Origin of the sequence: Bacteroides reticulotermitis JCM 10512, assembly GCF_000517545.1 — a bacterium.
Classification (GTDB): domain Bacteria; phylum Bacteroidota; class Bacteroidia; order Bacteroidales; family Bacteroidaceae; genus Bacteroides; species Bacteroides reticulotermitis.
Genome location: NZ_BAIV01000015.1, coordinates 1 through 57,671, shown reverse-complemented (window position 1 = coordinate 57,671; position 57,671 = coordinate 1). Strand labels below are relative to the sequence as shown.

The window sequence follows — 57,671 nt, the reverse complement described above, 5'->3', positions numbered from 1 at the left end:
TTTTCGGGAAAGCAATACAGTCACGGATAGAATCCAATCCTGCAAAAAGAGATACCCAACGATCGAGTCCGTAGGCCAAACCACCATGAGGAGGCGCACCATACTTAAAGGCGTTCATCAAGAAGCCAAACTGAGCTTCTGCCTTTTCCGGTGTGAATCCCAATATTTCGAACATTCGAGCCTGTAACTGAGCGTCGTGAATACGGATAGATCCGCCTCCAACTTCTACGCCATTTACTACCATATCATAAGCATCGGCACGAACAGCAGCCGGATCAGTGTCCAGCAGAGCTATATCTTCTTCTTTCGGATGCGTAAACGGATGATGCATTGCCATTAAGCGGCCTTCTTCTTCGCTCCACTCAAACATTGGAAAGTCAATTACCCAAAGACATACAAACTTGTTTTTATCACGTAAGCCCAGTTGACTACCCATTTCCAAGCGAAGTTCACAAAGTTGCTTACGAGTTTTCATCACATCATCGCCTGACAGAATCAAAATTAAATCGCCCGGTTTAGCTCCGAATGCTTCTTTAACTTCTTGCAATACTTCTTGAGTGAAGAATTTATCTACGCTCGATTTTACACTGCCATCAGCTTCCACACGGGCATAAACCATACCTTTGGCACCGATCTGTGGTCTTTTCACAAAGTCAGTCAAGGCATCAAGCTGTTTACGTGTATACGTTGCAGCGCCTGTTGCACAAATACCACCCACATAAGCGGCATTATCGAAAACAGAGAATCCATGTCCTTTCATGATATCCATCAGTTCGACGAATTTCATTTCAAAACGCAAATCCGGTTTATCGCTACCATAATACTTCATGCATCCGCCCATGACATGCGCACAAACGGTTCGGCGAAATCGACTCCTCGAAGGTTTGAGAACAAATGTTTGGCCATGCCTTCAAATGTACGAAGGATATCTTCTTGCTCTACAAAACTCATTTCACAGTCAATCTGCGTAAACTCCGGTTGACGGTCGGCACGTAAGTCCTCATCGCGGAAACATTTGGCTATTTGGAAATAGCGGTCGAATCCGGACACCATCAGCAATTGCTTCAATGTCTGAGGCGATTGAGGAAGCGCATAGAATTGTCCCGGATTCATACGAGAAGGTACGACAAAGTCGCGCGCACCTTCGGGAGTTGAGCCGATCAATACGGGAGTTTCAACTTCGATAAAACCAAGGCTGTCGAGATATTTGCGTACTTCGATTGTCATTTTATGACGAAGTTCGAGATTGGATCGTACGTTATTGCGACGCAAATCCAAATAACGGTATTTCATGCGGATGTCATCTCCTCCGTCCGTATTATCTTCAATGGTAAACGGAGGGGTTAACGCTGTGTTCAGTACATTCAGTTCTGAGACAATGATTTCGACATCACCTGTTGGAATATTCGCGTTTTTACTGAAGCGTTCATTAACCGTTCCGGTAATCTGAATTACAAACTCACGTCCCAACTTATTGGCACGCTCACAAAGTTCGGCATTTACTTCTTCATTAAAAACTAACTGTGTGATACCATAACGGTCACGTAAGTCTACAAAAGTCATTCCTCCCATCTTACGACTACGTTGTACCCATCCGGACAGCGTTACTTGCTTATTTACATCGGAGACTCTCAGTTCTCCACATGTGTGCGTTCTGAACATATATTTTGTTTTTATCTATAGTTAGCCAATAATAGCCTGCAAAAGTATATAATATTTCAAGAAACAGTAGCGCTGTTTCAAGGTTTCTTTGTTAACTTCTTCAATATTTTCTTGTTCCTATCTGCAATATTGTCCACCATGGCCTCGTTCATCAGCCGAATGCCATTCACATATTCCTGCGCTTTCTGAAGAACATTGGTCGTATCTTTCTCTATGGCCTTGGGCACAACAACATGTAGTCCTTTCTGGATTAGTTCGATGTTTATTTCCGCACTTGTTTCCATAGGATCCCCATCGAAATGAACGACTCCCGGAGCAGTTCTTCGAATGCACAATTGTTTGCAACGGAATGTTTTAATCCGGCTATTTTGATCAATCGTCTTATTAAATAATTGAAAAGCGAGTGAAGGTACATCCAACACGGTGAAAGGTTCCAGAATTGTTACGTCCAACAATCCATCCGTTAAAGTGGCCCGAGGAGTGATAAAAGCATTGTTACCATATTGTGACGCATTTCCACAAGCTATAAGAAAAGCCTTATACTTGCTCACGCCGTTTTCCGTTTCCAGTTCATAGGTTTCCGGTTGGTACTTCAAACTCTCCTGCAATGTTTTCTCCAAATAGGTCAACAATCCCCGCTTGCCGGCATGAGCGAACTTTAGACTGACAAAGGCATCAAACCCTACCCCACAGGTGCAAAAGAAGTTAGCTCCATTTATCTTTCCATAATCGATAATATCCAGACAGCCTTCATTGAGTATATCCAAGGCCTTTTTAGGGTCCATTGGTATACGAAGGTGTCGCGCCAGCCCATTACCGGAGCCGCAGGGAATAATTCCCAAAGCAGTATCGGTATGCACCAGCGAGCGAGCAATCTCATTAATTGTACCATCGCCACCGATAGCCACTACTACATCTGCTTTTTCTTCTGCAGCTTTGGCGGCAATTTCCACAGCATGCCCTGCTCTCTCTGTATACACAACTTCCCAGGCATATCTCGTTTTGTCTACTTTTTCATCAAGTAAACCGAGAATCGCCTCTTTACTTTGTGTTCCCGAAATAGGATTGACAACGAATGTTATTTTCTTCATGTTTTCGTTCATGCCATTTTAGTCGATTGTAGACGACAAAAGTAATACAAATATATTAAATTTTAGGCTATTGAAGACAGCTAATCGCATGAAGACAACTTTTTTCTCTCAAAAAGAACAGTTAAAAGTAATTTTTGCTATCTTTGCCCCCTGTTTTAAACACTTGTTAAGAAAAAGAGAGTTATCTGCATTTTTAACAATCTGAAAATGAGCATTATTAAAATATAATCATGGGATTACTACAAGAGAAGTTAGCTAAGTACGACCTGCCACAGCAATTTATGGCACAAGGCGTTTACCCATATTTCCGTGAAATAGAAGGAAAGCAGGCACAGAAGTAGAAATGGGTGGACATAAAGTATTAATGTTCGGCTCTAACGCATATACTGGCCTCACAGGGGATGAAAGAGTAATTGAAGCAGGCATTGCAGCTATGCGTAAATATGGTTCAGGTTGTGCTGGTTCACGTTTTTTAAATGGAACGCTCGACCTACATGTTGAATTAGAGAAAGAATTGGCTGCCTTTGTAGGTAAAGAAGAATCTCTTTGTTTTTCAACAGGTTTCACCGTCAATTCAGGCGTAATATCCTGTTTGACAGACCGAAATGACTATATTATCTGTGATGATCGCGACCACGCCTCTATCGTAGACGGACGCCGCCTTTCTTTCTCTCAGCAGATGAAATATAGACATAACGATATGGCGGACCTGGAGAAACAACTTCAAAAATGTAATCCGGACGCTGTTAAGCTGATTATCGTTGATGGTGTATTTTCCATGGAAGGAGATTTGGCTAACTTACCCGAAATTGTGCGCTTGAAACATAAATACAATGCTAGTATCATGGTGGACGAAGCTCATGGTTTAGGTGTATTTGGCAAACAAGGACGCGGTGTTTGTGATCACTTCGGATTAACTCATGAAGTTGATTTGATTATGGGAACATTTAGCAAGTCATTAGCTTCTATCGGTGGTTTCATTGCCGCTGACTCTTCCATTATCAATTGGTTACGTCACAATGCCCGTACCTATATTTTCAGTGCATCAAACACTCCGTCGGCTACCGCAGCTGCATTAGAAGCTCTCCACATCATTCAAAATGAACCGGAAAGACTTCAAGCGTTGTGGGATGCTACCAACTATGCATTAAAACGTTTCCGCGAAGCAGGTTTCGAAATCGGTGCAACAGAATCTCCTATTATTCCACTCTATGTACGCGATACTGAAAAGACATTTATGGTCACAAAGTTAGCCTTTGATGAAGGTGTCTTTATCAATCCGGTTATTCCACCGGCTTGTTCCCCACAAGACACATTAGTGCGTGTGGCATTAATGGCTACTCACACAAAGGAGCAAATCGACAGTGCAGTAGAAAAGCTGGTTAAAGCATTTAAAGCTTTGGATATCTTATAATCCAAATAAAACATACGTTTTAAGACAATCAATCGGAGGCGGGTTTAAGATAACCTACCTCCGATTCTTTTTTTTGCACCATTATCTCCACAACCTCAATGAAATCAACATAGGAAGCTAAGCGCCCCTAGAGCCATAAGTGAAGAAATTTATTGAGTATGCACCTTCCAGGACTGTATACAGAAAGAATGAGAACTTTAATTTCAGTAAGATTCAATGAAAAGCAAGACACCAATTATACTATTCTCGGTATCCATCATCATCATCGCTCCACTACTCATTAGCATGTTTAAAGACGAACAATACACACATTGTTCTGTTATTTTTCTCTTGTGCGGATTGTCATTCTTAGGATTGCGCAAAGCAATAAACCGGAGATCATAAGAGCCATTTGGAAAGCTCCGTTATACAAAACGAGTTTAATCTAAGCCATTATGTAGCATTATAAGCTAAAATCCAAAGGAGTGAATTGTAACTCCAAACGAATCTTCAGTTGTTTCAACCGTTTTGTCCTCATGAAACTTTTGTTACTTAGGCATAAACTCTTTTCTCATCGAGACGAAACTTTTTTCTCTCAAGTAGGAGAAAAAATTCTCACCGTGATGAAACAAATGAAACAGCCGGTATCATTTCCAAAAACGAAGGAAAAACGGATTACTTGCAAAAGCATAAGGTGGGCTGATATAGGCATTTTGTACAATGATACAACACTCTCATGTCATTGTCACTTTTTTGCATATCATTCAGTATATCAATTGATTGCAATGAGTCTTCTTTTTTTCGATCATTTTATTCCGATGAGCAATAACTATTGCTTATTTTCTCAGAAAACAGAGTAATAAATTTACCAAATAAATCCTTTCTTGAACCGTATCGTGCGCAACTATTCGTGGATTTAAGCAATCTTTCTTTATGTTTATTTCCTTCTATTTCCTGTTTCACATATTGTGCGACGGCTGTTCCACATTATGTGCGACACTTGTTTCACAATATGTGAGTCGCCTGTTCCACAGTTGTGGAACAGGAAATATAATGGGCAAAAATACCTTTTACTAGCTATTTACTACTATCTATCAAGGGGTTTTAGCCAAGTACACGGCCTTTGAAAATTGGTAATATGTATTGAATAGATCAGCACCCGCAGAGAACACGCAATATATCAAATTATCAATCAGTCGTTTATGGAAAAATGTGATTGTGATCAGATGTGTTTTTACATTCTGTTACTCGCTTAAATTGCATGTTTTGCTAGTTGATTAGTTTATAGATACAGGCTATCCCTCTCGATTTAGGCCGATTTGAGTCAAGGGAAGTAATGAACTTTTTCTTATTCTTGCATAGATTAACGAAGAGCTATATATAGCCCCATACTTTTGCAGGTGATCCTTATTATCTTTATAAGATATATTCGTCACCTGATCGTGATATGAAATATCACCTTTCTCTTTTTTAAACTTTCACTTATGATTTCTCCGCAGACATAACGTTTCTCTTTAGAAGTAAGGCCTGGGAAGCCTTTGTATTTTCTAATAACGTTCAAAATCATCTATTTGGAGCTTGTGGTAGGATAAGGACCAATTTTTTCCTTGTTACAATAAATACTTTTACTTGTATGTCGACGATTTACTAATTAAAAGAAAATTGCAGCAAAATGATGGAAACTTCTTTATAAATGTTCATCACTTTACTGCAATTCGCTTGCTTTTAGCTATCTAAGTCGGGATACCAGGATTCGAACCTGGGACCCCCTGTTCCCAAAACAGGTGCGCTACCGGACTGCGCTACATCCCGAAATGCCTCATTCTTAGAACCTTCCTTTTCTCTTTGTAGTCGGGATACCAGGATTCGAACCTGGGACCCCCTGTTCCCAAAACAGGTGCGCTACCGGACTGCGCTACATCCCGCTACTTTGAAGGATTGTTCTTTTCAAAAGCGGTGCAAAGATAGGGAGTATTTTTCAATTAACAATAGCTAATTGAATGTTTTTTATAAACAAAATCCCAATCAACTGAAACTCACAGCCTTGTAAAACATCACAGAGTTGAACAATTCGAGTATCAACCGGCTTTTACCCACTCCAATAGAAAATATAGAGCCTGAATTTATGAGATACATAAGGAAAGAAACGTGCAAAATGAATGAGAGATGTCCTAAAAATGATGAGAGATAAGCTCAAAAAAGCCTAAAAAGAGGGAAAAATCATGAGAGATACCACTTTCAAAAGGTATCTCTCATAATACATTAACTTGATTAACAAGCACATATCTTCTTTTGCATGAGACCATGAGAGCAAAATATTTTTTTCTTTCTAGTAGTGTACACGCAAAACTCAGAAATATCGCTTTAACACTAGGCCATCTTCAAATAAAAATCCCTCGTCAAAGCAATATATTCTTCACTGTATTCATGACGCGCCAATTCAATAAGCAATTCTTCGGGCTGGCACTCCTGCGCCTGAAAAGCAAAAGTTATGAGAGTACGCTTGGGATTGGCACCGGGTTTAGTAATAACAAAAAGCTGACGGGATGCATATAGTTGATAATTCGCTGCCATGCTTTTCACTAACTCGGCTACATCCGTTGGGATAACGATTGTAAAACTCCCGGTGTCAGATAGCAACCCTGCTACTCCTTTTAACAAATCCGCATAAGTCAATGATTCATTATGCCGCGCAGTGTTACGTTGAAGATCTGGACATGCCAACGAATCTACAAAATAAGGAGGATTAGATACAATGACATCAAATTTATCATCTGCCTGAAACTCATTAAAGTCTCTATGCAAAACCTCTATCCTCTCGCTCCAAGGAGAGCGTTCCACATTCTCACGAGCTTGCTCTACTCCTATCTCATCGATCTCTAATGCAACAATGGTGACATCCGGCGTACTACGTTGCGCCAACATTAAAGCCACCAATCCGGTACCGGTTCCAATATCGAGTATTCGTTGGGCATTTTTCACGGAAGTCCATGCACCAGAAGAACTCCGTCAGTCCCGACCTTCATGGCGCATTTGTCATGCCAAACGGCAAATTGTTTAAATTGGAAATAGGGATAACGCATTTTCTACTACTATTTGTGACAAACGCCAAAAATAATTAATAAAAATCGAATAATATCACACGAATCTGTTTTTTGGCATTGTTTTTGTCTTTTTAAATCCGATGTGCTTTATAATTAGAGAGAATCAATTAACTTTGCAGACGATTTATGCCCGTGCTGCATGACATAAACTAAATTTAAACGAAAAGATGAAAGATAAATATTTGATGGAAGATGTTGGCGAAAATACCTTTTCACTGATTACAGATTATGATGGGAACGATGAACATGCTTTTGATGTGAACATTAAATCTGGTGAAGTTCTTCCAATTCTCCCCCTTCGCAATATGGTTCTATTTCCCGGTGTTTTCCTTCCTGTTACTGTAGGACGGAAATCATCCTTAAAACTTGTACGCGAAGCCGAGAAGAAAAACAAAGACATAGCAGTAGTATGTCAGCGAGCTGCCCAAGTGGACGAGCCAGGAATCAATGATTTGCACAATATCGGTACTATAGGACGTATTGTTCGCGTATTGGAAATGCCGGATCAGACAACCACCGTCATCCTTCAAGGAATGAAACGTCTAAATCTGAAAGAGATTACCGAGACAAAGCCCTATCTGAAAGGAGAGGTTGAACTACTGGAAGAGGATGTTCCGGAAAAAAATGACAAAGAATTCCAGGCTTTAGTAGAAACATGTAAAGACTTGACTATGCGTTTTATCAAATCATCTGATATCATGCACCAAGACTCATCATTTGCGATTAAGAACATCAACAACCATATGTTCTTAGTCAATTTTATATGCTCTAATCTACCCCTGAATAAGGATAAGAAAATAGAATTGCTTAATTTTCAATCGCTAAGAGAGCGTACGTATCATTTATTAGAAATTCTAAACCAAGAAGTACAATTGGCTGAGATCAAGGCATCTATCCAGCTACGGGCTCGTGAAGATATCGATCAGCAACAAAGAGAATACTTCCTCCAACAACAAATAAAAACAATTCAGGATGAATTAGGAGGCAGCGGACAAGAACAGGAAATTGAAGAACTTCGCAAGAGAGCTTCAAAAATGAAGTGGAATGCCGAAGTGAGAGAAGTTTTTATAAAAGAACTGGCTAAATTGGAGCGTACGCACTCACAATCTCCGGATTATAGTGTACAACTCAACTACCTGCAAACCTTACTCAACCTGCCTTGGGGAGTATACACTACGGACAATCTGAATTTGAAGAATGCCGAAAAGATACTAAATAAAGACCATTACGGATTGGAGAAAGTAAAAGAGCGAATCTTGGAACATCTCGCTGTCCTAAAATTGAAAAATGATATGAAGTCGCCTATCATCTGCCTTTATGGCCCTCCGGGGTAGGTAAAACATCACTCGGAAAGTCGATAGCATCTTCTTTAAAGCGTAAATATGTTCGTATGTCATTGGGAGGTGTACACGATGAAGCGGAAATTCGCGGTCACCGTAAAACATATATCGGAGCGATGCCGGGACGAATTATCAAAAGTTTGATAAAAGCCGGTGCATCCAATCCCGTATTTATCCTCGACGAAATAGATAAAGTATCTTCCGACAGACAAGGAGACCCTTCTTCTGCTCTATTAGAAGTACTTGATCCGGAACAGAATACGAATTTCCATGATAACTTTTTAGATGTAGATTATGACCTATCGAAAGTATTGTTCATTGCTACAGCTAATAACCTAAATACAATTCCGGCGCCTCTACTCGACCGTATGGAGTTAATTGAAGTTAGCGGATATATAACAGAAGAAAAAGTTGAAATTGCCCGCAAGCATCTGGTTCCCAAAGAGCTTGAAGCTAACGGATTGAAAAAGACAGATCTCAAGTTTTCAAAAGATACCTTAGAGGCTATTATTGAATCATATACCCGGGAAAGCGGTGTGCGTGAATTAGAAAAGAAAATTGGTAAGGTATTACGTAAGTCTGCCCGCCAATATGCTAGCGATGGCTTCTTCGCCCGCGCAGAAATCAAACCAGCCAACTTATACGAGTTGCTCGGTGCACCAGAATATACCGCGATAAATATCAAGGGAATGAGTATGCCGGTGTAGTCACGGGATTGGCTTGGACAGCAGTCGGAGGTGAAATTCTATTTGTAGAAACAAGTTTGAGCCGTGGTAAAGGCGAACGACTGACGCTAACAGGAAATCTGGGAGATGTTATGAAAGAGTCTGCCATGTTGGCACTTGAGTATATAAAGTCTCATGCTTCTATATTAAATCTAAATGAAGAGATCTTTGAGGGTTGGAATATCCATATCCATGTACCCGAAGGAGCAATTCCGAAAGACGGACCTTCGGCAGGTATCACCATGGCCACTTCATTAGCCTCTGCTTTGACACAGCGTAAAGTGAAAGCTAATCTAGCTATGACCGGAGAAATCACCTTACGTGGCAAAGTTCTTCCGGTTGGAGGAATCAAAGAAAAGATTCTGGCCGCGAAACGTGCGGGAATCAAAGAGATAATAATGAGTTCAGAGAACAAAAAGAACATAGATGAGATTCAAGACATTTATCTGAAAGGATTGACTTTTCACTATGTTAGTGACATAAAAGAAGTTTTCGCCATTGCTCTGACAAGCGAAAAAGTCGCAGATGCCATTGACTTATCCGTAAAGAAGCCGAGCAAAGAATGACATTTGAATTACAACATACAGATACGAAGAGTAATGCCCGTGCAGGTCTGATCACTACAGACCACGGACAGATAGAAACTCCGATTTTTATGCCTGTGGGCACTTTAGGTTCAGTCAAAGGAGTACATTTGACTGAACTTAAAGAAGATATTCAGGCACAGATTATTTTAGGTAATACCTATCACTTATATCTCCGTCCGGGGCTGGAGGTGATAGAAAAGGCCGGCGGATTGCATAAGTTTAATGGCTTCGACCGCCCCATGTTGACAGACAGCGGAGGTTTTCAAGTCTTCTCATTAGCAGGCATCCGCAAGCTAAGTGAAGAAGGTGCTGAATTTCGATCTCATATTGACGGCAGCAAGCATCTCTTCACCCCCGAAAAGGTGATGGATATTGAACGAACAATTGGTGCCGACATTATGATGGCTTTCGATGAATGCCCTCCCGGAGACTCCGATTACGCCTATGCTAAGAAATCATTGGGCTTAACACATCGTTGGCTCGACCGTTGCATACAACGTTTCAACGAGACTGAACCGAAATATGGCTATAAGCAGTCACTCTTTCCCATCGTACAAGGATGTATTTATCCGGATCTGCGTAAAGAGTCGGCCGAATTTATAGCTTCTAAAAACGCAGACGGCAATGCTATCGGCGGATTGGCGGTAGGTGAACCGGTGGAACAAATGTATGAAATGATCGAATTAGTCAACGAAATACTTCCCAAAGAAAAGCCTCGTTATCTAATGGGAGTCGGCACGCCGGTCAACCTCCTTGAAGGCATCGAACGTGGAGTAGACATGTTCGATTGCGTAATGCCTACACGTAATGGTCGCAATGGTATGTTATTTACCAAAGACGGCATTATGAATATGCGAAACAAGAAATGGGAGATGGACTACTCTCCTATCGAAGCTGACGGTGCTTCATATGTAGACACCATGTATAGCAAGGCTTATTTGCGCCATCTATTCCATGCTCAGGAACTATTAGCCATGCAGATTGCGTCTATTCATAACCTGGCATTTTATTTATGGCTTGTCGGCGAAGCGCGCAAACATATTATTGCCGGTGATTTCTCTACATGGAAACCTAGGATGGTAAAACAAGTGTCAACAAGATTATAAGAAAATGAAAAGCAATCGATTCATTAAACGATTGGACTGGTATATCATCAAGAAGTTCTTGGGGACATACGTATTCGCCATTGCACTAATTATTTCTATCGCAGTAGTCTTCGACTTTAACGAGAAGATGGACAAATTCATGGAAAATGAAGCTCCGTGGACCGCTATCGTTTTTGACTATTACATGAACTTCGTCCCCTACTTCGCGAATCTATTCAGTCCGTTGTTTGTTTTCATTGCTGTAATCTTCTTTACTTCCAAGCTGGCAGAGAACTCAGAGATCATCGCCATGTTCTCGACCGGAATGAGCTTCAAACGAATGATGCGGCCTATATGATTTCGGCAGCTATTATTGCGTTAGCTACATTCTTACTAGGTTCGTATATCATACCGAAAGGTAGTGTGACTCGTTTGAACTTTGAGAACAAGTACTACAAGCCGCGTAAGCAGACTTCTGCCCGCAACATACAATTAGAGGTAGATAGCGGCGTGATAGCATATATAGACAATTACCAGGATTACAATAAAACCGGTAACCGTTTCTCATTGGATAAGTTTGTAGATAAGAAACTGGTTTCTCACCTCACCGCCCGACGCATTGTTTACGATACGACGGCGGTAAACAAATGGGCTATCTACGATTATATGATTCGCGAGCTGGACGGACTTAAGGAAACCATTAAAAAAGGCGAACGGCTGGACTCTATCATTGATATGGAGCCTTCTGACTTTCTGATTCAACGCAATCAGCAAGAAATGATGACCAGCCCGCAATTAGGGAAGTATATATCCAAACAGAAGCGTAGAGGCTTTGCCAATATCAAAGACTTCGAAATAGAGTATCATAAGCGAATTGCAATGTCATTCGCATCCTTTATCCTGACTATTATCGGTGTCTCTCTTTCTTCCCGAAAAACAAAAGGAGGAATGGGGCTTTATTTGGGTATTGGTTTAGGACTTAGCTTCTCTTACATATTATTCCAGACTATTACATCGACTTTTGCGGTGAACGGAAACGTTCCTCCTATTATAGCTGTATGGATTCCGAACTTCCTATATACCGGAATTGCGTTTTATCTATACCGAAAAGCTCCCAAATAAATACAGGAAAGATCCGGGCTAGACGGGATTCAACAGTCTAAGCGTTTAGTAATAAAATAGAAAGTCGGCCATGCAATTGATATTGCAGGCCGACTTTTTTGTTGTATTCTTTCCTCTTTTGTCTATTCTCCGTATTTAAGTCCGGAAAATTTCACTTTCTCCTTACTCCCAAAAAAGATCAACCGACCTCCTTTATATAAGCAGAAAGATTAGCAGCAGAGATGTTTTTGGCTATAATCACACCATTTCCATCCAATAAATAGTTTGTGAACCCCTGATTCAAACGGTATTTCTTAAATACTCTGGAGTTCTCACCTTCTGTTTCTACAAAACAAGTGGGTGTAACTATTTGGTCCTTACGAATAGTTTCTTCAAATACTGATTGATATTCATCAAATGAGACAGAAACCATTTCAACATTGCGGGAAGTACGAAGTGCATTACTTAAACTCACATTCTGCATTCGAGACTGTGCATCGTAACTTGCCCAAAAACTTAGCAACACATACCGGCCTTTAAATTGGGCCAGATCAAAATTCGGTTGCTTTTCTTGCATAGATTTGATTCGAAAATCAGGTGCTATGTCACCCTCACTCAAACCTCCGGTAGGTTTGTCTTTCTCAACGAAAGCGGTTAAGGAACTAATTAGTAATACAACAAAAATCCATTTTACATATTTCATGTAAGTCGGTTTTGATTAATACTATCCGGGACTGTCTTTCAACAGTAGTTTCTTCCCGAAACGTTGTCTTCTCAGGCATCAAACGAAGAGGAATTCGCTGATTATCAAAGCCTTTAGTTTTGAAACTGGCTGCAAAGGTAAGTCTTTATTAAATTAACTTCCAAATAAATAAAGACTTTTCTTTTTTTTCGGGCGTAAGTTTTTATGTTATTTAGCATAGGAGTGCACTTTTTTCCCTACTTTTGCAAGATTAAAGTATATTTTTTATGCAATCATCAAATACCGAATTAATCCTAATCAGAATTACCGGCGAAGATCGTCCGGGATTGACTTCTTCCGCCACAGAGATCTTGGCTAAATACGATGCCACGATCCTCGATATCGGGCAAGCAGATATACACAACACGCTTTCTTTAGGAATATTGTGTCGAAGCGAAGAAAGATACTCCGGATTTATCATGAAAGAATTATTATTCAAAGCTTCTTCGCTTGGAGTCACAATCCGATTCGAACCTATTACTACTGAAGAATATGAGAATTGGGTCAACATGCAAGGAAAGAATCGGTATATATTGACCGTATTGGGACGCAAGCTCTCTGCCCGACAAATATCTGCTGCAACCCGCGTACTTGCCGATCAAGGCCTAAATATTGATGCTATCAAACGTCTGACAGGGCGCATTCCACTTGACGAGTGTGAGGCACGTACACGTGCTTGTATTGAGTTCTCGGTCCGCGGTACCCCCAAAGACCGAATAGCCATGCAAGAGAAGCTTATGAAATTAGCTAACGAACTGGATGTGGACTTCTCTTTCCAGCAAGATAATATGTATCGGCGCATGCGGCGGCTTATTTGCTTTGACATGGATTCAACGCTTATTGAAACAGAAGTCATTGATGAGTTGGCTATGCGTTTCGGCGTTGGTGACCAAGTAAAGGCCATTACTGAACGGGCCATGCGAGGTGAGATTGATTTTACCGAAAGCTTTCGTCAGCGAGTTTCCTTATTGAAAGGACTGGATGCATCTGTTATGCAGGAAATAGCTGAAAACCTTCCGATCACTGAAGGAGTCGATCGATTGATGTATGTATTGAAAAAATATGGATACAAGATAGCAATCCTATCGGGAGGCTTCACCTACTTTGGACAATATCTACAAAATAAATATGGCATTGACTACGTATACGCCAATGAATTAGAAATTATTGATGGGAAACTGACAGGTCGCTACCTAGGTGACGTAGTAGATGGCAAACGAAAAGCCGAGTTACTTCGCCTCATAGCCCAAGTAGAAAAGGTAGACATCGCACAGACAATCGCTGTCGGAGATGGAGCCAATGATCTACCTATGTTAGGCATTGCCGGATTAGGTATAGCGTTCCATGCAAAACCCAAAGTAATAGCGAATGCCAAACAGTCAATCAACACAATTGGGCTGGATGGTGTCCTTTACTTCCTGGGTTTCAAAGATTCTTACTTGAATATGTAATTTTGATTAAAAAAATAGTTTACCTTTGCCAAATAATAAAAAGTAACGATGAAGTTTTCCGAACTACAATTAAACGCAAATGTGCTTGAGGCACTGGATGCGATGCGATTTGATGAATGTACGCCTATACAAGAACAAGCTATTCCAATTATCCTTGAAGGTAAAGACTTAATAGCGGTTGCGCAAACCGGAACTGGTAAAACAGCGGCATTTCTGCTGCCGGTGCTTGACAAACTATCCGAAGGTGGGCATCCTGAAGATGCGATCAATTGCATTATCATGTCCCCTACCCGCGAGTTAGCACAGCAGATCGACCAACAAATGGAAGGATTCTCCTATTTCATGCCTGTCTCTAGCGTTGCAGTGTACGGAGGAAATGACGGATCTCTTTTTGAACAACAGAAAAGAGGACTCACCTTAGGGGCTGATGTTGTAATAGCGACACCGGGCCGATTGATCGCTCACATTAACCTTGGCTATGTAAACTTGTCTAAAGTCTCTTACTTCATCTTAGATGAAGCAGACCGTATGCTTGATATGGGATTCTATGAAGACATTATGCAGATTGCGAAGTATTTGCCTAAAGAACGGCAAACTATTATGTTTTCCGCCACTATGCCTGCCAAAATACAACAATTGGCGAATACAATCTTACGTGATCCATCTGAAATCAAACTATCGGTATCAAAGCCTGCTGAGAAGATAATACAAGCAGCTTATGTGTGCTACGAAAATCAAAAATTAGGAATCATACGTGCCTTGTTTGAGGACAATGTACCTGAACGGGTTATAATTTTTGCTTCTTCCAAAATTAAAGTAAAAGAGGTCGCTAAAGCGCTGAAACTAATGAAGCTGAATGTAGGTGAAATGCATTCCGACCTGGAACAAGCACAGCGCGAAGAGGCTATGTATGAGTTTAAATCCGGCCGAATCAATATCCTGGTAGCTACAGACATTGTAGCACGTGGTATAGACATTGATGACATCCGATTAGTTATCAACTTTGATGTTCCCCACGACAGCGAAGATTATGTGCACCGCATTGGCCGTACAGCACGTGCTAACAGTGATGGGGTCGCTATTACGTTTGTCAGCGAGAAAGAACAAGGTAGCTTCAAGAGTATTGAGTCATTTCTGGAAAAAGAAATTTATAAAATTCCAATTCCAGAAGCACTAGGCAGTGCTCCTGAGTATAACAGTAAATTGGGAAGAGGAGCAGGAAAATACAGAGGAAATAAATTCCACAAGCGGAATAATAAAGGCAATAACCATCCTTCTCCAAAAAGATAATTCGTCTTTATTTCACCGGACTAATGACAAGTTTACCATCAAATCCAACAGTTAGGTTAGCTATACTGTAGACCGAACTCTCCGGAATGGATAATATCGCCTGATACAGAAAACCATTCCGGGATACTTTAATAAACTTCACGTCAGAAAGAATAGTCTGTTCTAAAAAATCAGCCGGTACTACTTCGCTAAACATCTGTTTGGCTATATCACTACCAAACAGACTCTTTTTTCCTTCGTACACGCAGATATGCATTACGTTATCGTAGTATACATTCTCCAAGCTTATTCCATCCTCCGAATACGTTGTTTTCACTACTTTCATTTTCGTTGGATTGATATATACATAAGCGCGATAACGCACACCATTATAAGTAACGATGCTATCACGCTTAGTAACTTCAGTATAGGCTGGAATTACGTGAAGAGTTTTGCCTGTAAAAGCCACCGAGTCATTTAAGTCTTCAGACTTATGCAATTTGATTAAATTATCTTCAAAAGCATGAAACCAGAAGATGTGCTCTCCTTGCTTATCTATCTTGTAATAGACTGTATCGTTGCCATAGGTGTAAAGCGTGTCACGTATGACTTTAAAAGCCATGGGAACGCTTTGGGGTTCTGCATAATAAATAGTATCACCCTTGACGCGCATTAGGGGACTTTCGGTTTCATCATCCACCCAAATACCCTGCAAAAGTTCTTTCGCCTTTAAATCCTCGCTCGATTGAGCCGGATGTTGGCTTTTGGTATTATTGCACGCAAAGAGCAAGACCGCCATAAACGATATCGCTACATACTTTATCATCATTCTAAAATTAAATATATAAAAGTACTCCTTCTATATGGTTATTTGCCAATGCAAGAGTATACAAATCCCAACTCTTCCATCTCTTTCTTTTCGTAGATATTGCGTCCATCCAAAACAATACGCTTCGCCATCGCTTTCTTAATGACGGCCCATGAAGGCAACCGGAATTCTTTCCATTCGGTTATCAACATTAACGTATCTGCATCCAATACTGCATCATACATATCGGTTGCATAATAAACGACATCTCCTATTCGACGTTTGCATTCACTCATTGCCGCAGGATCATAAACACGTACCTGACAGCCGGCATTTAGTAGTTTATCAATCAGAACCAAAGCGGGTGCTTCACGCATATCATCTGTTTCAGGCTTAAAAGAAAGTCCCCACAAAGTAATAGTCTTACCTTTTAAATCTCCTTGAAATTGCTTTTGAAGTTTTTCAAACAAAGCACTTTTCTGCAACTCATTAACTTCTTCCACTGCCTTAAGAACACGCATTTCATAGCCATTCTGCTCGGCTGTTTTGATTAGCGCCTTAACGTCTTTGGGAAAACAAGAACCACCATATCCGATGCCCGGATAAAGAAATTTACGTCCTATACGAGTATCAGATCCAATGCCACTACGCACCATATTCACATCTGCACCCACTATTTCGCAAAGATTCGCAATATCGTTCATAAAACTAATGCGTGTAGCCAACATGGAGTTGGCCGCATACTTAGTCATTTCCGCTGAAGGTATATCCATAAAGATAACTCGGAAGTTATTCAGCAAAAACGGTTTATAAAGCTTAGTCATCAGCTTTTCGGCACGCTCAGACTCGACACCCACCACCACACGGTCGGGACTCATAAAATCGCTGATAGCATTACCCTCTTTCAAGAATTCGGGATTAGAAGCTACATCGAATTTAATTTGTACACCACGCTTATCCAGTTCCTCTTGAATCACAGCACGAACCTTGCGGGCTGTTCCTACAGGAACTGTACTTTTCGTAACAATTAATTTATATTGATTCATGTGACGGCCAATCGTACGTGCTACTGCAAGTACATAACTCAAGTCAGCGCTACCGTCTTCATCAGGAGGTGTTCCTACCGCACTAAAGATCACTTCAACCTCATCCAAACAGCTTTCGAGTGAAGTAGTAAACTTCAACCGCTTCGCCTTGGTATTACGAAGAACCATCTCTTCCAATCCATTCTCATAAATTGGAATTACTCCTTTTTTCAGTGATTCTATTTTTTCGCTATTTGTATCCACACACGTCACGCTTACACCGATCTCCGCGAAGCAAGTTCCCGTTACAAGACCTACATAACCCGTTCCTACAATTGCAATCTTCATATCAATAATTTACTAGAATTTCACTTAAAATATACAGCATTCTCAAAAGTACTCCCCTGCTTGTCCTTAGCAGACAAAAGCATTTGTGACTCAGCTAGAGGCCATTCAATACCTAAGGTGCGATCACAATACAATATAGAAGCTTCTGCCTGAGGCGCATATACATTATCTACTTTATAAGTAAAAATAGCTTCCTCACTTAAGACGGCAAAGCATGAGCAAAGCCACGGGGAATAAAAAACTGTCTTTTATTCGCCTCGCTCAATAAAACACTCACATATTTGCCAAATGTTGGCGAAGATTGACGAAGGTCAACAGCTACATCCAAAACTTCTCCTTGGATAACACGGACTAACTTTGCCTGACTGTGTTCTCCTTGCTGATAATGTAAGCCGCGAAGTACTCCAAAAGCTGATTTCGACTCATTATCCTGTACGAAATTTACAGGACCAATGTTGGCTTCAAACTCCTCTTTTTTGAAAGATTCCATAAAATATCCGCGTTCATCAAGGAACACTTTCGGTTCAATTAGCCAAACTCCTTCTATTTCAGTCTGTATATAGTTCATCTTCTGTTAATGATAAAATAAAACGTTGCAAAAGTAGTGCTTTTTTCTAAGTTTCTTGGGATATATTCAATTAATCTGCTAATTTTGCACACATGATTGAATTAGCACAGCATATAGAAGCATTATTATTGGAAAATGATTGCGTAATCATTCCTAACTTCGGTGGATTTGTAGCGCATTATTCTCCTGCCACACGGGTAGAGGAAGAAAATCTTTTTCTACCACCCATGCGCACCATCGGCTTTAACCCTCAGCTTAAACTGAACGATGGCGTATTGGTACAATCTTATATGACCGTGCATGATACTAATTTCTCGGATGCAACTCGTTTAATTGAGAACCAAGTGAACGAACTGATCGCCCAACTTCATGAAGAAGGAAAAATCTCTTTGGAGAACATAGGCGAAGTACGATACAACATCCATGGAGTTTATGAATTCAGCCTTGCGAATTTAAAATCACATCTCCTTACTTCTACGGTTTGGACTCTTTTGAGATGAAGGAACTTTCGACTTTACTTCGTAGAGAAAAAGTTTTAGTTCCTACTGTGTTCACAGAAGAAAAGAAAACATACGATATCCGCATTAACCGCGCGTTTCTCCGGAATGCCGTAGCAATGATAGCCGCTATCGTGTTATTTTTCTCCTTCTCCACTCCCATAGAGAATACGTATACAGGACATGCGAATTACGCTCAACTGCTTCCTTCTGAATGGTTTGATCAGCTAGGAAAGCAATCTGTAGCTATGTCTGTGATTCCGACTAAAACACAGCAAGCTGTTAAAACAAACAATAAACCAACAAAGCAAATTCCTGCGGCACAGACTTCACGCCCAATAGCCGTTAGAGAAATTAAGGTATCCAAACCTATTGAGGCTCCGGTTGCTACTACTCCTGCCGTGAATACTCCTACTGCAAATAACCATCCTTTTCATATTATCATAGCCGGAGGCATCTCGAAGAAAGTAGCTGAATCTGTGGCATCGCAAATGAAAGAGAAAGGATTTACGGATGCGCAGGTATTGAATACCGATGGGAAGATACGTGTCAGCATACTGTCATTTAGCAATCGCGAAGAAGCAACTAAACGCATGCTGGAATTGAGAAAAAATGAAGCCTACCAAGATGTATGGCTTTTAGCAAAATAAAAACGTCTGAAAAAAAAGCATGAAACGAGTTCTTTGTCCAAAATGTGAGAATTATCTTCTTTTCGATGAAACCAAATACAGCGAAGGTCAATCACTGGTTTTTATCTGTGAACATTGCAGCAAACAGTTCAGCATTCGGCTGGGTAAAAGCAAAGTAAAAGCAGTTCGCAAAGATGAAAATCTAGAAGAAGCAGCAGAAAACCATAAAGAAGAATATGGCTATCTTACTGTGGTTGAAAACGTATTCGGATTTAAGCAAATACTCCCCTTGCAAGAAGGCGACAATGTTATTGGACGCCGTTGTGTAGGAACAAACATAAATTTGCCTATTGAGAGTGGCGACATGAGTATGGATCGTCGCCATTGTATAATCAATGTAAAGCGTGATAAGGAACAGCAAGTTATTTATACGCTGCGGGATGCTCCTAGCCTTACAGGAACCTTCTTAATGAATCATGTCCTAGGAGTCAAAGATCAGATGCTCGTTGAAGATGGAGCTATTATCACGATTGGCGCCACCACCCTTATCTTACATACAGCCGACGAGCAATAAAACATTTATATACCAGCTATCAGATGGTAATCTATAGCAGTGTAATTTGATAAATAGAAAAAGCCGCCTCCTAATTACAGGGCGCGGCTTTTTTAATACAGTAAATATCGTATCTTATAGAATACCTTTTACGGTTTCCATCATACCCTTTTCTTGAATTGAATCCAAGTTCGCTTTCACTGCTTTAGCCAATCCAGGTATCTGATTTAAATCTTCACCCCAAATAAAGTCAGCAGCTAATACACCTTCAGTTACTTTGGCTGTATCACCAGTTGCCCACAGTTCTTTCAACAGGTTCATAATCTCAGCGGAGTCATTCGGAACGATCTCAGCACCATCAGCACGCACACCACCCTTGTAGTAAGTAATGATAGCAGCCAAACCTAGCACTAAGCCTTTAGGAAGCTCACCTTTACGTTCCAAGTAAGTTTTCAAACCAGGAAGATCACGAGTTTCGAATTTCGGGAAAGAGTTTAGCATAATGCTTGTTACAGCATGATCTACAAACGGATTGTTGAAGCGTTCGAGTACATCCTGAGCAAACTTAGTTAATTCATCTTTCGGCAGATTCAAAGTCTCCATCAATTCGTCAAACATCACCTTGTGAATGTATTTGCCAATCACTTCATGTTGACAAGCTTCCCGAACAATGTTCAAACCAGCTAAATAAGCTACCGGAGAAAGTACCGTGTGAGGACCATTCAGCAAAGTAACCTTGCGTTCATGATAAGGAGCTTCTGACGGTACAAACAATACATTCAAGCCAGCTTTATCTGCCGGGAATTCTTTGGCAATTTCCTGAGGAGCTTCAATAACCCACAAGTGGAAGATTTCAGCCTGTACTACCAAGTTGTCATCATACTGCAACTTCTCTTTAATCGCATCAATATCTTTGCGAGGGAATCCCGGTACAATACGGTCTACCAAAGTAGCATAAACGCCACAAGCTTCTTCAAACCATGTTTTAAACTCATTACCTAAATTCCAAAGATCGATGTATTGATAGATCGTTTCTTTCAATTTATGACCATTCAGGAAGATCAGTTCACAAGGGAATATAATCAAACCCTTTGTTTTGTCTCCATTGAATGTTTTAAAACGATGATACAATAGCTGAGTCAGTTTGCCCGGGTAAGAAGAAGCCGGTGCATCATCTAATTTACATGACGGATCAAAAGCAATACCTGCTTCGGTTGTGTTCGAAATAACAAAACGCATCTCCGGTTGTTCGGCCAACTTCATGAACTCATCGTTTTGAGTATATGGGTTTAAAGCACGACTGATCACGTCAATCATAGTCAGACTATTCACAACTTCACCTTTATCCAATCCTTGAAGATTTACATGGAATAGATCGTCTTGTGCATTCAGCATGTCTACCATTCCTTTATCAATAGGTTGAACCACTACTACGTTGCTGTTAAAATCAGTTTTTTGGTTCATGTTGTGAATAATCCAATCGACAAATGCGCGTAAAAAGTTTCCTTCACCAAATTGGATAATGCGCTCCGGGCGTTGAGTCTTGGGAGCATTTTCTTTGTTTAATGCTTTCATGTTAGTTGTAAAATTATAAAATTGGTATTATACAAATTCAAAATAAAAATCTATATTCTCTTTAATTAATACATCAATCGGCATGTACTTTACAGCGTCTACCGGCTTTTTAAAAACGACGTGATCACACAACACTGTAACACCACAATACCCCTGCAATTCCGGACGTTGCCCGATCAGATAATGTACATGCTCGGTCTTCAGTAGTTCGACGTTAGCTTTCAGAAGGTCATATCCGATCAAACCTTTCATCGCAATGCCGGCATGACGCAAATAGTCACCTAACTGATAGACGTGTGAGTTAAATACAACACCAAGTACTGCTCTATGATGATTGCGAAAGAAATTATCCAGTGTCAATCGATTACTGGCCTGATTCTCCTTATTCAGCACAACTTCATGAACAGTCAACCCCTCGTTGTTCTCCGCAATGTATTTCATAAATCCATCCAAGCGGCGATTCATCTGTATTTCCGCGGGATTATCTTTACTATTACTCAGGAACACAACCAATTCTTCAGCTTCATCTGCCGAATAGTTCTGCATGAGTAACTTAGCTGCTATATAACCGCTACGATATGAATCTTGTCCGATATAAGCCAGTGCCTCCTGTATCTTCAATATTAAAGTCTACAAAAGCATAGGTCACATTGTGTTTCTTAAGATGAGCGATCAGTTTCAAAGTCTCATCTTTAAAGTTCGGCGCAATTAAAACTGCATCCACATTGCTTTCTTCAATACTTTGACAAGCTTTTTGGTAACTATCTCTATCTCCGTGACTATAAAAAGAGTATTCTACATTCACATTAAATGGTCGTAATTCCTGACGCGCACGTTCAATTCCCACAACCACGGAATGCCAATAATCATACTCAACATAGTAGGGTAATAAGCAAACGAAAGAATACTTTTTCTTTGCCGCTAATCCTATGGCAAAAACATTGGGCTGATAATGTATTTCATCCAACACTTTTTGCACCTTCTCTTTACTTTTTAAAGAGACATCACCACGGTTGTGCAGGACCCTATCGACAGTGCCGGCAGACACTCCGGCCATACGAGCAATGTCTTTGATAGTATAGTTCTGATCCTCCATAGTGGCAATACTTAAATATTATAAATTAATCGCTGCAAATATACGAATTCTTTTGTTACTCCAAGTAATTTTTCTACTTTTGTGTTCGATAACGGTTAATAAAACTAAAAGTTATTTTACACCTACTATATTTAGAATCAACCATATATAACATTAATATAGAAAGTAATATTTCTATATACTTAAAACACAGAAATAATGAAAAACTTCATGGATGAAAACTTTCTGTTGCAAACAGAAACCGCGCAGAAGCTATATCATGAGCATGCGGCCAAGATGCCAATTATTGACTATCACTGTCATTTAATTCCGCAAATGGTAGCCGATGACTACAAGTTTAAATCCCTCACAGAAATTTGGCTGGGAGGCGATCATTACAAATGGCGGGCTATGCGTACGAACGGAGTCGACGAACGCTTCTGCACAGGAACTGATACAACAGATTGGGAGAAGTTTGAAAAGTGGGCCGAAACAGTGCCATACACTTTCCGCAACCCCTTATACCATTGGACTCATTTAGAGTTAAAAACAGCTTTTGGAATTGATAAGATATTGAATCCGAAAACAGCACGGGAAATCTATGACGAGTGTAACGAGAAACTTGCACAAGCTGAATATTCCGCTCGAGGCATGATGCGTCGTTACCATGTAGAGGTAGTATGTACAACAGACGATCCGATCGATTCTCTGGAATATCATATCAAAACTCGTGAAAGCGGATTTGAGATCAAGATGCTTCCAACCTGGCGTCCGGACAAAGCGATGGCAGTAGAGGTTTCTGCTGATTTCCGCGCTTATGTTGAGAAGTTGTCTTCGGTAAGCGGTGTTACCATATCTACTTTTGAGGATATGATTGCAGCATTGCGCAAACGTCACGACTTCTTCGCAGAACAAGGTTGTCGTTTGTCCGATCACGGTATTGAAGAGTTCTATGCAGAAGACTATACAGATGCTGAAATAAAAGCTATCTTCAATAAAGTATATGGTGGCAAGGAGTTGACTAAAGAAGAAGTTCTGAAATTCAAATCAGCCATGCTTGTTGTATTCGGAGAAATGGATTGGGAAAAAGGATGGACTCAACAATTCCACTACGGAGCTATTCGTAACAACAATAGCAAAATGTTCAAACTGCTAGGAGCTGACACAGGCTTCGATTCAATCGGTGAGTTTACAACAGCAAAAGCTATGGCTAAATTCCTGGATCGTTTAAATACCTCCGGTAAGTTAACTAAAACCATTTTATATAATCTGAATCCTTGTGCCAATGAAGTTATCGCTACGATGTTGGGTAACTTCCAAGATGGCTCAACTCCAGGCAAGATCCAATTCGGTTCAGGCTGGTGGTTCCTCGATCAGAAAGATGGTATGGAAAAACAAATGAATGCACTGTCTGTACTTGGCCTATTGAGCCGCTTCGTAGGTATGTTGACAGATTCACGTTCATTCCTCTCCTATCCTCGTCATGAATACTTCCGCCGTACATTGTGTAACCTTGTTGGCCGTGATGTAGAAAACGGAGAAATCCCAGCTTCTGAAATAGAGCGCGTAAATCAAATGATTGAAGATATCAGCTACAATAATGCTAAGAATTTCTTTAAGTTCTAATATATAGCTGAATCCCGATATTAAAAAAGGAAGGAAACATAGTACGTTTCCTTCCTTTTTTTGTTATAAATCCAAGAGCTTAAAATAGAGGGATGCACCCTATGGATAAACTTAACTATGCAGAAAAGCGATTAAACCGGTTTGATAGGAAGTTGAAGATAGGAAGGACGTAATCCGCCAGTGTGAATAATATGCTTCCCCTTATTTTCCGGAATATACGCCGGTGTCCCCGGCATGATAGCCCCCAGATCGTTCTTAGAGCTTATAACCAAGCGTAACTGTTCGCCGGGGTAAAAAGCCATACCGATTGGAAAGAGATCGATTTCTATTTCCACGACTTCACCCAATTGCAGTTTTTCTACCCGATCAAAACTATGTGCCGGGATAATATCAGTTGAAAGCTCCTTATCCAAATGACGGGCAGAAACACGTAGCCGTCCGTTAGAGCCCTTATATCTCAGCACAGACCCGCCTCGTTCTGTAAGATCCTGAATCATAGCACCTTGATTGGGTATAATAAATTGTTGTAAATGATTGCCATGTACATCCAGCTTCTGTATAAGAATAAACAGATCCATGTCATCTGCACCATCAGCTTCTACCCAAAGATGTACTTTAGGATAACCTACCATAACAGTTTCTTTATCGAAACGAACGATAAAAGAGGCCATTCCCGGGTCTGTTTTGGTATCATAGATGGTTTTCGCTTCAAATGTGACGGCTTCTGTAGTCAAAGAGCGTGTTCTACCATCTAGATAATATTTTTCATAGACAACATCTTCCGGTGGAAACGTAGCAGCCGGTTGATTAAGAAGATCACCTCCTTCCATATCGAGCACAGAATAACGTACACGAGGTGTCTTCTCCCAACCATTCTCCTCTCCCTTTAAATAATGATCGAAGAAAAGACGACGATCTTCGGTATTAGCATTATCATAATAATCGGGCCATTCCTGGGAATTATGTATGCGCAGCCACTTATCTTCCGAAGCCATTTTCCGCCAAGCACGGAACGTACCCTGCGTATGTAACGTATTAGAATAGCTGGCAACTACATATGCCGGTACAGTAATCTTGTCGAATTGCGCTATTTTATCTTGCCAGACCGGATTGTCAGCCATCGGATAGCGACGAGCTTCTTCATAAACGTCTTCCCGTAGAACCTGTTTCGCATTGACATGATTCACCTGCAAACGTTTTGCGAAGAAAAGATCTGGCATACCACCACGTAAAGAAAGGTCTCGATAAGCATCGCTCAAACCCTCGTTCGGATTGATAGCTGCCAAATGCGGAGGTTGTTCGGCGGCAATAAACCATTGCGAAAACGCCAGATAAGATGTGCCGCTCATACCAACTTTACCATTGCACCAATCCTGTACAGCGAGCCATTCAATCAGGTCATAACAATCGCGCCCTTCCTGAGTCCCAATCATTGCTATATTACCTTCGGAATGGGCTACACCCCGTGCATCAGGGTTGCAAATAGCATAACCTTGCGCACACCAATATGCGGGATCAGGCCCTTCAAATTTCGCCAATCCGGAAAGCATGCTATTATCCATACCAAGCATATTAAAGAGATTGGTTGTTCGAGGAGCGGTTCCTCCACTCTTACCATAAGGGCTCCATGCAATAATAACAGGAACTTTCTCTGTACCCGTAGGACGAAATACATCAGTGTAGATCGTCACACCGTCACGCATAGTGACTGCAACATCCTTTTCAAATACAATATCGACGGGCAACGCACGAAATTTAGGGTCAACCTGATAACCTACCGGTAACACGTTAGTTCCCGGTTCGAATTTACTTAAAAGTCCGTGCTCAATGCCATTGTCAACGTAAGCGTAAGAAGGTTCAAAAACCTGCATCTTTTTCAATTTTTCCATAATCTATATCTTTACTTATTGTGATTTTTCTCTATCATTTTTGTTTGCTAGCAAAAGCGAATAAACATCGATTAATCAATAAGACAAAGATATGGCGACTTTAACCTGAAAGGCTAAAGTATTCAAACCAAGAAGTATAAATTTCAAACCTAACGAGTCCGATAGAACTTAGGTGTATTACCAGTTGCCTTTTTAAAGAAGCTGCTGAAGTAATTCGGATACTCAAATCCCAAAGCGTAAGCTATATCAGACACACTCCAATCCGTGTATTGAAGCAGAGATTTAGCTTCGGCAATAATGCGCTCAGTTATATGAGCCGTAGTCGATTTCCCTGTTATTTCCTTTACAGCACGATTCAGCGTGTTTACATGAATAGAAAGGTGGGTTGCGTAATCTTGTGCATTTTTCAGCAGTAAAGCTTCATTCAGATTTTCTAGTGGGAATTGCCTCTCAAGCATTTCCATAAAATGAGTAGTTATTCGGAGTGAAGCATTGTTGTATTGCATGAAATGATCGGTCGGACGCATTTGCAACGCTTCATGAACGATTAATTGGATGTAATTACGCATTAAGTCGTCTTTATACAGATAGTCCGTCGCCTCATGCTCAATCATTGTATCAAAAATATTCGTAATCCTGGATTGCTGCTGCGCATCAAGTTTGAAAGCTGGCATTGCTCCCACGTTAAACAAAGGCGACTGCTGAAGGCTTTCCAAACGCATAATGGGGAGGACAAAACTTTCTGTAAAGACACAACTATATCCAGACTGCTTTTCAGATACAATCTCCGTGGAGTATGGCACTTTGGAATTGAGCAGCAGCAGGTATACACCGTCGAGGTGGATAGTACGGTCATCATAATGTACCCTACTTTCACCAATACTGAGTACAATTAAATAATAGTGCCGACGTCCAAATGCGGTTGGCCCGCTTTGAGGCACTCTATTTCGGCTCACTTTAAAACCTCTCAGGTTTAAGATAGCATTTATTAGTGTAAGATCAGGGTATTCAACAGGTACTTCCATAGGTGTGTAAAAGTACAAAAAACAAACAATAAAAAAAAGCATCTACATTGCTGTAAACACTTTATTTTCTTTGTACACCCTCAGGGATTCGAACCCTGGACCCACTGATTAAGAGTCAGTTGCTCTACCAACTGAGCTAAGAGTGCAACATGTATTAATTTTGCAAACCAGAAGTACACCCTCAGGGATTCGAACCCTGGACCCACTGATTAAGAGTCAGTTGCTCTACCAACTGAGCTAAGAGTGCGTATTTCCTTATTTGCGGTTGCAAAAGTATGTGTTTTATTTTATTTAGCCAAACAAAACAACAGCTTTTTTGCTATATATTTTTATCGTTATTCAAACACATAAAGTTCAGAAGGTGTATTTCGCTTTAAAGCAAGTAGTTGCACATCTTTACCTACGAGAACTCCTTTACTCCTCAATTTCCACTCCACTGTTTTATAAGCAAGCTCCGGATGATTATTATCCTTACTCAAATGGCATAACCAAATATAATGCAGATGCTCGGTTATGTTGTCAGCCAAGAAATCGGCTGTATCCGAATTACTCATGTGACCAATACTACTCGAGATACGCTCCTTTAGATATTTAGGATAAGAGCCCATCTTAAGCATCTCTTCATCATAGTTAGCCTCCAGAATCAAATAATTGGCCTTTCGAATATATCGGGCAGCCGTAGGCGTAATCTCCCCTAAGTCGGTCAGAAAAGAAAATACCTTGCCATCAATCTCCACACAATATCCTACATTATCTGTGCCATCATGCGGAACTTCAAATGACTCAATGCGAAAATCCTCCAGCATCATAGGTTCTTCCTTCTCAAGATAACGAACAGATGAACTCAACTTCTCTGTCATGCAATAGCTGCGATTAATCCCTTCGTGAATGCGGGCAGTTGTATAAACCGGAATATTCATCTTTTCTCCCAGATGTCCCACCGCTTTAATGTGATCGGCATGGTCGTGAGTTACGAATACGGCCCGTATGCTATCCAATGAAATATTGATATCCCGCAAAGCCTTTCTAATCGTGCGAATGCCAATTCCCGCATCTATCAACAGACCATAAGTTTCGGTACCCAGATAATAACAGTTACCACTACTGCCACTAGCCAAGCTTATAAATTTTATTTTCATTTTTAGTCTTCGTTTTAAAAACACAAAATGCCGTCAACTTTTACGGCAAAGTGACGGCAAATATACGTAAAAAAGAAGATAATAATCTAGTAGATTACTTCTTTTTGTCCATAGAAGTCGTGAATTTTGCAAATAATAGTAGAGCAATTGCGGCAATCAAACCGATACCTGCAAAATAGTACCATATATAGTGAGCATTTGCACTAGCCAACTCCCAAGCAGCACGTGTTTCAAACAACACCGGATCCGGACAGTACTTAGTTAGCAAAACACCCGCGAGTCCAAATCCCAGAATAGATGACAAGAAAGAATGCAAATGGCTAAATCCTAAATACATACCTTCTTCCCCCTTAGGAGCTTGTAATGAAAAATACTCCAAATAGCGTGGAGAAATAAAACATTCGGCCAATGCTTGCACTACAATACCAGCCACCATCATTAAGGTGATATTACTCATACCGGATATTATATCATTGCCGAGAAGATTACCACACGCCATAAGCAATGCAGAGAGCGGAATCAAAAACATTCCTATGTTCATAGAGGTAATTGCACTACGTTTAGCCATTAGGCGTGTAATGAAGCTAACACAACAAACCACTACAAAGGGATTGACATTAGCTATCCATCCGGGCTTAGCCGTTTCGCCAGCCATACGAATCACATACTTAGGCATGGTAGCATACAACTGCTGTTGAACCATCCAAAAACCGGTTACAATGAGAATTAGAACCAACAGACGCCAATTGCATACAATGCGCATGAACCCCTGCCCTATTTCACGCATACTTTTTCCCTCACCGGTAGTGTGAGTCGATTTATATAATAGAATTACTGCCAAAAGAGCGATAATAGTCATCGAGGCTGAGAAGTAATTGATATAAATATACGCCTTTTCACCGATTACATTCCTCAAAGGATCGATTATCGTTTTTCCGGTAAAGGCACCAATATTTACCATCATATAGAAAATAGAGTACCCGCGTGCACGCGTTGCTTCAGTCGTTTCTTTGGCCACGGATGCAGAAATAATAGACTTGATGAATGAACCTCCCGTCATGAGAATCAATAAAATCGGTACGATAATCCATCGCGTAGAACTAGTAGGAAGCCCACTAAACTGTGTAGTTACTCCATAACTTACCAGACCTGTTGTTTCGAGCAGAGTCGGCAAAACACCCAATCCCAAATAGCCAATAGATAAGAGAGAGAAAGCAACAATCATCGATTTACGGAAACCTATTTTGTCGGCATAAGCACCAGAAAAGATGGGTAATAGATACAACCCTCCGGAAAAGAGTCCGGAAATCATACTTGCTTCAAAGTCATTAAAACCTAAAATACTAGACAGATAGATAGTAAGAACGATAAAAACAGCATAGTATGCCATACGCTCAAACAGTTCGACGGTGTTACTTACCCAAAACGCTCTGGAAAAGCCTTTGGAAGTACGCAGAGGAGAATTGTTCATGGATTTTATTCTTTATTAAAGTATTAATTCGCCGCAAAGATATGTTTTTTTGCCGTACTGTTCGTATCTTTGCCCCAAATTACGTTTATAAAAAGACATTATGGTTATAGCTGTAGACTTTGATGGAACGATAGTGGAACACCGCTATCCGCGGATTGGTGAAGAAGTACCATTTGCTGTAGAAACTCTAAAATTGTTACAACAAGATAAGCATCGATTGATCTTATGGAGTGTTCGTGAAGATGAATTGCTGCAAGAAGCTGTTGATTGGTGCAAGTCCAGAGGTTTGGAATTTTACGCTGTTAATAAAGACTATCCGGAAGAGCATAGAAGCCATCAGGGATTTTCCCGTAAACTCAAAGCAGACTTATTTATCGATGACCGCAATATTGGAGGCCTCCCGGATTGGGGACTCATTTATCAAATGGTAAAAGAGAAGAAAACATTTGGAGAGATATACAGCCAGCGAGAAGATGAAGACGTACCGAGCAAGAAAAAGAAGAAAGGCTGGTTCTCATTTTCCAGATAAAGCTGAAACATTCAGAATAAAATATTCAAGAGGTGCTATACTTGTATAAGCACCTCTTGCTGTTTCAGATGGAGTCGAGCCTATTCTTCTGGATTCGTCCCAATACTTTCATATTGCTTTCTGAACTCCCACAACTCCTCAATAGTGGGATGAAACGTCGGATTTTCCCAGTTACGAGTAATCATGGCAATCATAGATACCAGAAAATGCTTGCAATCGAGTATGACTGTACACTTATTCATCGTAAACTTACCCGTTGGATATTTCTGGCTATCCAACAAATCCTGCGCCCAATCCAGTAGTCCTTTTACGGACTCTTCATCATAAGAATGCAATTCCATACTTTTTCTTTTATTGTATTGCAAAGATAATAACAAAAACCATTGAGAAGCAATTACATGAAATTTTATTCAGAGTCTCTTTGTTTAGATTCCGAATAATATTTTTAAAACAAACACATAATTAAACAATTTCTTGCAAATGAATGTTATATAAGCATTGCGAATTAAAAACAAAAAGCTTATGATTTACCGATTTCTATTTCCCACAAAGTTCAGCCATACAGGTGCATCCGCATTCTTATTGGCCTTACGAGTTATATTCGGAGTGTTACTCATGAATCATGGTATTCAAAAATGGAGTAATTTTCAAGAGTTGTCAACCATGTTCCCGGATCCGCTAGGCATAGGAAGTTCAATATCTTTAGGGCTAGCTATATTTGGAGAACTTGTCTGTTCGATGGGATTTATTATCGGTCTCTTATATCGTTTGGCTATGATTCCTATGATCTTTACAATGGTTATTGCATTTTTTGTGATACATGCCAATGATGCATTTGCTGTTAAAGAGCTAGCTTTCGTTTACTTAGCCGTATTTGTGCTAATGTATATCGCAGGCCCTGGCAAATTCTCTGTGGATAATTTCATCGGGAGTAAACTAGAGCAAAGAAAGTAAAAATAGAATAAAACACAAAAATAGTTACGTCATCCATTTAAAAGACATTATATTTGCAAGCTATTAAGAGAACTTATTAATAATAAATTTCAAACAATTAAAAAACAATCAAGTATGAAGAAGAATAAACTAACGTTAGTTGCAATAGTGCTCAGTGGTAGCTTTTTATTCAGCTCATGTGTAGGTTCATTTGGCTTATTCAATCGTTTATCCTCTTGGAATCAAACTATTGGAACCAAATTTGTGAATGAATTAGTTTTTCTGGCATTCAATATCGTACCAGTCTATGGAGTAGCTTATTTAGCAGATGCTTTGGTTATCAACTCCATTGAATTCTGGAGTGGCTCCAATCCGATGGCCAACATAGGCGATGTAAAAAAAGTAAAGGGTGAAAACGGTAATTACCTGGTAAAGACTCTTGAAAACGGTTATTCGATTACCAAAGAGGGAGAAACAGTTTCGATGGATCTTATTTATGACAAAGATGCCAACACATGGAACGTCGTTTCTAACGGTGAAAGCGCTGAGTTGATTAAAATGAATAACAACGGCACTGCCGACCTGTTTTTACCGAACGGTGAAAGAATGAATGTAACATTAGATGCTCAAGGTATGCTGGCTGCTCGTCAGGCTACCCAGACTAATTTGATGTACGCCGCTCGCTAAGAGAGGTTGAATTAAGATAAATCAATTACAGGAAGGTGGTACGCAGTTGTAGTATCATCTTCTTTTTTATATATTAAATTTCATATGAGAATCAAACATGGGACACTTTGTCTGATAACCCTATTTATATGCTTTGCCTGCCAACAGAAGAAACAAGAGATTATTGTAGAGCAAGCTGCTTCGAAATTCAGTGAGTATTTTTACAACTTAAACTATCCGGCTGCAGAAGCATTGGCAACTCCTTCTTCTGCAAACCTTCTCAAGTTTCTGGCCTCCAATGTTCGCCAGCAAGACCTTGATTTATTACATGCCCAAACTCCCGCCACTGTTTCTATATTGGAAAGCAGTATCGATAGCAATGGAGAAGAAGCTCAAGTAATATGCCAAATTAGTAACGCCCTTATCATCGATATAATAAAGAGCAAAGCCGAGATCACTGAATCGTTGGTCGATACTTTACAGCTGACCAAAGTAGGTAGTAAGTGGTTAATTAAAAAGGATATCCAACAGCAAAATGGAACGCAAAGTCACGACTAAACTTCGGATAGGCTATCGGATAGCGATCCCTCCCGCTTTCATAAACCGGGTTGATAGCCTTCATACCACCATCGAAACGTAGAATAAAGAAATCGAGATCGAGCCGCAAGCCCAATCCGTATGCAACAGCTATTTGCTTATAGAATTTATTGAATTTAAAGACTCCACCCGGTTGATTCGCATAGCTACGAATGGTCCAGATATTTCCCGCATCAACAAAAGCTGCTCCCTGAAATTTCCAGAACAAGCGGCTACGGTATTCAATGCTGGCATCAAATTTAATATCACCCGACTGATTCAACAAGTTTCCATCACCGGCAAAATTACCCGGGCCCAGGTCACGCACCCCCCAACCACGTACACTATTTGCTCCACCGGAGAAATACTGTTTCTCAAACGGTATTGTTTTAGCGTTTGCATAGGGTACTGCAATACCAACACCCGCATGGAAAGCAAAAGAGTTCCGGTAATCAATTCGTATATTCTTAGCAAAGTCGAATTCTCCTTTCAGATATTGAGCATAAGGAATACCTAAAATAGCGTATTCACCGTCCGAATTCTGATGGATACCGGCAGCTTTGGATATGGCATACATGATATTACCGGCAGATTCTATATTGAAACGAACAGAGTAAGAGTTAGAAGCAATCGTATTATTCAAAAGAGACCCTCCCGCACTGTTATAGTTATAATTATACCCCATGCGGATAATCAATCGGTTCTGGTAATTATATCTAAAGATGTTGTTTTGTCCTTTATTGATATAATCCTCTTCAAATCTCTTAGATTTCCAAGGCAAATACAAGAAAGCGATATCAATAAGATCAATACGGTGCTGTACCTTCTGCCGGCTAGTCCACTTATAGCTCCAAGACGCCGAAGCCATCGTGCGTGAAAACTCCGGTCGCAACTGATAGTTATACTGCACGCCCAATTCGGTTGTCGCTCTGATCTTCCGTTTATAATCAGAGGAAAGGAAAGGGAATAAGAAGTTAGGAAAATTAATACTCGATTCTACTCCGTATTCCGTATAGTTGTTATTCGAATATCCTGCCTGCAAGCCGGAGATAACCTCATAAGCTCCTCTAAATTTAATCATAAACGTCTCCGAACCGCGAAATAAGTTCCGATTCTGAAAAGAGACAGATGCCGCTGCGCCCAAGTCGCCTGCAGAGTTTGTGCCTTCCACTTCAAAGGTAACCGACTTATGCTTACTCTTAGTTAGCATAATATATCCGTTAAGCTTCGTGCTGTCTCCCACTTGCGTTTCAACAAAGCGGATATTCGTATATTTCAATGCCGATAAACGCCCGAAATTAGAATACGTCTGCTGCACTCTTCGTTCATTGTACAAGTCACCGGGAGCAAAACTCAAGCTTTCTGTCAAGACTTTCGGACGCAAATAAAGTTTATCCCTATAATAAATCGGATAGTTTTTATAGTGAACCGAATCATTGATGTTGATGCTACTTAATCCCGAAGATTGCAGCACATCATAGTCCGTAACAAAGCTTACCTTATTGATAGTGTATTGCTTATGCACTTTTGCCGAGTCATTAACATGCGCCTTGTGAAGATTGAGGTGCAGCGTCAGATCGACCAGATAGGTATTGCTTACCGTATCTGCCGTATACCCGATATAATCTTTATTAAACTTGTAGTAACCGTTTCGAAGCAAATAATCGGCGATTCGTTGCCGTTCGGCATCCAGTACATTTACATCCAACAACATTCCCTTTTTCAACAAACTTCTGAGCGAATCATTTTGCAGATATGTAGCAATTTGAGGATCATGAATATCATATGCCAGCGAATTTACAATGTAAGGTTTTCCGGCCGTCACATCATAATAAAGCTTGAGCTTTTTCTTCTTTGTTTTGGTAGAACAATGCACACTTCCACCCATAAACCCCATGTTATGAACCGCCTTCACCATCTCTTCCTGCGCCTTACGGGCTTCATCCATATTGTAAATCACCGGAGCATCTCCTATCTTACGAAGAAATCTATTCCCCCATCTGGTAGAGTCACGTCCTGAAAGATTATAGATATAAAGCTGAGTTTTAATAAGGCTAAACCATTTGGTATTGGGGCTTTGCCGCACATACATACGCAGCGAGGAAGGTTTAATATCTTTATTATCCGTACGGATTTTAATTTCATCAAGTAGGTAAGCTCCCTCCGGCACAAACTTAGTGGCAGAGCACGAAGCCAGTGACAGCATTACAACAGAAGTAAGCACATAAAACAAGTATTTCCTCATACAGTTTATCAATAGCCCGCGGAAAATGCGATTACAAAGATAAATCATATTTTTAGAAGCGGAAAATAAATTAAGAAAAAGAGAGGAAAGTAAAGGTTGTTTGGAAATATCTTTATAGCTTTGTCCCGAATAAAAGCTAATAGGAATAATGGCATTAAGCAAAAATAAGATCAAATATATCCGCTCGTTGGAGCAAAAGAAGGTTCGTAAAGAAGAACAAGTCTTTCTCGCAGAGGGTCCTAAGCTGGTAGAAGAATTACTTGGGCATTTTCGTTGCCGCTTGCTGGCGGCTACTGCTTCCTGGTTGAGAAGCCACCGTGAAGTTGATGCAGACGAGATAACCGAAGTGACTCCCGATGAACTCTCCCGTGCTAGCCTCTTGAAAACTCCTCAGCAAGTACTTGCCATTTTCGAACAACCACAATACGACTTGAATCCTGATTCCATCCGGCCAAACCTTTGTCTGGCTCTGGACGATGTACAAGATCCGGGAAACCTGGGAACCATTATCCGATTGGCCGACTGGTTCGGCATTGAACATATTATCTGCTCCTCCAACACGGTAGATGTCTATAATCCCAAAACGGTGCAAGCAACCATGGGAGGAATAGCTCGGGTAAAAGTGCACTACACCTCCCTACCCGACTTCATACGCTCCCTGGGCGATGTGCCGGTATTCGGCACTTTCCTCGAAGGTGACAATATGTACGATCAACAGTTGGCCGGAAACGGACTCATTGTGATGGGCAATGAAGGAAACGGGATAGGCAAAGAAGTAGAGAGTCTTATCAACCGAAAGCTCTATATTCCCAATTATCCACAGGAAAGACAAACATCCGAGTCACTGAATGTAGCAATCGCTACGGCAATCGTCTGTGCCGAGTTTCGGCGACAGGCTGCATGCAAGTAAAATCGAAAGGAAATAATAGGTAAGGGTAAAATAGAGCATCCGAGTTATCCACTCCTCGTTCCGAAGGTATGAAAAAACCTTCGGGGTTATCTTTATAAACATCAAGAGAACTTTTAGGAGCGTCCCCTTTCTTGGGTAAAAGCGTCAGGAGGTTTGCTAAAGACACCCCCTTGTTCTTATCGAGTTGTTCAGCCTCTTCTGAAGTTAGTAATAAGATTATTCCAGGCCTCCATTCAACAGACTCTATCTCATCGGTCAGCGGAAAGATACGCAGCACACTCCCCTCGTTGGACAGTTCCACCACGCTACGCTTTAAGAAGCCCAACGGAGCGAAATAAATATAATGAGCAGCAAAACGCTTCATAAGCTTAAAATCAACGAGGATTCTGACGCCGGTTCGATTGATTTCTACGTTGGTTTAGTTGACGTTCACGACGTTGTTCGATACGCTCCTGTAGAATATGCTCTTCCGTTTCGACTTGTTCCTGTCTCTTCATTGGACGTTCACCGCTGCGGCGACGATTCATCTCCTCCGGAGTCAAACGGATGTGATCCTGGTCTTTATCATCTATTTGCTTCAATGAGTCGGAAGTCGGCTTGGCTTGTTTATTCTTCAGCGAGTCAGCACGCAAAGCCCTCTCCTTATTCAGAGAGTCTCTGGCAGATACAGAGAGTGAATCACTGCAATGATAGCGGGTTAACTCAAGTTTGTCAGCCAGCATAATACCTTTTCGTTCACCTGCCGAATAGTAGATGAATCCTCTGATCTCTTTCATCATACCCAATGTATCGGCATACAAGCGAATCTGGCGAGTACCTGATCCCTTTACCTTCTCAACACGGTTGATCGTATCTTTCTCATAAATAATCTGCATAGCCATCACCGTGGTTCTGGACGAATCCGGTACAGGGTTTAAGAAATGATAACGAACCTTCCAAACCAAGGTATCACGGTCTTTGAAGTTCGTATCGGCAGGTAGCACAAACGCGTATTGCTTGTCAGCCATTTCGCCCGCTAAGCGTAACACACGTTGCCAAGCCCACACATCAATGCTATCACCGGGAGCGCTCATCTTCGGTTTTTTATCACGTAAGGCGATCAAGTGATTGATTTCATCCCGTTGGATTTTCAAACGTTTGTTTACCTTTTCATAGATTTTCGATAGAATCTCCGTATTACGTGCATACCATACCATAGAAGAATCAAAAGCAGCTTCGGTTGTTCCGTATTTATTGAATACGGCTTCCATATACAAAGCTTTTTTGTAGTTCTCGCTATACGACAAATTATCACCCATTGCCTTAGCCAAGTGATAATCGTAGAGCAGATTCTCCATCTTCGATTCCGGAATCACATCGTTAGGTCTTTTCACCTGACAACCGATTGCCACGAATACAAGCATGCTTATGCAACACAGATGAAATCGAAAATTATTTTTCATTGTTTACTTTTTCTTTTTTGTCAAGCGAATGATAAGATTCGTTCAGATACTTGCTATAGAAAAGAAGTAAGGCAATAATACCGCAGCTGATTGCAGCGTCGGCGAAATTAAAGATCGGACTGAAAAAGATGAAATGTTCGCCACCTACGAAAGGCATCCAAGTAGGCCAATTCGTTTCAATAATCGGGAAATAGAACATATCTACCACTTTGCCATAACACCAAGTGGAGTATCCTCCCTCGGCAGGCATAAAGCTCGCAATCTGCGAATGAGTGCTTTCGTTAAAGAAGACCCCATAGAACACGCTATCAATTATATTTCCCAAGGCTCCGGTGAGAATCAGCGAAACACAAATGATATAGCCGGTCTTAAATCCTTTTTTTATAATTTTATAGAGATACCACGCAATCAGTGACACCGCAATGAGTCGGAAAGTAGTCAGAAACAGTTTTCCGAAAATCTCCATACCAAAAGCCATTCCATTGTTCTCGGTAAAATAGATATAAAACCAGTCAGTTACATGAATGCTTTCGTGCCAATACATATGGGTTTTGATCCAAACTTTAATAAGCTGGTCAATAATAAGCACAGAAAAGATGACGAGCAGGGCGATTCTCCCTTTCGTAAATAGTTTACTCATTTGCAATATCAATAATAAGCCGCGAGCTACAATCAGCCTGCTACAAAAGCAATAGACACTCTTGTATGGACAGCTTGTAGCTCGTTACCATTCGTTATTTTTTTCCACTATTTTTTGCTTCAATGCTCAAGGTAGCGTGAGGCACAGCACGTAATCTTTCGGGTGGAATCAGCTTTCCAGTCTCCCGACAAATACCATAGGTTTTGTTTTCAATACGTACTAATGCAGCCTGTAAACCTTGGATAAACTTCAACTGTCGTTGAGCTAGGCGGGTTGTTTCCTCCTTTGACAGTGTATTGGCACCTTCCTCCAACACTTTGTAAGTGGGAGAAGTGTCATCGGTATCATTACCATCCAATCCCATCAAACTTCTTTTCAACTGATCATAATCGCGCTGAGCTAATTCCAGTTTTTCCATAATAATGGCACGGAACTCCTGAAGCTCTACATCCGAATATCTTGTTTTTTCTGCCATAATCTCTACTAGTTTAAAAGGTTATTAAATGTTTAGTTTTTTACTACACTCACGAATAAAGAGAAATCATCAAAGTTCAATTCGGTTCCTTCTTCTACTTCATCGGTAAAATCAAGAGATGTAGCAAGAACTTGGCTACAAATATACGTTTTATATTCCTTTACCGCATCATCCGTTTGAAGATTTTTGGAAATAGTGATTTTTATTTTATCAGTTATTTCAAAACCACTTGACTTGCGTATATTTTGGATTCGATTAACCAGTTCACGGGCAATACCTTCCCGGCGAAGTTCATCCGTTACCGTCACTTCAAGTGCAACAGTAAGTTTACCTTCGTTAGCTACCAGCCATCCCGGAATATCTTCGCTATATATTTCAACATCCGCCGCTTCGATTGTTACTTCTCCATCGGCAAGATTCAGCGGATACTTTCCATTTTTTTCCAAATCGGCAATCGCTTCCTGTGACATTTCGGATACAGCAGCAGCTACCGCTTTCATCTGTTTTCCGAACTTAGGCCCTAGCTTCTTAAAGTCACATTTCACCTTCTTCACCAATACACCGTTCGCTCCGTCCACAAATTTGATTTCCTTGATGTTGACTTCATTCATGATCAACGCTTTCACAGCTTCAACGTGTGCTTTTTGCTCTTCGTCACTACGGGAATCATGATACATTGCAGCGGCTGGCGAACCTTGATGTTCACTTTACGACGCAATGCCAATACCATAGAAGTTACATCCTGAGCCATCTTCATACGTACTTCCAGCTCCTTGTCGATCATCTCTTCACAACAAATAGGGAATTTAGCCAGATGCACAGAAACCCTATCTTCGCGACCGGTTACACCAATCAAGTCGGTATATAAACGATCGGCGTAGAACGGCGAAATCGGTGCCATCAGTTTAGCCACTGTTTCAAGGCAAGTATAAAGCGTTTGGTAAGCAGATAGTTTATCTTGCGTGAATTCGCCACCCCAGAAACGTTTACGATTTAAGCGTACGAACCAGTTAGACAGGTTATCGTTCACAAAATCAGAGATCAAGCGTCCTGCTTTTGTCGGCTCATAATCGTTGTAACAAGTATCTACCTCTTTAATCAGTGTGTTGAGCACCGACAAAACCCACCGGTCAATTTCCGGACGATCGGCAACGGCAACATCTGCTTCCTTGTATTCAAATCCATCCACGTTTGCATAAAGCGCAAAGAATGAGTACGTATTATATAATGTTCCGAAGAACTTACGGCGTACCTCTTCGATGCCTTCAACATCAAACTTCAGGTTATCCCATGGAGAAGAGTTGGTTATCATATACCAACGCAATGGGTCCGAACCATATTTCTCGATTGCTTGGAACGGATCCACTCCATTACCCAAACGTTTCGACATTTTATTTCCATTCTTATCAAGCACCAATCCATTGGATATAACTGCTTTATAAGACACGCTATCGAATACCATAGTGGCAATGGCGTGCAACGTAAAGAACCATCACGTGTCTGGTCAACTCCTTCGGCGATAAAATCAGCCGGGTATACCTCTCCGCTATCCAACAGTTCTTTATTCTCGAACGGATAATGGATTTGGGCATACGGCATCGCTCCCGAATCAAACCAAACATCGATCAGGTCTGCCTCGCGCTTCATTGGCTGTCCCTCTTTGGAAACCAGGATAATATCATCAACGTACGGACGATGAAGATCTATCTTATCGTAGTTCTCCGGTGAATAGACACCCGGTTTAAAACCATTCTTTTTATACGGATTCGATTCCATCAAGCCGGCAGCAACCGACTTCTCTATCTCATTATAAAGTTCTTCAACCGATTCGATACAGATCTCCTCACTGTTGTCCTCCGTACGCCAGATAGGCAACGGAGTTCCCCAATAACGTGAACGGCTTAGGTTCCAGTCATTCAGGTTTTCCAACCATTTACCAAAACGACCTGTTCCGGTTGATTCCGGCTTCCAGTTAATGGTTTTATTCAGTTCAATCATCCGCTCTTTACAGGCTGTGGAACGGATAAACCAGCTATCCAACGGATAATAAAGTACCGGTTTGTCTGTACGCCAGCAGTGCGGATAGTTGTGCACATGCTTCTCGATCTTGAAAGCCTGGTTGTTGGCCTTCATCATCATGCAAAGGCTTACATCCAGCGTTTCGTCTTTATCTGTCAAAGTCGGGTCGTAGTCGTTCTTAACAAAACGTCCGGCATATTCTCTATAAAATTCTACGTTAACACGCTCTTTTACAAAGGTTTCATCCAGTTCATCTAAAGTATAGAATTTACCGGTAAGGTCTACCATCGGACGCAATTCGCCCTTCTTATTTATCAGTTGCAAAGGAGGCACACCGGCAGCTTTAGCCACCTGCGCATCATCTGCTCCGAAGGTCGGCGCAATGTGTACGATACCCGTACCATCTTCTGTCGTTACAAAGTCACCAGAGATAACACGGAATGCACCTTCTCCCGGATTTACCCAAGGAATCAGTTGCTCATATCCGAGACCAACCAAGTCCGCTCCTTTATATTCGGCGATTACTTTATACGGAATGAGTTTATCACCCTGTTTGTAATCCTCCAAATTCAATTCAGCAGCTTTCGGATTGAAGTGCGCATGAAGCAAAGCTTTAGCTAGCACCACAGTTATCGGGGCGCCTGTATATGCGTTGTACGATTGTACGGCTATATAATCTATTTTAGGACCGACACAAAGAGCGGTATTCGAGGGCAATGTCCACGGGGTTGTTGTCCACGCCATAAAGTAAGGCGTGCCCCACGCTGTCAATTCCGGTTTAGGATCTTTGATCTTAAACTGGGCAACAACCGTTGTGTCTTTAACATCCCGATAGCATCCCGGTTGATTCAGCTCATGTGAGCTAAGTCCGGTTCCCGCTGCCGGAGAATAGGGTTGGATCGTATATCCCTTGTATAGCAAATCCTTTTGATGCATTTGTTTAAGCAACCACCACAGAGTCTCAATATAGCGATTATCGTAGGTGATATAAGGATCGGTCATGTCTACCCAATAGCCCATCTTATGTGTGAGGTCTTCCCATTCTTTGGTAAACTTCATCACGTCTTTCCGACAAGCTGCATTATATTCGGCAACCGAAATTTTCTTTCCAATATCTTCTTTTGTAATACCCAGTGTTTTTTCAACGCCCAATTCCACAGGTAGTCCGTGCGTATCCCATCCGGCTTTACGCTTTACCTGAAAACCTTTCATTGTCTTGTAGCGGCAAAAAATATCTTTAATGGAACGAGCCATTACATGGTGAATACCCGGCATACCATTTGCCGAGGCGGGCCTTCATAAAACACGTACGAAGGACAGCCATCACGTTCTGTCATACTCTTGGCGAAAACCTCGTTTTCGTCCCATTTCTTCAATACATCCTTGTTTACCTGTGAAAGGTCAAACTGCGAATATTCAGTAAACCTCTTACTCATCTAATTACTGATTTTAGTATTTTACAATATACAATCTGAGGATAGCCTCATTTTTAAGGGTGCAAATTTACAAAAACATTTGTTTAATTACGCATAATGCGATAACTTTTAATCGAAATCACCAGACGGTAGCGGTTCCTTTCGGGCATCTTGAGATCGCGGGAAGTAAAAAAAATAAATATTCCAATCCAAAACCCCGGGCTTCGCTCTTCTTTGCACAACGCAATCTCCTACTTTACCCCGAACATTTGCCCAGGGCATTTGGATTACCCGACTCAGCTTAGTGCGAATCAAGTAGTAATTGGATTGCGAAAAGTGCCTGAAACGGTGAGTATCGACCTATTTCTTCAGCTTTAGCTCATAAATATCGTTTCTTCGATCTTTCAGGTTGCGCACACTACCATACGTATGAAGTGCGTTTAAGAGATCCAGATCGACATCGGAGACCAGAATCATTTCGGTATTAGGAGTCGCTTCTGCCCGCTTTCCATCAGTTGGGAAAGCAAAGTCACAGGGAGTAAATACAGCCGATTGCGCATACTGAATATCCATGTTATGCACCCGAGGCAAGTTGCCCACACAACCGGCGATAACAACGTAACATTCGTTTTCGATGGCACGAGCCTGTGCACAAACACGTACACGTGAGTAGGCATTCTGCGTATCCGTCACAAATGGCACAAAGAGAATCTGCATACCTTCATCCGCCATCAAACGGGATAACTCAGGAAACTCAATATCATAACAGATCAACACACCGATTTTCGCGCAGTCGGTATCAAATGTTTTCAGGAATTTACCTCCATTCAAGCCCCAACTCTTAATTTCATCCGGCGTGACGTGTAGCTTCTCGTACATTTCATGTGTACCATCCCGGCGGCAAAGGAAGCCAACGTTATACAGCAAGCCGTCTTCTTTCACGTAAGGCATACTTCCTGCGATGATATTTATATTATAGCTAACGGCCAGATTGATAAAGCGATTACGAATCTCATCAGTGTACTGTGCCAGTCCGCGAATAGCCTGAGATTCTCCCTTATTGTTATACTTCGACATCAGAGGAGCATTGAAGTATTCGGGGAAAATCACAAAGTCACTTTTGTAGTCTGACACAGCATCGACAAAGAATTCGACTTGCTCAAACAAGTCGTCCAGCGTTTTATAACTACGCATCTGCCATTGAACCAGACCGACACGAACAGTCGTTTTAGGATTTATAAATTCTTGAGTAGGTGCTTGGTAGTAGATATTATCCCATTGCAGCAGACAAGCATAGTGTTTGGACTCCTCATCATTCGGCAAATAATTCGTCATCACTTTGCGCACATGGAAGTCGTTGGAAAGCTGAAACGTAAGTACCGGATCATAAATCTCTCGTTGACGTACCCGCTCAATGTATTCTTTCGGGCGCATCTTTTCCGCGTATTTATGATAATTCGGAATACGGCCACCAAACATGATCGATTTCAGGTTTAGCGTTTCGCAAAGTTCCTTTCGGTACTCATACATACGGCGCGCCAAACGCAGTCCGCGAAACTCCGGATGAATAAACACTTCGATACCATAGAGTATATTCCCTTTCGGATTATGCGTATTGAACGTTTCTTTACCTGTTACCTGAGCGTAGGTATGATCATTCTTCACCTTATCATAATCCACGATGATAGACAGGGCACATCCGACTATTTTATCATCGACTTCTGTCACAATCTGCCTTCGGGGAAAATCTTAATTAATGTCTCGATCTGCTTATGGGTCCAGAACACATCGCTCCCATCCGAATAGACACGGGTAAATGATTGAGATAACTGAGCATAGTCTTCTATTTGTAGATTTCGAATTTGCAGCTTATTGATGATTATCGGATGCTGTTCCATGACAATATATGTTTTTATATTAAAGACAGTGCAAAGGTATCGCTAATTTGATTAATGATACAACAACGCACATTTTTTTAATGGATATTTAAATGCAACTTTATTTCTGACAGGACAATCATTCCATTTGTAACTGTACCATTTTGCATAGCGTATATGATATTTACTTATCTCCTCCACCAGAAACAAAATTTAATATTGAATTGTTTCCTACCTTATATATTAAGGAGAGTCCCCAAGGATTACTTTCCGCTTTGGCAAATTTAATAAATTATATACAAATATCAATATTTGCCCACGTAAACAAAAGTACAACGGTTTCATATGTAAATCACTTTTTGCCGTAACGATCTAACATACAATACGATACAATGCGGCATCTTTTAAGAGAGTAAAATATTCAGCACATAATACCGATTCCCATACGATGAATGTTTCGGTAAGAATCCCATTGCGCAAAGTCGCAAACTTAGCTGATGCGTAGACATATCCCGCAAAGCAGCAGAGTTAAACCTATGCAAGACTTTAAATATTTCCGCAGCCGTCAGCCAAATACCTTTCTCCGATTCCCGCGGACGGCGGAAACAACTATAAAACACATCCTCCAACGGAGACTGGCGATAATAGGCTTTGTTCTGCTGCTGCAACAACGCTTCTTCCTCCTGATTCAAATAGTCCGGTTGTCCGGATTCAAGTTCAGCCTTCAATTGCGCGTAAATCTGTTTATGCACTAAAGGCTGTTCGGAAATGGGTTTCAGTACTTCCACACACAGAAAACGACGACTTCCCGTGGGATCGGTCAGTATCTGATACGAATTTGTAGTAGCTATAAAAGAAGCCAGCCGAGACTCATTTTCCCACCCCAGCCGTCTCCCATGATAAACCGGCACATTAACCATTTGCAGCAGATTCTTTAGGGTAGCTTGTTGTTTTTCCTTAATTTTGTCAAATTCATCCAAGTTGATTAACCCGTACTTCACAAGTTTCCGCTCGGGCGAAGTGCCGGCTGACAGATTTAAATTGTCCAGAAAATAACATCGGAGTGAATCCGGCATTAACAACCGGCAAAAGGTACTTTTACTCAATCCTTGTTTGCCACTTATCAATACCGGAGTTAGCACATTAGCGTGCAAACGAGCCTCCCCACTCCATTGAGACAACATGGCCCGCAACCAGTAACGCCCACCTTTCAACCAGATTTCATTATTGGAAACCCGCAGCAATAAAGAAGTCACACGGTCTACTCCATCCCAGCGCGGCAATTCATTCACATAGAGATGAAAAGGGTTATATGCGCTGACTTTATTGGATAAGACCAAAGTAGGTACATCGTTTTTCCAACAGGATATCCCTTCTAAATGCGCATCGACGATAATACCATTCATTTCACGATCATCGATGGCACGAAAACTGTTCGTAGCATGAATCCCTCTATATTCCGTAGCACCCGTCAGGCTATTGTAGCGGAATACAAAATTGTCCTTCAGATACTTCCCTAACTGTAAAGTTATTGCCTGACTCCAACTCTTAGCCGTACCGACTTTTTCAGGCTTCTCCTTAACCAACTTCATTTTTACCCCCTTTTGCGGCTCTTTCAATAGCATAGGTTGCATAATACGGCCCTCCAACCCTACTTCTACTTCATGTTCTACTGTTTCAACCGACATTTGTGTTTGTACAAACAACTTCTTTAGTGTTTCTACTACTTTCATAATCATTGTTTTCATACTTCTTTTTTTTAGTTATTATGAGAATTTAGGTTCAAAAGTATAGTACTGAAACACTGATTTGCAAATATATCGGATCGTAATTTAAAAAAATCTTAACTAGCCGAAATAAACGATTCTAGTATTGCTTTTTATTAGAATAATTAGTAATTTTGACTCACATATTAGCTGTAGCACATATTGTGAAACAGCTGTTCCACATTATGTGGGACGCGCGTTTCACAACATATGAGTTAACTGTTGCACATAATGTGAGCCAACTAATAAGAAGGCACAAACAAATAAAACGACCGCGCAAATCTGCTAACTGGTGCGCACAATACAATTAACATGAATGCACTTTATGATTTCTTCGTTACTCCTCAACCCAAAGATTCACATAAGAAAAGGTATCACGCGCGGTTGGTGGTTAGAGAAACTATTACATTAGAAGATGTAGCTAAAATTATTGAGTCTAGAAGTAGCCTCAGACAAAGTGATGTTAAGGGATCTTTTATTGAATTCGCCGATGTTTTCAAACAAGAATTATCCAATGGAAAAAGCATTCACATTGAAGGAGTCGGTTCATTCCGAATCAAAGCCGAATCTCCGGAAGTACGCTCTCCTAAAGAGATGCGTGCTGAAAGCATCCATTGCAGCGGAATCGTTTTTACGCCGTCCAAGGATTTACTGCGTGAATTGAAAGCTACGACTTTTGAGAAAGTAAGCAAGACGAGCCGGTCGCAGGAATTAAGCGACATAGAGATTGACGGACAATTAGCCGAGTATTTCAAAGACAACTCGTATATAACGACATCTCGACTCTGCTCATTGTGTGGGCTAAGAAAGAGCACTGCGCTTCGCAGATTAAAGGAACGGGTAGTCGAAGGAAAATTATCTCATCCGGGATATACCCACTCTCCTTTTTATTTTCCCATACCAGGTTGGTTTGGAGTATCCCGAAATAGTTGACGCAAAATAAATGTCTGGTTCACTGCAAGATACGCCAAAAAGTGATTATGACATCATATCAATGATATGATGTCATAATCTTGATAAAATCATGTCCTAACGACACGATAAAACACACGAATCGAATTAATTAGCCTTTCTTCCAAAGTTTACTCATTTCTTCCAGGGTTTTACCTTTTGTTTCGGGTACCCAACGCCATACAAACAAGGCGGCAGCTACACAGATCACTCCATACAAGCTATAAGCGAACATCGGACTGAAGTCGTACAATGCCGGGAAAGTAGAGGAAATGATATAGTTAAATGTCCACTGGAAAGCTACAGCGATAGCGATTGCCTTACCACGGATCGTATTAGGGAATATCTCCGAGATCAATACCCAGCAGATAGGTCCCCATGACATCATGAAGAAGGCAGCGTATACGATAATAGACAATACCGGCAAAAGCCCCTTGATGCCCATGCTGTCGCAGAAAGCAACCGAGAAAGCACCTACAGCCATACCGATAGAACCGATAATCAACAACGGTTTACGTCCAAACTTATCGACTGTAAATATAGCAACCAATGTAAAGGCGATGTTTACCACACCCATAATTACGGTTTGCATCATTCCACCACCTTCAGCACCGGCATTTTCAAAAATACGAGGAGCGTAATATAATACGGCGTTGATACCGATTGCCTGTTGGAATACGGACAATAGAATACCGATTACGATTACAGCCACTCCATACGTAAAGATCTTCTCTGTTTTTCATGAGCAGTTGCTTTAATCTCACCCAGAATTTCAATCGCTTTAGCGCGTCCGTTGATCTTCTCTAAGATAGAAAGCGCTTTGTCTTCCTGTTGAATCATCACCAGATAACGTGGTGTTTTAGGCACGAAGAAGAGCAGGAATCCAAAGGCAGCCGCTGGTATAGCAGCCGAAAGGAACATGTATCTCCAACCTTCATGTATGGTCCACATATCGGATTCAGGGCTTACCGTATAGAGTCCGGCAGCATCTTTCAGCAGAAGCGGATTTTGGTGATCACCTAAAATCATAAAGTTCACGAAATAAACAACCAACATACCAAAGATAATGGCGAACTGGTTGCACGAAACCAACGTTCCGCGAATTCTCGAGGGAGCTATCTCCGCAATATACATAGGACATACCGCCGACGCCAATCCAACACCTATACCACCCAATATGCGATACAAGTTGAATGCGATCAGTAAGTTCATGCTTGGCTGTCCGTATTCAAAGAATAAGAATTCAGGATGGTAAGAACCTAAAGCGGATAAGAAGAACAAGATGGCGGCAACACGTAACGAGTTCCGGCGTCCCAGACGAGAAGCTAATATTCCGGATATCGACCCACCGATAATACATCCAATCAAAGCGCTGGATGAAGTAATTCCATGCATTACTTTATCATAGTGAAAGTCAGGAGCAGAAAGGAAAAAGGCTTCCAATCCTTTTTCGGCTCCCGAGATAACGGCTGTATCATAACCGAAGAGCAACCCTCCAATGATGGCGATGGAGGTTATAGAATACAAATAAAGTTTACTTCCTTCATTTATTGTATTATTCATAGTTCTTTATTAAATAAGTAGGAAATTAGTAGTTGTAGTTGTTGTAAAAAATAGAGTGACAAAGCTCTAGTACGCTGAGACCTTATCACTCTATTGGTTTTTATGATTAGCAATACATATTTACGATTGCTTCATAAAGTTCTTGTTTGCCGCTAATCTGCTTCGGCTCACCGTTTGCTTTTGCATAAGCAACCAGATCTTCCAAAGATAGTTTTCCTTGCTCGAAGTCCTTACCTTTACCACCGTCGAAAGAAGCGTAACGGTCGGCGAACATTTTTGCGTAAGGAGATTCATTCAACAAAGCTGCTGCACTTTCGAGTGCACGTGCCATAGCATCCATACCTGCGATGTGAGCAATGAAGATATCTTCCAGATCGGTAGAGTTACGACGAGTTTTAGCGTCGAAGTTTGTACCGCCATTACCCAAACCATCGTTGCGGATAATCTGCATCATAGCCTGAATCAATTCGAAGTTATCGATTGGGAATTGGTCTGTATCCCATCCGTTCTGGTAATCACCACGGTTTGCGTCGATTGAACCCAACATACCGTTGTCAACAGCTACTGCCAATTCGTGTTCGAAAGTATGGCCGGCCAAAGTAGCGTGATTCACTTCAATGTTTACTTTGAAGTCTTTGTCCAAACCATGAGCTTTCAAGAAGCCGATCACAGTTTCAGTATCTACATCATACTGATGTTTGGTTGGTTCCATCGGTTTCGGTTCGATCAGGAACGTACCTTTGAAACCACGTGCACGAGCGTAATCACGAGCAACAGTCAACATTTGTGCCAAATGATCTTTTTCACGTTTCTGATCGGTGTTCAACAAAGACATATAGCCTTCACGTCCACCCCAGAATACATAGTTCTGACCACCCAATTCGATTGTAGCGTCGATTGCGTTCTTAATCTGAACAGCAGCACGAGCTACTACGTCGAAGTTAGGATTGGTTGCAGCACCATTCATATAACGTTCGTGGCTAAATACATTCGCAGTACCCCACAACAGTTTGATACCAGTTTCTTGTTGTTTTTGTTTCGCGTAAGCAACGATTGCTTTCAAGTTAGCTTCGTATTCTTCGATGCTGCTGCCTTCAGAAGTCAAGTCTACATCGTGGAAGCAATAATATTCGATACCGATTTTCTGCATGAATTCAAAACCGGCGTCCATTTTGTTCTTAGCTGCCTGAAGAACATCCACATCACCATTCCAAGGGAATTGCTTTGTTCCGCCACCAAACTGGTCGCCACCTTCAGCGCAAAGTGTATGCCACCATGCCATAGCGAACTTCAACCAGTCTTTCATCTTCTTTCCGTTAACTACTTTTTCAGCATCATAATAACGGAATGCCATCGGATTTTTACTTTCTTTACCTTCAAACTTAATTTTTCCTACACCCGGAAAATACTCTTTTACTGCCATAATAATAATTGTTTTAAGAACGCCTTATTCGTGCAACACCAATAAGGCATTCGAGATTATACGTATAAATTGTTTTATTTCGACATTGATTTTTCTAAACGATGCTTCCATTTCTCGTACGCATCGATAAACTCCTGTTGCTTGGCAACGTTCGGTTCAATCACATCCAACTTGGTCAACGTAGCGAATGCTTCGTTATTATCTTTATAGATGCCCGCACCGATTCCAGCGCCTTTCGCAGCTCCTACCGAACCGTCCGTGTCATAGAGTTCGATGGTAGCCCCCGAAACGCCCGCCAAAGTATCGCGGAAGATGGAACTTAAGAACATATTTGCATGGCCGGCGTGAATCTTCTTCACCGGAATACCCATCTGCTCCATAATATCGATACCATATTTAAAGGAGAAAACGATACCTTCCTGAGCCGCACGGATGATGTGATGCTTCTCGTGTACATTAAAGTCTACTCCCCGGATGCTACATCCGATCTCTTTATTGTTCAACATACGTTCGGCTCCATTCCCAAAAGGCAGAATACTGATACCTGCACTGCCCACCGGGGCTTTAGAAGCCAATACATTCATCTCATTATACGAGATTCCTTCGGGAGCGATGGTGCGCTTTACCCAAGAATTGAGGATACCGGTTCCATTGATGCAAAGCAGTACGCCCAAACGAGTCTGCTCCGCGGTATGATTTACGTGTGCAAACGTATTCACACGCGACTGAGGATCGTAGTTCACTTCTCCGTTTACTCCATATACAACTCCGGAAGTTCCGGCTGTGGAAGCAATTTCACCGGGATTGAATACGTTCAGCGAAAGCGCGTTATTCGGCTGATCGCCTGCGCGATAGGTAATCGGTGTTCCTTCTTTCAGTCCCAACTCTTTAGCCGCTGCGGCATTAACCCTACCCTGCTCAGCAAATGTGGGTTTGATGTCTGCAATCAACGACGAATCAAAACCATAATAGTCCATCAGGAAGTCGGCTACGCGGTTGTTGCGGAAGTCCCAAAACATTCCTTCGGAAAGCCCGGAAACAGTTGTGCAGATTTCACCACTCAGCTTCATGGCAATGTAGTCACCCGGAAGCATGATTTTATAAATCCGCTCATAGATGGCAGGCTCATTCGCTTTGATCCAAGCCAATTTAGAGGCTGTGAAGTTTCCCGGTGAATTCAGCAGATGAGAAAGACAGGTCTCCTCACCCAATGTTTCAAAAGCTTTTTGTCCGTAAGGAACAGCCCGGGAGTCACACCATATAATAGAAGGACGCAATACTTGTTGGTCTTTATCTACACAAACCAAGCCATGCATCTGGTAGGATATACCAATCGCCTTGATTTCGGCAGCACTTACCCCCGACTCTGACAGGATTGTATTTGTTGCCAGTTTCAGATTTTCCCACCAACTTTCAGGATCTTGCTCAGCCCATCCGGGACGAACCGCTATAATCTTTGCTTCCGTTTTAGGGAAGAATGCTGAAGAGACGCATTTGCCGGTTTCGGCGTTTACTAAGCTCGCCTTTACAGAGGAGCTACCGATGTCATAACCTAATAGAAACATATATTTATTAATTTACTGATGATTATCGTCTTACCTTATTATAGGTCTTTTTGTCAAATTTATAATAGCGAGCAGCCCGGTGAGCAACTCCTTGCTGTTTTTCTTCTAGCGGAACAACATATTCCATCATAGCGATTTTCTTATGAAAGTTGCGCACATCAACAGGCTTGTCGTATATCAATTCAAAGAGAATACGCAATTGCGAAGCGGTAAACTTACGGGGCAACAGTTCAAACAGCATCGAAGGGTTGAAGTCTACAATCTGACGAATATAGGTCAACGCTTCCTTTATAATTAGGTTATGGTCAAAGGCCAATGTCTTGAGATCTTCCATGGCCACCCAACTTGCTTGAAACGCATCCAGATTCTTATCAAAAGTCCGGTCGATCTTTACCATAGATAAGTAGGCGATTGTCACAATACGTTCTACCCTCGACTGCATAGCACGCTCCAACCAACGCACATCTTTCGGATTACTGGTTCTATTCTTAGAACCAAAGGCCTTAAACTGCATCAAATTAACATTCTTAATACCGGTAAGTTCGTATAATACGCGTTGAGCGGCTTCGTCCAAATCTTCATCCATGTAAATCAAGCTTCCCGGAAGTTTCATATCATGATAAACTTCCCCACCCTCTTCACCTGCACGCTTAATAAGTAAGACTTTCAGTTGCTCTCCGTCAAAGCCGATCACAACACAGTCTACTGATATATGATTGTTGGCTAACGGGGCTTTTTTTTGTATTCCTAGCATATCTATTTCTTAAAAACATGACAAATATAGGCAGTTATCCCATTACGAACGAAACAAAAGACATGCTATAAAACATTGTTTCTCACCAAAGTAGTTATCTTACTATGTACAATATCAGTAGTTAATGTTATCGTATGAATTACAATATGTATTCTACCAAAAGAATTCATGCTGTAATTGTACAAAATACAATAAGAGTAAGTAGCTTTATTATCAGCGCTTTTATCTCTTTTACATCCGATTAGTTTAACCACTCCTTATTGTATTTTAGGTAGCCATCCATTTTGTACCTTCCTGTTTTTTACTTTATCTTTGTTCTCGAAACATTAAAAAAACAAAAATGAGACCCTATCCGGTTGTTTTGTCTATTGCAGGTTCCGATTGTTCAGGCGGGGCCGGCATTCAGGCGGATATAAAAACGATATCCGCATTAGGAGGTTATGCCGCTTCCGTCATCACCGCCATCACTGTTCAAAACACCTTGGGCGTTCAGCGCGTAGAAGCCGTTTCTCCCGAAACTGTGTACGATCAGATAGAAGCCGTGATGAGCGATCTGCAACCGGACGCAATCAAAATAGGGATGGTGAATGATGTAGCCACCATTCGCATGATAGCCGCCTGCCTGCAAAAGCACCAGCCGCGCTTCGTTGTTTACGATCCGGTCATGGTGTCGACTAGTGGACATTTGCTGATGACAACGGAAGCTATCCAAGAAATAAAAGAAGTATTGTTTCCGCTGACTACCCTGATAACACCCAACTTAAACGAAGTTGCCGTGCTCTGCGCCCGATCGGTAACCTCTCCGGAAGAGATGTTGCACGCAGCTCAAGAACTTGCTACTCTTTACCAAACAAGCATATTAGTCAAAGGTGGACATCTACCGGGTGAGGATATGTGCGACGTTCTGTATTCGGCGGATGACAAGTCTGCAATTTACAAAGGGAAAAAGATCGAAAGCCGAAATCTGCACGGCACAGGCTGTACACTCTCTTCTGCCATTGCAACCCAGTTGGCGAAAGGTAATTCGTCGAACGAAGCCATTCGAGAAGCTAAAAGATACATCGAACAAGCCATTGCAGCCGGTAGGGATTTGAATATAGGACAAGGCAATGGCCCGTTATGGCATTTCCCCGACTCCATGCACAAAAGTGAATAAATTGCGTGTCTGTATTATAAAATTCTGTACCTTTGCGCACAAAATTAACTATAAATTTAAATATTAAAAAAAGATGAAAGCATTCGTATTTCCCGGTCAAGGAGCTCAATTCGTAGGAATGGGCAAAGATTTATATGATAATTCAGCTTTAGCCAAAGAACTGTTTGAAAAAGCAAATGATATTTTAGGATATCGCATTACCGATATCATGTTTAGCGGTACCGACGAAGATCTGCGTCAGACCAAAGTAACCCAACCGGCTGTATTCTTACATTCCGTTATCTCTGCACTTTGCATGGGAGAAGACTTCAAACCCGAAATGACTGCCGGCCACTCACTCGGAGAATTCTCCGCATTAGTAGCTGCCGGAGCATTAAGCTTCGAAGATGGACTGAAATTGGTTTACGCACGTGCTATGGCTATGCAGAAAGCTTGCGAGGCCACTCCATCTACAATGGCTGCTATCATTGCGTTGGCAGATGAAAAGGTAGAAGAGATTTGTGCGTCTGTAAATAGCGGAGGCGAAGTTTGTGTCCCGGCCAACTACAACTGCCCGGGACAAATTGTTATTTCCGGTTCCATCCCTGCCATTGAGAAAGCTTGTGAAGAGATGAAAGCTGCCGGAGCTAAGCGTGCCCTCCCATTAAAAGTAGGCGGAGCATTCCACTCTCCACTTATGGATCCTGCTAAAGTTGAATTGGAAGCTGCTATCAATGCTACTGATTTCCACGCACCCAAATGCCCTGTTTATCAGAATGTAGATGCACTGCCACACACCGATCCGGCAGAAATCAAGAAGAATCTGGTTGCACAACTTACCGCTTCTGTACGTTGGACGCAAATTGTAAGAAACATGGTTGCCGATGGTGCTACTGATTTCACCGAATGTGGGCCGGGAGCTGTATTGCAAGGTTTAATTAAGAAAATAGAACCGACAGTCAATGCGCATGGCGTAGCTTGATTGTGAGGTTCTCCTCATAGACTTAACAAGGAGTCTGCTCCTTTGTAATAAGCATAGAATCCCAACTATTCGCAATGAGTAGTTGGGATTTTTAATAGTAAACCGCGCGAATTATCCCAATCCACGCGGTTAAAAACAAAATTTATAAAACTAAACACCAGTGTCTCACGACACCTGATTTACTAAAGCCTTAGGACTAGAATTGAAACCCTGGAGGATTAATCAAATGAGTCGAACTAATTGTCCTGCACGCAACGAACCATACGTCCCGGTCATCATAAAAAGTGTTCAAGCCTTTATTGCCACTAGTACGAGTGGCGTAGTAGAGATATCCAGTCCCCTGAGACCAAAGGTAGCCGTATGATTCCGACTGATACGCATTCCAACCGCCAACAGGCAAAAACCATCTTTTGAGCGGATTATCAGAGTAAGTAACATACTGTACGTATCTGTAAGCAACTCCTCCAGCTGCAGCATTCCCATTGAGTCCAGACCATACTAGATTAGCTTCGACCCAATCCCATTCGCCATCACCACTATTCTTTACTCCTTTAGGCAGGCGGAAGCCGGAGGGCATGCTTTATCGGCTTGCGCCCGAGTAAAATAAACACCTTTAGCGGCCGGATCACTAGGTATATCCGAATCGGGTACATTGGTAAAATATCCATTAATTCCATCTTGCCCCACAGTTGCACCTATATTACGGTCGAGCCATAGTTTTTTATTCATCTTAAAAACTCCATAATAATAGATGTGGTCGCTTTCAACACTAACGTTTGAGTCATTTGTATATTCTCCTAGTTTTTTAAAAGCCCCTTGCTGATGTACAATAAACTCTGTCTGAACTCCATTCTCATATTCAATGTAAAAGCCTCCGTCCCAACCGGAATCAGCCTGAGAAGTTACTGTAATCTCAACAATGCTCTCTGTATTGGCGTCACCTGTTCCTGAACTGGGACTGAACCGAAGATTACTACTCGTCCCTATCGTGGAACTAACTTCCCAATCCATGGATGATTTAATCTTCATTTGATATTTAAACTGATCAGGGGCCATAATGGCAAAGTGTAAGTGATCAGACATATCCTCCTCGCTATCAAATCCTTTAACACCGGAAAAGTACTCAGAGGCAAGCCCTCTATACTCATAGTCAGTACCCGATTTTTCAAGCAGATAGATCGCCACTTCACGCACCATATTGTTTTGTCTCACCAGTGCCTGAGCGGTAGCTATCAAGTCGCCTTGTGTTACCACAAATTTAATATCTGCCAAGCGATTTGTGCCGGTTGTATATTCGGAAGCGGTTACGTTAAAATAAAAAAGCCCTAAAGCCGGGGAGTCGGGCGTTGTCCCTGGACCCAAAGTGAGCCAATCGCTCTCACTGCCTTGATATAAAGCGACAGGTGTTATATCTTCACGGCCAATACCTCCAAAATTCCCTTGCAGGTTCACACATATTTCTTGAGTACCTCCGGGCTTTTCAAATTCAAGTTCGTCGGGTAAGAGGCTAATCTTACTGATCAAAGAGTTGGGATTAAGTTGGGTTAAGTTGATGGGTATACTGATGTTTCCCCAAGTCACATCAAACGTTGCTTCCCGGTCGTAAAGAGTCGCATTGTCAATTAGAGTAGTTACCGTTAGGTAGTTCTCGTCGTCAGAAATCGAGTTTCTATCCGCAGAGAAATAGGTAGAAGCATTCGCTCCTTGAAGTCCACCCAATACCCAATTTTCTGTAATCGGATTGGTCGCACTCTTAAGCGTAAATACCTCTAGTTCCACCGATTGATTTCCTTCCTCCGAGAAAATCACTTTACGCTGCGATACACCCAGCCCGTTGCCATCCTTATCGAACACATAGATACCCAGAAACGAATCGTCCCACTCATTAATCTCATACTCCATTTTCAGGGGAGATTTATAGGCCTCTTCTTCAGTATCTTCACCTGCGGAGTTTACTTTCGTGATGTTGATGGTATATGAACCGTTGGCATTAAGTAGTTGCTGGCTTGCTGCCGGACAGACATTCACCCGGTAATAAGTAGTCGTACTACTACCGGCATACTTACCTCCGATAATCAGGCAGGTCGTTACTTCGTCTTCGATGTCGGTTACATCTACAGAGTTGGGAAATGCGTAAAGCTTGGCTTCTACCTTTTCATTAACCGCATTAACGACTTGATCCTTATAGTGACAGAAGTCACTGTCCGGATAATTACCTACTTTATCAAACATATAACCACGGGTACGGGCATTCCAAACCTGCACCGTTTCTAATTCAAAATTAGAGACAGCCGAGTTGTTGACATCAATACGTGCCACCCGACGCTTGAAATTGATATGAACCGCATTGGTAGAAGCAGCTTTGGTTGCTTGGGCGGACATAGCAAGCGGAGCACCCATACCCGCGGCTTGAGTGTAAGAAGCCATCAGATACTCACAGGCTTCCTCATAAGTTTTAGCAGACACTTTATTAGTCAATAAGTCATCTATATTGGCTTCATCATCCAGAAAAGCATTCGCATCAAAGTTAGCCAGAAAAAGAAGTTGCCATTGATCATCTGCCTTCTCACCCGCAGGAAGAGTTACTCGAACATTGCCCGTAGATGTCGCAGCAGAAACAACCGAACGGCTGTAGCTGCATATTTATTGGGATCGGTTGCGTGAGAACTACTGCGGAAAAAGAGCGTATACACATCATTAATCCGGCATTCATGTGCTTGGGCGGCTACCGCATAAGTCGGTACCTCCATTCCACCATCCACCTGGTAGTTCAGTACCAGTTTGCCATCCTGTATCTGCTCACCATAATCTTCCTGTTCGTGGCAGGCACTCAGGCATAGCAGAAAGCAAGTAGCCAGAAGAAATGATAAATTCTTAATTGTCTTCATAAAGTATATTCTATTACTTGTTTATTCTTAGTTGTTTTTTGTTTTCTTACCCAACTCCTTATCCCAAGCGTCTCATCATCCAATCTCTAATGGTATAATCAACTTCCAAAGCACCATCACCAACCGTCACTATCAGGCGATAGTAATGATTCCGAAGCACATTGTTATGCTTCTGAGCATCGGAAGCTATCGTGTGCAGCGGGATGGAATACCCCATATCAGTCCCTTTAATATTGAGAACTGTATAAAGCACCGTTGAATTCAAGGCGATAGGGTCTCCCACCCCTGTATGGTGTTCGAAGAGGTAACCCGGATGCAACGTTAGCGTATCGGCAGGGGTTGAACCTACAATGGCAGAGCCATGGTCTTGTGCCGCAAAATTGATCAGGGAGGAAGAGACGTCCAACAGGTTATTTTCCATAAGCCGGCTCTTGTCAGGTGTATTGCGTACCTGTATGCTTTTTAGCTTAACCACATCGGGATTGTCTTTATCTTTAATGATTTTAATTTCTGTCTTGGCAACCGCCCTTTCCAATGAAAGATTCACCGGAGCGGTGTGATTGGAGGTTATGGCAGCGGAAGTGGTAGAAGTCATCGGAAGAAGTCCCTGCGCAGGATCGTTGAACGTAAAATCACTTGTTTGCACAGTCAACGCCTGCAAATCCCAGTGGTTCTTGATGCTTGAAAGTACAGAGGTGAGTCTCGAAGGCTCGTTGGCAACCAGACAGAAAGTCTTCTGCCCGGAGAATACCGTCATATCCATGACGTACGGGTTGCCTGTCAGGCCGGTGGCGTTCTCCACATATTCCATCTTATCCAGATAACCGTTCGGATGAAACGCATACACGCGCAAAGAGGTTACTTTGCGTTCTTGTTCTGTTCCATTGTCCGGCACAGCTTTCAGGCCCAGAAAGATATTTAAGTTGATATCCACCGTTTGTTCCTCTGTCGCAACTCCTGCGGATTGTTGTTCACAGGCTGTGGCAAAGAACAGGCAAGAGATCGCGGTGAGCTTTCTCAGGTATATATATATAATTCTTTTCATCTCATTCTACTTTGGGGGTGTATATTATGATCCTCTTCCTGAGCATTCCAACCGTTGATAGTGACCGTAAACTCACCAAGTGTATAGTCGAACG

36 protein-coding genes, 4 tRNA genes and 11 pseudogenes (1 of these 51 running past the window's edge) are annotated in these 57,671 nt (G+C 41.5%); 17 read left to right on the top strand and 34 right to left on the bottom strand.

Annotation, left to right across the window (positions count from 1 at the left end):
• Together aspS and JCM10512_RS10540 are read right to left on the bottom strand one after the other, a co-directional pair.
• Window positions 1–1,662: pseudogene (gene aspS / locus JCM10512_RS10545) on the bottom strand (aspartate--tRNA ligase); it reaches 101 nt to the left of the window's first position.
• Window positions 1,663–1,739: 77 nt separating this feature from the next.
• On the bottom strand, window positions 1,740–2,765 hold the full coding sequence (locus tag JCM10512_RS10540) for a diacylglycerol/lipid kinase family protein (protein ID WP_044162855.1): 1,026 nt from the start codon (window positions 2,763–2,765) through the stop codon (window positions 1,740–1,742).
• Between the two features lie 218 nt (window positions 2,766–2,983).
• Between JCM10512_RS10540 and spt the strand changes: the two are divergent.
• Window positions 2,984–4,167: pseudogene (gene spt, locus JCM10512_RS10535) on the top strand (serine palmitoyltransferase).
• A gap of 1,717 nt (window positions 4,168–5,884) precedes the next feature.
• On the opposite strand, the gene JCM10512_RS10530 reads toward spt, so the two are convergent.
• The 3 genes and pseudogenes from JCM10512_RS10530 to JCM10512_RS10520 all read right to left on the bottom strand — a co-directional run bounded on the left by JCM10512_RS10530 (window position 5,885) and on the right by JCM10512_RS10520 (window position 7,229).
• Window positions 5,885–5,958, bottom strand: a tRNA-Pro gene (locus JCM10512_RS10530).
• Between the two features lie 39 nt (window positions 5,959–5,997).
• Window positions 5,998–6,071: transfer RNA gene (locus JCM10512_RS10525), tRNA-Pro, on the bottom strand.
• 445 nt (window positions 6,072–6,516) lie between these two features.
• Window positions 6,517–7,229: pseudogene (locus JCM10512_RS10520) on the bottom strand (tRNA1(Val) (adenine(37)-N6)-methyltransferase).
• A gap of 188 nt (window positions 7,230–7,417) precedes the next feature.
• On the opposite strand from JCM10512_RS10520, the pseudogene lon reads away from it, so the two are divergent.
• From lon to JCM10512_RS10505, 3 genes and pseudogenes are all read left to right on the top strand, one after another.
• A pseudogene (gene lon, locus JCM10512_RS10515) lies at window positions 7,418–9,881 on the top strand (endopeptidase La).
• Window positions 9,878–11,008: a tRNA guanosine(34) transglycosylase Tgt gene (tgt, locus tag JCM10512_RS10510; RefSeq protein ID WP_044162853.1), complete on the top strand. Its 1,131-nt coding sequence runs from the start codon at window positions 9,878–9,880 to the stop codon at window positions 11,006–11,008. Before lon ends, tgt begins: the two are co-directional and overlap by 4 nt.
• 4 nt (window positions 11,009–11,012) lie before the next feature.
• Window positions 11,013–12,109, top strand: a pseudogene (locus tag JCM10512_RS10505) (LptF/LptG family permease).
• Window positions 12,110–12,287: 178 nt separating this feature from the next.
• On the opposite strand, the gene JCM10512_RS10500 reads toward JCM10512_RS10505, so the two are convergent.
• Window positions 12,288–12,791, bottom strand: coding sequence for a redoxin domain-containing protein (locus tag JCM10512_RS10500; RefSeq protein WP_044162852.1), 504 nt, complete (start codon window positions 12,789–12,791; stop codon window positions 12,288–12,290).
• Between the two features lie 266 nt (window positions 12,792–13,057).
• On the opposite strand from JCM10512_RS10500, the gene serB reads away from it, so the two are divergent.
• The gene (serB, locus tag JCM10512_RS10495; RefSeq protein WP_044162851.1) at window positions 13,058–14,281 is read left to right on the top strand and encodes a phosphoserine phosphatase SerB; all 1,224 of its coding nucleotides are present in this window, start codon (window positions 13,058–13,060) and stop codon (window positions 14,279–14,281) included.
• A gap of 48 nt (window positions 14,282–14,329) precedes the next feature.
• A complete protein-coding gene (locus JCM10512_RS10490; RefSeq protein WP_044162850.1) occupies window positions 14,330–15,571 on the top strand; it encodes a DEAD/DEAH box helicase in 1,242 nt (413 codons plus the stop codon).
• A 7-nt stretch (window positions 15,572–15,578) separates the two neighbouring features.
• Here the strand turns inward: JCM10512_RS10490 and JCM10512_RS10485 are convergent, their stop codons facing one another.
• From JCM10512_RS10485 to rfbC, 3 genes and pseudogenes are all read right to left on the bottom strand, one after another.
• Complete coding sequence (locus JCM10512_RS10485; RefSeq protein ID WP_044162952.1) at window positions 15,579–16,376, bottom strand: DUF4738 domain-containing protein; 798 nt, start codon at window positions 16,374–16,376, stop codon at window positions 15,579–15,581.
• Between the two features lie 41 nt (window positions 16,377–16,417).
• A complete protein-coding gene (locus JCM10512_RS10480; protein ID WP_044162849.1) occupies window positions 16,418–17,731 on the bottom strand; it encodes a UDP-glucose dehydrogenase family protein in 1,314 nt (437 codons plus the stop codon).
• A gap of 101 nt (window positions 17,732–17,832) precedes the next feature.
• Window positions 17,833–18,299 (bottom strand): annotated as a pseudogene (gene rfbC, locus JCM10512_RS10475) (dTDP-4-dehydrorhamnose 3,5-epimerase); the annotation flags it as partial.
• 92 nt (window positions 18,300–18,391) lie between these two features.
• Between rfbC and JCM10512_RS10470 the strand changes: the two are divergent.
• A pseudogene (locus JCM10512_RS10470) lies at window positions 18,392–19,446 on the top strand (HU domain-containing protein).
• Window positions 19,447–19,465: 19 nt separating this feature from the next.
• Complete coding sequence (locus JCM10512_RS10465; RefSeq protein WP_044162848.1) at window positions 19,466–19,999, top strand: FHA domain-containing protein; 534 nt, start codon at window positions 19,466–19,468, stop codon at window positions 19,997–19,999.
• A gap of 114 nt (window positions 20,000–20,113) precedes the next feature.
• Here the strand turns inward: JCM10512_RS10465 and JCM10512_RS10460 are convergent, their stop codons facing one another.
• Both JCM10512_RS10460 and JCM10512_RS10455 read right to left on the bottom strand, forming a co-directional pair.
• Window positions 20,114–21,553, bottom strand: coding sequence for a tagaturonate reductase (locus tag JCM10512_RS10460; protein ID WP_044162847.1), 1,440 nt, complete (start codon window positions 21,551–21,553; stop codon window positions 20,114–20,116).
• Between the two features lie 27 nt (window positions 21,554–21,580).
• Window positions 21,581–22,649: pseudogene (locus JCM10512_RS10455) on the bottom strand (LacI family DNA-binding transcriptional regulator).
• Between the two features lie 198 nt (window positions 22,650–22,847).
• Here JCM10512_RS10455 and uxaC point away from each other — a divergent pair.
• Window positions 22,848–24,254 carry a glucuronate isomerase gene (gene uxaC, locus JCM10512_RS10450; protein WP_044162846.1) on the top strand — a complete coding sequence of 469 codons (1,407 nt, stop codon included), beginning with the start codon at window positions 22,848–22,850 and terminating at the stop codon, window positions 24,252–24,254.
• 131 nt (window positions 24,255–24,385) lie between these two features.
• Here uxaC and JCM10512_RS10445 read toward each other — a convergent pair whose 3' ends face one another.
• From JCM10512_RS10445 to JCM10512_RS10420, 6 genes are all read right to left on the bottom strand, one after another.
• On the bottom strand, window positions 24,386–26,143 hold the full coding sequence (locus tag JCM10512_RS10445; protein ID WP_044162845.1) for a CocE/NonD family hydrolase: 1,758 nt from the start codon (window positions 26,141–26,143) through the stop codon (window positions 24,386–24,388).
• Between the two features lie 149 nt (window positions 26,144–26,292).
• Window positions 26,293–27,099: a helix-turn-helix domain-containing protein gene (locus JCM10512_RS10440; RefSeq protein WP_158332209.1), complete on the bottom strand. Its 807-nt coding sequence runs from the start codon at window positions 27,097–27,099 to the stop codon at window positions 26,293–26,295.
• Window positions 27,100–27,241: 142 nt separating this feature from the next.
• A tRNA-Lys gene (locus JCM10512_RS10435) sits at window positions 27,242–27,314 on the bottom strand.
• Window positions 27,315–27,342: 28 nt separating this feature from the next.
• Window positions 27,343–27,415, bottom strand: a tRNA-Lys gene (locus JCM10512_RS10430).
• An 88-nt stretch (window positions 27,416–27,503) separates the two neighbouring features.
• Window positions 27,504–28,307, bottom strand: a complete 804-nt coding sequence (locus JCM10512_RS10425; RefSeq protein WP_044162844.1) for an MBL fold metallo-hydrolase — start codon at window positions 28,305–28,307, stop codon at window positions 27,504–27,506.
• Window positions 28,308–28,401: 94 nt separating this feature from the next.
• The gene (locus JCM10512_RS10420; protein WP_044162842.1) at window positions 28,402–29,778 is read right to left on the bottom strand and encodes a peptide MFS transporter; all 1,377 of its coding nucleotides are present in this window, start codon (window positions 29,776–29,778) and stop codon (window positions 28,402–28,404) included.
• Between the two features lie 100 nt (window positions 29,779–29,878).
• On the opposite strand from JCM10512_RS10420, the gene JCM10512_RS10415 reads away from it, so the two are divergent.
• Window positions 29,879–30,307, top strand: a complete 429-nt coding sequence (locus tag JCM10512_RS10415; protein WP_044162840.1) for a BT0820 family HAD-type phosphatase — start codon at window positions 29,879–29,881, stop codon at window positions 30,305–30,307.
• An 80-nt stretch (window positions 30,308–30,387) separates the two neighbouring features.
• On the opposite strand, the gene JCM10512_RS10410 is transcribed toward JCM10512_RS10415, so the two are convergent.
• Window positions 30,388–30,648 (bottom strand): DUF6965 family protein, encoded by a 261-nt coding sequence (locus JCM10512_RS10410; protein WP_044162838.1) that lies wholly within the window; start codon window positions 30,646–30,648, stop codon window positions 30,388–30,390.
• A gap of 181 nt (window positions 30,649–30,829) precedes the next feature.
• On the opposite strand from JCM10512_RS10410, the gene JCM10512_RS10405 reads away from it, so the two are divergent.
• The 3 genes from JCM10512_RS10405 to JCM10512_RS10395 all read left to right on the top strand — a co-directional run bounded on the left by JCM10512_RS10405 (window position 30,830) and on the right by JCM10512_RS10395 (window position 32,464).
• Window positions 30,830–31,261, top strand: a complete 432-nt coding sequence (locus JCM10512_RS10405; protein ID WP_044162836.1) for a DoxX family protein — start codon at window positions 30,830–30,832, stop codon at window positions 31,259–31,261.
• A 114-nt stretch (window positions 31,262–31,375) separates the two neighbouring features.
• Complete coding sequence (locus JCM10512_RS10400; RefSeq protein ID WP_044162834.1) at window positions 31,376–31,927, top strand: DUF3332 domain-containing protein; 552 nt, start codon at window positions 31,376–31,378, stop codon at window positions 31,925–31,927.
• An 84-nt stretch (window positions 31,928–32,011) separates the two neighbouring features.
• Window positions 32,012–32,464, top strand: a complete 453-nt coding sequence (locus tag JCM10512_RS10395) for a hypothetical protein (RefSeq protein WP_044162831.1) — start codon at window positions 32,012–32,014, stop codon at window positions 32,462–32,464.
• Here JCM10512_RS10395 and tamL read toward each other — a convergent pair.
• Window positions 32,418–34,727 (bottom strand): translocation and assembly module lipoprotein TamL, encoded by a 2,310-nt coding sequence (gene tamL / locus JCM10512_RS10390; protein WP_044162829.1) that lies wholly within the window; start codon window positions 34,725–34,727, stop codon window positions 32,418–32,420. The two genes, JCM10512_RS10395 and tamL, sit on opposite strands and share 47 nt — an antisense overlap.
• 148 nt (window positions 34,728–34,875) lie before the next feature.
• Between tamL and JCM10512_RS10385 the strand changes: the two genes are divergently transcribed.
• Window positions 34,876–35,637, top strand: coding sequence for a TrmH family RNA methyltransferase (locus tag JCM10512_RS10385; RefSeq protein ID WP_044162827.1), 762 nt, complete (start codon window positions 34,876–34,878; stop codon window positions 35,635–35,637).
• Here the strand turns inward: JCM10512_RS10385 and JCM10512_RS10380 are convergent.
• The 7 genes and pseudogenes from JCM10512_RS10380 to JCM10512_RS10345 form a co-directional block, all read right to left on the bottom strand.
• The gene (locus JCM10512_RS10380; protein WP_044162825.1) at window positions 35,588–36,001 is read right to left on the bottom strand and encodes an SdiA-regulated/phytase-like domain-containing protein; all 414 of its coding nucleotides are present in this window, start codon (window positions 35,999–36,001) and stop codon (window positions 35,588–35,590) included. The two genes, JCM10512_RS10385 and JCM10512_RS10380, sit on opposite strands and share 50 nt — an antisense overlap.
• 10 nt (window positions 36,002–36,011) lie before the next feature.
• Window positions 36,012–37,079 (bottom strand): DUF4296 domain-containing protein, encoded by a 1,068-nt coding sequence (locus JCM10512_RS10375; RefSeq protein WP_044162822.1) that lies wholly within the window; start codon window positions 37,077–37,079, stop codon window positions 36,012–36,014.
• On the bottom strand, window positions 37,069–37,719 hold the full coding sequence (locus JCM10512_RS10370; protein WP_044162948.1) for a lipoprotein signal peptidase: 651 nt from the start codon (window positions 37,717–37,719) through the stop codon (window positions 37,069–37,071). The genes JCM10512_RS10375 and JCM10512_RS10370 overlap by 11 nt, the downstream gene beginning before the upstream one ends.
• Window positions 37,720–37,813: 94 nt before the next feature.
• A complete protein-coding gene (locus JCM10512_RS10365) occupies window positions 37,814–38,194 on the bottom strand; it encodes a TraR/DksA family transcriptional regulator (RefSeq protein ID WP_044162820.1) in 381 nt (126 codons plus the stop codon).
• A 32-nt stretch (window positions 38,195–38,226) separates the two neighbouring features.
• Window positions 38,227–41,649: pseudogene (gene ileS, locus JCM10512_RS10360) on the bottom strand (isoleucine--tRNA ligase).
• Between the two features lie 339 nt (window positions 41,650–41,988).
• A pseudogene (locus JCM10512_RS10350) lies at window positions 41,989–43,526 on the bottom strand (GNAT family N-acetyltransferase).
• 383 nt (window positions 43,527–43,909) lie between these two features.
• Window positions 43,910–45,253, bottom strand: coding sequence for a DUF3874 domain-containing protein (locus JCM10512_RS10345; RefSeq protein ID WP_052517182.1), 1,344 nt, complete (start codon window positions 45,251–45,253; stop codon window positions 43,910–43,912).
• Window positions 45,254–45,583: 330 nt separating this feature from the next.
• Between JCM10512_RS10345 and JCM10512_RS10340 the strand changes: the two genes are divergently transcribed.
• Window positions 45,584–46,204, top strand: coding sequence for an HU family DNA-binding protein (locus JCM10512_RS10340; RefSeq protein ID WP_044162817.1), 621 nt, complete (start codon window positions 45,584–45,586; stop codon window positions 46,202–46,204).
• 130 nt (window positions 46,205–46,334) lie between these two features.
• On the opposite strand, the pseudogene xylE reads toward JCM10512_RS10340, so the two are convergent.
• The 4 genes and pseudogenes from xylE to JCM10512_RS10320 form a co-directional block, all read right to left on the bottom strand.
• Window positions 46,335–47,785, bottom strand: a pseudogene (gene xylE / locus JCM10512_RS10335) (D-xylose transporter XylE).
• Window positions 47,786–47,891: 106 nt separating this feature from the next.
• A complete protein-coding gene (gene xylA / locus JCM10512_RS10330; RefSeq protein ID WP_044162815.1) occupies window positions 47,892–49,208 on the bottom strand; it encodes a xylose isomerase in 1,317 nt (438 codons plus the stop codon).
• 74 nt (window positions 49,209–49,282) lie between these two features.
• Complete coding sequence (locus tag JCM10512_RS10325; RefSeq protein ID WP_044162813.1) at window positions 49,283–50,773, bottom strand: xylulokinase; 1,491 nt, start codon at window positions 50,771–50,773, stop codon at window positions 49,283–49,285.
• A 22-nt stretch (window positions 50,774–50,795) separates the two neighbouring features.
• The gene (locus JCM10512_RS10320; protein ID WP_044162811.1) at window positions 50,796–51,527 is read right to left on the bottom strand and encodes an NUDIX hydrolase; all 732 of its coding nucleotides are present in this window, start codon (window positions 51,525–51,527) and stop codon (window positions 50,796–50,798) included.
• A gap of 340 nt (window positions 51,528–51,867) precedes the next feature.
• Between JCM10512_RS10320 and thiD the strand changes: the two genes are divergently transcribed.
• Entirely contained in the window at window positions 51,868–52,683 is an 816-nt protein-coding gene (gene thiD / locus JCM10512_RS10315) for a bifunctional hydroxymethylpyrimidine kinase/phosphomethylpyrimidine kinase (protein ID WP_044162809.1), read from the top strand.
• Window positions 52,684–52,756: 73 nt separating this feature from the next.
• Window positions 52,757–53,644, top strand: coding sequence for an ACP S-malonyltransferase (fabD, locus tag JCM10512_RS10310; protein ID WP_044162806.1), 888 nt, complete (start codon window positions 52,757–52,759; stop codon window positions 53,642–53,644).
• Window positions 53,645–53,840: 196 nt separating this feature from the next.
• Here fabD and JCM10512_RS22500 read toward each other — a convergent pair whose 3' ends face one another.
• The 4 genes from JCM10512_RS22500 to JCM10512_RS10295 form a co-directional block, all read right to left on the bottom strand.
• Complete coding sequence (locus tag JCM10512_RS22500) at window positions 53,841–54,221, bottom strand: hypothetical protein (protein ID WP_148298369.1); 381 nt, start codon at window positions 54,219–54,221, stop codon at window positions 53,841–53,843.
• Entirely contained in the window at window positions 54,188–56,110 is a 1,923-nt protein-coding gene (locus JCM10512_RS10305; protein ID WP_158332208.1) for a BACON domain-containing protein, read from the bottom strand. Before JCM10512_RS10305 ends, JCM10512_RS22500 begins: the two co-directional genes overlap by 34 nt.
• Before the next feature lie 116 nt (window positions 56,111–56,226).
• The gene (locus tag JCM10512_RS10300; protein ID WP_044162802.1) at window positions 56,227–56,532 is read right to left on the bottom strand and encodes a hypothetical protein; all 306 of its coding nucleotides are present in this window, start codon (window positions 56,530–56,532) and stop codon (window positions 56,227–56,229) included.
• 58 nt (window positions 56,533–56,590) lie between these two features.
• Complete coding sequence (locus JCM10512_RS10295; RefSeq protein ID WP_044162799.1) at window positions 56,591–57,577, bottom strand: FimB/Mfa2 family fimbrial subunit; 987 nt, start codon at window positions 57,575–57,577, stop codon at window positions 56,591–56,593.
• Window positions 57,578–57,671: the final 94 nt, after the last annotated feature.

Bases quoted from the DNA above. Each gene is read 5' to 3' on its own strand.
- tamL (WP_044162829.1), bottom strand. From the start codon at position 34,727: ATGAGGAAATACTTGTTTTATGTGCTTACTTCTGTTGTAATGCTGTCA.
- JCM10512_RS10345 (WP_052517182.1), bottom strand. From the start codon at position 45,253: ATGAAAACAATGATTATGAAAGTAGTAGAAACACTAAAGAAGTTGTTT.
- JCM10512_RS10500 (WP_044162852.1), bottom strand. From the start codon at position 12,791: ATGAAATATGTAAAATGGATTTTTGTTGTATTACTAATTAGTTCCTTA.
- JCM10512_RS10400 (WP_044162834.1), top strand. From the start codon at position 31,376: ATGAAGAAGAATAAACTAACGTTAGTTGCAATAGTGCTCAGTGGTAGC.
- JCM10512_RS22500 (WP_148298369.1), bottom strand. From the start codon at position 54,221: ATGCCCTCCGGCTTCCGCCTGCCTAAAGGAGTAAAGAATAGTGGTGAT.
- JCM10512_RS10540 (WP_044162855.1), bottom strand. From the start codon at position 2,765: ATGAACGAAAACATGAAGAAAATAACATTCGTTGTCAATCCTATTTCG.
- JCM10512_RS10420 (WP_044162842.1), bottom strand. From the start codon at position 29,778: ATGAACAATTCTCCTCTGCGTACTTCCAAAGGCTTTTCCAGAGCGTTT.
- JCM10512_RS10480 (WP_044162849.1), bottom strand. From the start codon at position 17,731: ATGAAGATTGCAATTGTAGGAACGGGTTATGTAGGTCTTGTAACGGGA.
- JCM10512_RS10375 (WP_044162822.1), bottom strand. From the start codon at position 37,079: ATGAAAAATAATTTTCGATTTCATCTGTGTTGCATAAGCATGCTTGTA.
- JCM10512_RS10385 (WP_044162827.1), top strand. From the start codon at position 34,876: ATGGCATTAAGCAAAAATAAGATCAAATATATCCGCTCGTTGGAGCAA.
- JCM10512_RS10460 (WP_044162847.1), bottom strand. From the start codon at position 21,553: ATGAAAGCATTAAACAAAGAAAATGCTCCCAAGACTCAACGCCCGGAG.
- tgt (WP_044162853.1), top strand. From the start codon at position 9,878: ATGACATTTGAATTACAACATACAGATACGAAGAGTAATGCCCGTGCA.
- JCM10512_RS10465 (WP_044162848.1), top strand. From the start codon at position 19,466: ATGAAACGAGTTCTTTGTCCAAAATGTGAGAATTATCTTCTTTTCGAT.
- JCM10512_RS10380 (WP_044162825.1), bottom strand. From the start codon at position 36,001: ATGAAGCGTTTTGCTGCTCATTATATTTATTTCGCTCCGTTGGGCTTC.
- serB (WP_044162851.1), top strand. From the start codon at position 13,058: ATGCAATCATCAAATACCGAATTAATCCTAATCAGAATTACCGGCGAA.
- JCM10512_RS10370 (WP_044162948.1), bottom strand. From the start codon at position 37,719: ATGAGTAAACTATTTACGAAAGGGAGAATCGCCCTGCTCGTCATCTTT.
- fabD (WP_044162806.1), top strand. From the start codon at position 52,757: ATGAAAGCATTCGTATTTCCCGGTCAAGGAGCTCAATTCGTAGGAATG.
- JCM10512_RS10395 (WP_044162831.1), top strand. From the start codon at position 32,012: ATGAGAATCAAACATGGGACACTTTGTCTGATAACCCTATTTATATGC.
- JCM10512_RS10490 (WP_044162850.1), top strand. From the start codon at position 14,330: ATGAAGTTTTCCGAACTACAATTAAACGCAAATGTGCTTGAGGCACTG.
- xylA (WP_044162815.1), bottom strand. From the start codon at position 49,208: ATGGCAGTAAAAGAGTATTTTCCGGGTGTAGGAAAAATTAAGTTTGAA.
- JCM10512_RS10415 (WP_044162840.1), top strand. From the start codon at position 29,879: ATGGTTATAGCTGTAGACTTTGATGGAACGATAGTGGAACACCGCTAT.
- JCM10512_RS10485 (WP_044162952.1), bottom strand. From the start codon at position 16,376: ATGATAAAGTATGTAGCGATATCGTTTATGGCGGTCTTGCTCTTTGCG.
- JCM10512_RS10295 (WP_044162799.1), bottom strand. From the start codon at position 57,577: ATGAAAAGAATTATATATATATACCTGAGAAAGCTCACCGCGATCTCT.
- thiD (WP_044162809.1), top strand. From the start codon at position 51,868: ATGAGACCCTATCCGGTTGTTTTGTCTATTGCAGGTTCCGATTGTTCA.
- JCM10512_RS10410 (WP_044162838.1), bottom strand. From the start codon at position 30,648: ATGGAATTGCATTCTTATGATGAAGAGTCCGTAAAAGGACTACTGGAT.
- JCM10512_RS10365 (WP_044162820.1), bottom strand. From the start codon at position 38,194: ATGGCAGAAAAAACAAGATATTCGGATGTAGAGCTTCAGGAGTTCCGT.
- JCM10512_RS10445 (WP_044162845.1), bottom strand. From the start codon at position 26,143: ATGGAAAAATTGAAAAAGATGCAGGTTTTTGAACCTTCTTACGCTTAC.
- uxaC (WP_044162846.1), top strand. From the start codon at position 22,848: ATGAAAAACTTCATGGATGAAAACTTTCTGTTGCAAACAGAAACCGCG.
- JCM10512_RS10320 (WP_044162811.1), bottom strand. From the start codon at position 51,527: ATGCTAGGAATACAAAAAAAAGCCCCGTTAGCCAACAATCATATATCA.
- JCM10512_RS10325 (WP_044162813.1), bottom strand. From the start codon at position 50,773: ATGTTTCTATTAGGTTATGACATCGGTAGCTCCTCTGTAAAGGCGAGC.
- JCM10512_RS10405 (WP_044162836.1), top strand. From the start codon at position 30,830: ATGATTTACCGATTTCTATTTCCCACAAAGTTCAGCCATACAGGTGCA.
- JCM10512_RS10425 (WP_044162844.1), bottom strand. From the start codon at position 28,307: ATGAAAATAAAATTTATAAGCTTGGCTAGTGGCAGTAGTGGTAACTGT.
- JCM10512_RS10340 (WP_044162817.1), top strand. From the start codon at position 45,584: ATGAATGCACTTTATGATTTCTTCGTTACTCCTCAACCCAAAGATTCA.
- JCM10512_RS10300 (WP_044162802.1), bottom strand. From the start codon at position 56,532: ATGAAGACAATTAAGAATTTATCATTTCTTCTGGCTACTTGCTTTCTG.